Consider the following 57671-nt stretch of genomic DNA (forward strand, 5'->3'; position numbering starts at 1 on the left):
GCGCCCCGGCTTGCCGCCGCGGGGGCCAGGCTGCGCCCCGCCCTTTCCGCTGCGGGTTTCGCTCGTGCGCCCCTGGCGGCCGGACCCGGGCTGGCGCCGCTCGCCGGCGGGAGACTCGTCGTCGAGCCGCAGCGTCAGGGAGATGCGCTTGCGCTCCGGATCGGCTTCGAGCACCTTGACCTTCACGACCTGGCCGGACTTGACCACATCATGGGGATCCGAGACGAACTTGTTCGACATGGCGGAGATATGGACGAGCCCGTCCTGATGGACGCCGACGTCGACGAAGGCTCCGAACGCAGCGACGTTGGTGACGGTCCCTTCCAACACCATGCCCGGCATCAGGTCGGAAATCTTCTCCACGCCCTCGGTGAAGGAGGCGGTGGTGAAGCTCGGGCGCGGGTCGCGGCCCGGCTTCTCCAGCTCGGTGATGATGTCCACCACCGTCGGCAGGCCGAAGTGCTCGTCGACGAACTGCTGCGGGTCCAGAACCGCCAGGGACTGGGCCCCCCGTCCCGCCGCCGTCGCGGTTGTGCCGGCGGCGGCAAGGATCTTCCGGGCCACGCCGTACGCCTCCGGGTGCACGCTGGAGGCATCGAGCGGCTCCGCCCCGCCGGTGATGCGAAGGAATCCGGCGCACTGTTCGAACGCCTTCCCGCCCAGCCGCGGGACCTTCTTCAGGTCGGAGCGCTTGGCGAAGGGGCCGTTGGCATTGCGGTAGGCCACGATGTTCTCGCTCAGCTGCGTACCGAGGCCGGCCACGCGGGAGAGGAGCGACGGGGAGGCCGTGTTCAGGTCCACCCCGACCGCGTTGACACAGTCTTCGACCACCGCGTCCAGGGACCGCTCCAGCTTGCTGGCCGTGACGTCGTGCTGGTATTGCCCCACGCCGATGGACTTCGGGTCGATCTTGACCAGCTCCGCCAGCGGGTCCTGCAGCCGGCGGGCAATCGAGACCGCGCCGCGCAGCGAGACATCCAGTTCGGGCAGTTCCGCCGAGGCCAACGCCGAGGCCGAGTAGACCGACGCGCCTGCCTCCGAAACCACCAGCTTCTGCAGCTTGCGGGTGGGCTCCATCAGTTTGATCAGCTCAGTGGCCAGCTTGTCGGTTTCCCGCGAGGCGGTCCCGTTGCCGATGGCTACGAGTTCGACGGCGTGCTGATCCGCGAGCCTGGCCAGCGTGGTGAGCGAGTCGTCCCATTTCCTGGCCGGGGCATGCGGATAAATGGTATCGGTGGCCACCACCTTGCCGGTTCCGTCGACGACCGCGACCTTCACGCCCGTGCGCAGCCCCGGGTCCAGCCCCAACGTGGCGCGGTTGCCCGCCGGTGCGGCCAGCAGCACGTCCCGCAGATTGGCGGCGAAGACCCGTACGGCCTCGTCTTCGGCTGCCGTGAAGAGCCGGACGCGGAGGTCGATGGCCAGCTTGACCAGGATCCGCCGCCAGCCCAGCTGCGCCGTCTGCAGCAGCCAGCGGTCGGCCGGCCGCCCGCGGTCAGCCACGCCCATCCGTGATGCCACGGCGTTCTCGAACCGGCCGCGGGCCTCGGCGAAGTCCTCCGGGTGGGCCGGATTGCCTTCGCTGATGTCGAGGTTCAGCACGCCTTCCTTCTCGCCCCGCAGCAGTGCCAGCACCCGGTGCGACGGCAGGCCGGCAGGGTCTTGGGCGAAGTCGAAGTAGTCGGCGAACTTCTGGCCGGTTTCCGCCTGGCCCTCGCGGACCTCGGCCCGCACCAGGCCCTGCTGCCACAGCCGTTCGCGCAGCTCGGAGACCAGGTCGGCGTCCTGGCTGACCCGCTCCACCAGGATCGCCCGGGCGCCGGCCAGGGCATCGGCCGGCTCGTTGATGGAGTGCGCGGCATTGAGGAACTCTTGGGCTGTCGCCAGCGGGTCCCGGGACGGGTCGGCCAGGAGGCCATCGGCGAGCGGCTCCAGGCCTGCTTCGCGGGCGATCTGCGCCTTTGTCCGCCGCTTGGACTTGTAGGGAAGGTAGATGTCCTCCAGCCGCGCCTTCGTCTCGGCTCCGTTGACTGCCGCTTCCAGCTCGGCGGTCAGCTTGCCCTGCGCGGCGATGGCTTCCAGCACGGCACGACGGCGGTCTTCCAGTTCCCGCAGGTAGCGCAGCCGCTCCTCGAGATCACGCAGTTGCGCGTCATCAAGCGTCCCGGTGGCCTCTTTACGGTACCGGGCGATGAACGGGACGGTGGCGCCGCCGTCGAGCATGTCCACCGCGGACTTGACCTGCCAGGCCTGGACGCCGAGCTCCCGGGCGAGCTGGGCATGGATGCGGGCATTGAGTGCGGCCGGGTCGAGAGGCGGCAGGGTTGCTACGGAGGCGGAGGGGGCAGGCGCGGATGATTCGGTCACCGATCCATTGTGCCGTATTCGAGGCGTGGCCTAGGTGCCGGGATAGTAGAAAGCGTAGTCATCATAGGGGTCGCGCCAGCTGGACTCGTCGCGGTGGATGCGCCGGACCTCGCTTCCGGGAACCCAGGCGGTACGGGCGGAGCCGTGCGCATCCATCCACTTCACCTGCACGCTGGTCCGGTCCCAGGAGATGGCCTTGGCGTCGAACGTCTTCCCCTCACGGCTCACGCGGACATACGGTTCGCGGCAGTAGGGCTCACGAGTGGCCCCGGAATGGCTGTCTTCGGCGCGGGGGCCGGGTTCGCCGCGATCCCGTGCGTACCTGCGGGCGGTCATGACGTCTACTTTGTTCATGCGGAAAGCTTGCCATCCGGCCCGGACGGTACGGGCGGCAACGGTCTCGATCCGGGGGCGGCGGCTTCAGTAGCCGTAGCCGCCCGTTTCCTTGGCATTTTCGGCCGCGGCTTCCCCCTGCACATCCTTGGAATCGGGGCCGGACGTTTCCGTCGGCTCCTCGGATTCCGTGCTGTTTTCGTTGCTCTGCCCGGGATCTGCGGGAGCTGCCGCTTCCTCTTCCCCGGAGTCGGAATATTCGTTGCCGCTGCTCATCATGGATTCCTCCCGCTAGGGGCGGCGGACCCGGTGTGGCGCAGTCCGCACTGTGCCCGATGCCAATCAGAGTAGGCTGATGCTCAGTATGCTGTCTATGGCGGGACCGAAGCCCGGATGGCTTGCCGGCCGGGCGGACAGAGATGCCGGAAGCGGCGCCGGAAGCGGTGCGGCGTCACGGGGGAGGAGTCGGCGAGCATGCCGGATTTTGGCACGGCGGCCGGTCGCGGCCTGGCCTTGGTCTTCTCGGCGCTCAAGCGGCTGCGGCCCGTCCGGCCCATCCATCCGATCGGGCTCCACCTTGAAGGGCGGCTGGAGAGATCGGGAGACTCCTTTCCCAGCGGCATACCGTGGCTGGACGCAGCGGGCAACAACGACGTCGAGGCGCGGCTGTCACGGTCAGCGGGCCTGCCGTCGAGGCTTCCCGACATCATCGGGCTCGCGCTGCGCGTCACCGCGGAGGGCGGGCAGGCCGACATCCTGCTGGCTTCCAGCGGTACATCCCGGGCCGGCAGGTACCTTCTCCAGCCTCGACGGGACGTTCGTGCGGCGGCGCTCACCACGGTGATGCCCTACAGAGGGTCGCACGGCCCGGTCCAGCTCGCCGCCCGCACGCTCCGGCCGAACGTGCGGCTGCCGGCGGATCCGGCGGGATTCCGACGGGCGCTGGGCAGCGAAGACTGGACGCTCGCGCTGTTCCACGCTCAGCCGCGGGGCCCGTGGCGCCGGTTTGGTACCCTCACGCTGCGGCTTGCACAGGGCGGAGGAGACGCCGCCCTGCGTTTCGATCCGATCCTGCACCCGCTTCCGGAGGGGGCAACCTACCGGTGGATCGAGAAGCTCCGCGCGCCGTCCTACGCGGTGTCGCGCCGGACGCGCCCGCGGGGATAGGGGATAGGCCGACAGCGACATCGGGGAGCCGTTCGGGCTGCGGGGATAGCCTGACGGGCTGCCGGTGCCATCGAGCGGAACCTCAAGCCCCCGGCACCTCCGCAATCCAGCTCCTCACCATCCGCGCAGCCGCTTCTCCGGCCTCCGCGGGCCACCAGTGGCCTGCATCCACTTCAGTGATCCTCAGCCGCGGCACCCAATCCTCCAGCCCCTCCACCAGATGGGGCGAGAGGAACGGGTCCCGCCGCGGGACTATCACCTGCACGGGAATCCGGCAGCGGGCCGACAGGGCCTGGGGCCGGAACCAGTTTGCCCGGTACAGGGCGAGGCCGCGGGCGCCGTTATCGCCGATCCTGCGGCCGGAGAAGCGCTCGTACTGACGGGTCAGGAGGGTCCGCCAGGCAAGTTCCGGCAGCACCGGCAACTGGAACCCGGCGACGTACAGGCTGCGCACGGTCTGTCCCGCCGCCCGCGGCCAGAGCGCGGGCCGGCGCAGCCTGCGACCGAACCAGCGGTGAAGATGGCCCAGGTCCGGTCCCGAAATGCTGGTGAAGCTGAGAATCCGGCCCTCGGCACGGGCATCCTGGGCCGCCGCCCAGCCTTGGATCGATCCCCAGTCGTGTCCCACGACATGCACGCCCCCTGCCGCGGAGGCATCGATCACCGCAAAAAGATCGTCCACCAAAACGGACAGCCGGTAGGCGCCGCGATGAGCGGCGGTGGTCCGGGACGCCCCGGCATTGCGGGTGTCATAGGAGATGACGTGGCTATCAGAGCTCAGGGCGGTGGCGAGGGAGTCGAAGACAGCGTGGTCATCCGGGTAGCCGTGGATCAGCAGGACGGCCGGCGTCCCGGGCCCGTGCGGCGGGCCGTAGGTATACACGGCGAGTGTCGCATCGGGGCGCGCCAGCATCCCGCGCCGTTCATCCGCCTCCATCGGGCCCTCCCTCGCAGCGCCTGCCCGTTCCGGTCCGCTGCCAGCCTACGGCGGCATCCCGACGGCGGCATCCCGACCGCGGCGAGCCCGGTGGCCGACACCGGGAACGGCGGGATCAGGGGCCGACAACGCATAACACAGCTGTCCACATATTGAAACAATTGTCCGGATCGCGGACGCATCTGACTAGAATTCATAAGTTATTCATTCGAGCGAAAGCCGACACTTCAATGTCCAAACCAGCATCAGTTACCGCGGGGGCGCCTGCCGCGCCGGTGAACTCCCGCGGCCGCGTCATCGTTGCCAGCCTCGTTGGCACATCCATCGAGTTCTACGACTTCTACGTCTACGCCACGGCCGCCGTGCTTGTCTTCCCGGCGTTGTTCTTCCCGAATGCCAGCGGAGCCGTCGCTCTGCTGAGTTCGTTCGCGGTATTCGGCGTGGCCTTCATCGCCCGTCCGCTGGGGTCCATTATTTTCGGGCACTTCGGCGATAAGTTCGGCCGCAAGGGAACGCTGGTGGCCTCCCTGCTCACCATGGGCATCGCCACCTTCCTGATCGGCTGCCTGCCCACCGCCCAAGTGGACGGCTGGTCCTTCTGGGCGCCCGCCCTGCTGGTGGTCATGCGCTTCGCCCAGGGCCTGGCCCTGGGTGGCGAATGGAGCGGCGCCGCCCTCCTGGCCACCGAGAATGCGCCGGCGAACAAGCGGGCCATCTACGGCACCTTCCCGCAGTTGGGTGCCCCGATCGGCTTCATCATCGCCAACTCGCTGTTCCTGGTGCTGAGCATCAACCTTGCCAACGAAGAGTTCATGGCCTGGGGCTGGCGCATTCCGTTCCTGGCCAGCGCCGTGATGGTGATCATCGGCCTGTGGGTGCGCCTGAAGCTGGTGGAAACCCCCGCCTTCCAGAAGGTCGTGGACAAGGGCGAGGTAACCAAGCTGCCGCTGGGCCGGGTCTTCAAGACCAGCTGGCGCCAGCTGATCCTGGGTACGTTCATCATGCTGGCGACCTACGTGCTGTTCTACCTGATGACCACCTTCACGCTTTCCTACGGCACGGCGGCAACCAACGCCGAGGACGCGGCCGCCGCGGCCGAGGCCGCCGGGAAGCCGTTTGATCCGGACACCTTTGCCGCCGGGCTGGGCTACGCCCGCAACGACTTCCTGTTGATGCTGATCATCGGCGTGGTGTTCTTCGGCATCTTCACCCTGGTGTCTGGCCCCCTGGCAGAAAAGTACGGCCGCAAGAAGACGCTGATCAGCGTATCCCTGGGCATCATGGCCTTCGGCTTCCTCTGGGTGCCGCTCTTCAACGGCGGCTTCGCCGGCACCATGGCGCACCTGATCATCGGTTTCACGCTGATGGGCCTGACCTTCGGGCCAATGGGCGCAATCCTGCCCGAACTGTTCCCGACCAACGTGCGCTACACCGGCTCGGCCGTGGCGTACAACTTCTCCTCGATCCTGGGCGCTTCGGTGGCTCCGTTCATCGCCGTCGCGCTGTGGCAGGCCGCCGGGGGCAGCACGGTCCTGGTGGGCCTCTACCTCAGTGGCGCGGCCGTCCTGACGCTGGTCGCCCTGCTGCTGACCAAGGAAACCAAGGACATGGACTACGAGAACCAGTCGAGCTGACCTTCCAGCCGGACGATCTAAAAAGACCCGCGGCCGTGGCCGCGGGTCTTTTTGATGCCCTGGCGCAGGTGCGCCGCCGCGTTGCAGGGCAAGCAAAAGGCCGCAGGGGCAAGCAAAAGGCCGCAGGGGCAAGCAAAAGGCCGCAGGGCAAGCAAAAGGTTGCAGGGCAAGCAAAAGGCCCGCCCTCCCCGGAGGGACGGCGGGCCAGGTGCCACTAAAAGGAGCAGTTTAATCGGCCAAGATTAAGCGGTTGTGCTCCTCCTCTTCGTGATGAAGCCCCAGATCACCAGCACGATCAGGGCGCCAATAATGGCCCAGATCCACGATTCGAGGCTGAAGAATTCGTTCATATCGGCGCCCATCACAGCACCGCCGATCCATCCGCCCAGGAGGGCACCGATGACACCGAGGACGAGCGTGGCAATCCAGCCACCGCCCTGCCGTCCGGGAAGGATCAGCTTGGCAATGGCGCCTGCAATAAGTCCGAGTAAGAGGAATGCTAGGAAGTTCATGAGGTGCATCTCCTTTGTTAGGTGCTACGTCAATTCTCCCGGTCAGGCCGGGTTCTGCTCCTTGGTAGGCATCACGCTACCGCATGGACAGCGTGCTTAGTAAGTTCCCGCGCCCACTTGGTACCTAAAACGTGACATGACTACAAGCAGTGATACAGTACGGCCTTGGAAATGTGTGGCTTAATCCGCGATGGTGGCCAGCACGGCACCGGCTGACACGGTATCCCCGGGCTTGGCGGCGAGCCCCAAAATGGTCCCGGACTTGTGCGCGGTGAGCGGCTGCTCCATCTTCATCGCCTCCAGTACGACGACGAGATCGCCTTCCGCAACCGTGTCGCCTTCGGCGACGGCGACCTTCACGATGGTCCCCTGCATCGGGGAGGCCAGCCCGTCGCCACCGGTCGCGGCACCGGCTGCGGAGCCGGAACGGCCCCGTCCGGCGCGCTTGGGCTTGCCGTTGGACTTGGCGGGCGTGCCGGTACCGCCGCCCAGGCCCGCCGGGAGCACGACCTCCAGCCGCTTGCCCCCGACCTCGACGGTGACCCGCTGGCGTTCGCCGTCGTCGTCGGATCCCGCCGCCGGGACGGACTGGAACGCCGGGATGTCGTTGACGAACTCGGTTTCGATCCAGCGGGTATGGATGCTGAACGGCCCTTCCACGGGGGCGAAGGCCGGGTCGGCCACCACGGCGCGGTGGAACGGCAGCACGGTGGGCATGCCGCCGATTTCCATCTCGTCCAATGCGCGGCGGGCGCGCTCCAAAGCCTGGGCGCGCGTGCTGCCGGTGACGATCAGCTTGGCCAGCATGGAGTCGAAGTTGCCGCCGATGACTTCGCCGGCTTCGATGCCCGAATCCACGCGGACACCGGGACCGGTGGGCAGGCGCAGGCTTTCCACGGTCCCGGGCGCGGGCATGAAGTTGCGGCCGGCGTCCTCGCCGTTGATGCGGAACTCGAACGAGTGCCCGCGCACGTCGGGGTCGTCATAGCCGAGCTCTTCGCCGCGGGCAAGGCGGAACTGTTCGCGGACCAGGTCAATGCCGGTGACTTCCTCGGACACGGGATGCTCCACCTGCAGGCGGGTGTTGACCTCGAGGAAGGAAATGGTGCCGTCCTGGCCGACGAGGAACTCGCAGGTTCCGGCGCCCTGGTACTTGGCTTCGCGCATGATCGCCTTGGACGCCGTGTACAGGCGCTCGTTCTGCTCGGGGGACAGGAACGGGGCCGGGGCCTCCTCCACGAGTTTCTGGTTGCGGCGCTGCAGCGAACAATCGCGGGTCGAAATGACCACCACGTTGCCGTGCGCGTCGGCCAGGCACTGGGTTTCCACGTGCCGCGGGGAGTCCAGGAAACGCTCCACGAAGCACTCGCCCCGCCCGAACGCCGCCGTGGCCTCGCGCACCGCCGACTCATAGGACTCGGCGATGGCCTCGCGGTCACGGACCACCTTGATGCCGCGGCCGCCGCCGCCGTAGGCCGCCTTAATGGCCAGAGGCAGGCCGTACGCGTCGGCGAAGTCCAGGACTTCCTGCACGCTGCTCACCGGGTCGGGCGTGCCGGGCACCAAGGGGGCGCCGACCCGTTCGGCGATGTGCCGGGCCTGGACCTTGTCGCCCAGTTGGGAAATGGCGTCGGAGGAGGGGCCGATCCAGGTCAGCCCGGCGTCAACGACCCGTTGCGCGAACTCTGCGTTCTCGGACAGGAAACCGTAGCCCGGGTGGACGGCGTCGGCACCGGCGGCCTCGGCCACCTGCAGGAGCTTGTCCATCATCAGGTACGACTCGGCGGCGGTGCTCCCGCCGAGTGCATAGGCTTCGTCCGCCAGACGGACGTGCAGGGCATCCCGGTCCGGGTCGGCGTAGACGGCGACCGAGGCGATGCCTTCGTCCCGTGCGGCGCGGACTATGCGAACGGCAATTTCACCACGGTTGGCGATCAGTACCTTGGTGATGCGCTGGGTCATTCAAAGCTCCTTCTATCCTTGAGGAGCCTAGCCTGCTTTTGCGGGATTCGCTCATGAACCATGCCGTTTCTGCGTGTGAGAGGGCGGTTCTTTGTAGGGGTCCTACAAAGGGGGCAGCGGGCGCCCGATCTTCCACCTGGCCGGTGGAGATCGGAACGCCCGCTGCCTATTGGGTGGACGGGGACCGCAGGTTACTTCACGGTGACCGTCTTGGTGGTTGTGCTTCCGGCGACCTGGGATGTTCCGCCGTAAGTGACCGTGTACTTGTGCTTGCCCTTCTTCTGGTTCTTCAGCGTGAGGCTGACCTGACCGTTCTTGACCTTGGCATTCTTGGCCACGGTCTTGCTGCCGTCCTTGATGGTGACGGTGCCGGTCAGGTTCTTGAAGCCACTGGCCGTGACCTTGATGGTCAAGACGGCCGTCTTCGCCTTCGTCGACGACGCCGCAACGCTCGCCTTGGAAGCCACCTTGGCCACAGTCGCCGTCGAAGAAGTAGACGCCTGGTTCACGTAGCCCGTTGCGGACCGGGTCACCTTGACGCTGATCTTCTTGCCGGCATCAGCTGCGGTCAGCTTGTACTTTGACGACGTTGCCTTGCTGATAGCTTTGCCGTCGCGCAGCCACTGGTAAGCCACCTTCGTGGCCACCGGCTTGCTGGCCGAGGCATTCGCCGTCAACGTAGAGCCGACCTTCTTGGTCCCCGAAATGGTGGGCTTCGGGGCGGAAGTAAAGGCGAAGGCGGTGGTGACGGAAGACGAGGTCTTCGCCGTGGTTGCGTAGCCGCTGGCAGCCCTGGTCACCGTGACGCTGATCTTCCGACCCGCGTCTGCCGTCGTCAGCTTGTACGTTGACGAGGTTGCCTTGTTGATGGCCTTGCCGTCGCGCAGCCACTGGTAGGTGGTAGAGGACGCGGCGGGCTTGCTGGCACCGACCGTGGCGGTCAACACGGCCCCAAGCGTCTTGGAACCGCTGATCGTCGGTGTCGGTGCGCTCTCGAAGGCGAAGGCAGTTGCGACGGCGGCCGAGGTTTTCGACGTCGTCGTGTAGCCGGTCAAGGCATGGGTTGCCGTGACACTGATCTTCGTGCCGGCGTCAGCCTGGACCAGCTTGTAGGTAGCGCCCGTGGCACCGGCAATCCCCTTGCCGTCGCGCAGCCACTGGTAGGTGACCTTCGACGCCTTCGGGGATGCACTCCCAGCGGTGACGGTCAGTGTGGCACCCAGAGTCTTGGAGCCGCTGATCGTCGGGGCAGGCACACTGTCGAACGGTTTGTTGATGGTCCGTTCGGCCGATGTTTTGGTGGCCTCGGTGTGGCCGGTGGCCTGGTAGGTGGCGGTGACGGTGATTTTCTTTCCGGCGTCGTCGCCGACCAGGGTGTAGGTCGCCTTGGTCGCCCCGTCGATCACCTTGCCGTCGCGCTGCCACTGCCAGGTGACGGTGGTGGCTGCCGGTGTGGTTGTGCCGGGCACGGCGGTCAGGGTCGCGCCGACATCGTTGCCGCCGGTGAGGGTAGGCGTGCCTGCGACGGCGAAGACCTTCTTGATAGCGACGGCTCGAGAGGTCTTTGAGGCCGTCGAGAACCCTTCTAGGGAATACGTCGCCTTAACGCTGATGCTCGTCCCGGCGTCTGCTGGCGTCAACTTATAGCTGGGTGCCGTGGCGCCCACAATAGACGTGCCATCGCGAAGCCACTGGTAGGCAACTTCCGCGGCTGCGGGCTGGGTGGAGCCAGGCGTAGCGGTAAGCACTGAATCGAGAGCCAAGTCGCCGGTTATCTCCGGCGCCTGAACAGCCGAAAATGCCTTGCGCCCGAGAACAACGTCGATGCCGGACTTTTCCTCGCGGTCGGAAACCGCGATGGTGGTGGCCTCCTCCATTGAAGCGGCACCTTGGTACCAATTGAGGTAGAAGTCGTCGTAGTTTGCGTACTTTAGCTTGTATTCACCTGCGGCAAGGCCGGTCACGGAGTAGCTGCCGTCCGGGGCGACGGGGCTGCCTGCCGCCCATTCGCCAGTTTTCGCACTATAAGCCTGAACGGTGATGCTTTGGACGTCGTATCCGCGGGGAACCGTCACCTTGCCAGAAATGGTTGCCCCTGGCAGCAGTTGAAGGTTGATGCCAGTCAGATCATTGCCAGCCAAAACCAAGGGGCTAGGTGAGTGGTCCCCAGCGCGAGCGTCTTTGTACCACTGCGCCAGTAGGCCCGTACCCCACGCTTCCACCTGTAGTTTGTAATTGCCGTCTTTGAGGCCGGAGACCGTGTAGCTGCCTGCGACACCGGTGTACGTGTAGCCGACGAAGTCGCCGTCAGAGTCATAAACGTTGATGCCCAGGGAACGCGGACTGTAGCCATCCGGCACGGTGATGACTCCCGAAATCGTTAGCCCCTTGTTGAGTACGAAATCGAGGTTCCTCCGGTCTTGGCCGTGGCCCACCTCGACCACCGTTGCGGCATCCTTGCTTGCCGCTCCTGCATACCACTGCGAGAGGAGCCCTGTTCCCCAAGCGCCCGCGTACAATTTGTAGTTTCCGGCTGCCAATCCTCGGACCACGTAGGCGCCCAATTCGTCTACCTCTGCGTCAGCCACCCATTTCCCGGTATCAGCCGAGTACAGGCTAATCTCAACCCCGTTCGTATCATAACCAGACGGAGCAGTCACCGTTCCGGAAATGCTGGCCGCCTTTTCGAGTACAGCGTTGACATTAGCGATGTCTTTTCCATCCAACAGTTCGATGACTGCGGCGTCTGCGTGTGAATCTGCGTTTCCGAACCACGCGGACGCTGCCCCTGACCTCCCGGAGTCGAAGAAGATCTTGTAACTGCCCGGAGCAAGGTCGGAGATCGTGTAGGCCCCGCCTTCATAAATCCATTCCGTCCGGATCCAATTTTTGGCGTCATGAGCCTGGTAGAGCAAGACTTCCACACCCCCGGCCTCGGTGCCGGGCGGCAGTGTCACCGTTCCCGAGATGCTTAACGCCGTAGCTAAGGACGCATTAATGTCATTCACCGTTGAGCTTTCGGGTACTGCGAGGGTCCGGGCGTCCTCGAACGTTGCCGCATCGTCGTACCACTGGGAAAGAGCGCCGGAATTATAAGCGCGAAACTCGACCTTGTAGTCGCCGGCTGGTAATCCGGTCGTCAGGTAGGTGCCGTCCTCCCTAACGGCCCAATCGGACGCCACCGGGTCCCACTTGTCGTCAACGCTGTAGACGTGCACGCTGACGTTGGTGAAGTCCGTGCCTTCCGGGGCGGTAATAGTGCCTGCGATGCTTGCAGCCTTTGCCAAGGTGCCATCAATATTCGTTATGGCTTGGCCGTCCGCAATAAGGAGCGTCTTGGCATCTTTAGCTGAAGAGACGTCGTCGTACCACTCCGACAGGGCACCGGAATCGTTAGCGTCGAATTGCAGCTTGTACTCGCCGCCCGCGAAACCGAGGACGGTATACGTACCATCTTTACGCACTTGGGTGGCAGCGCCTCCGTCCTGGTCTTCCTCCAGAGAATGCAGACGGACGGTGATGTTTCTGGCATCGATGCCGTCAGGCACAGTCACGGTGCCGGAGACCGCGGCGGACTTGCCCAGCACCAGGTCTATGGCAGTGGCAAACTCTCCCTCCGCGACTTCAATCAATTGGGCATGGTCAAACGAGTATGCGTTGGCGTACCACTGGGATATCGCGCCTGCGTCGCTGGCATTCAAGTAGAGCTTGTAACTGCCCGCATCCAGACCGGTGACTTTGTAGGAGCCATCAAGCGCGACCTCGGCCTCTCCTACGACTTCCCAATCGTTGTCGGCACTGTAGACCTCAACCGTGATCCTGCTGGGATCGACGTCGTCAGGCAAGGAGATCGTGCCCGCAATACTCGCAGCAGGCTCCAAAACCGCATCGATACCGGTTGCTACACGCTCACGAGAGACAGTCAGTGTCCGCGCATCCTCGAAGGACTTGACGTCGTCGTACCACTCAGAAGAAGCTCCCGAGCCGTGTGCGCTAAAACGAAGCTTGTAATCGCCTGCGGGGAGGCCGTGAACGGTGTACGTTCCGTCCTCGGTGACCCCGCCGTAACCTACTGACGCAGTCTCATCCTCAGCGCGGTAGGCGTCAACGCCAATGGACGCAACGTCGACTCCATCGGGAACGTTGATGGCGCCTGTAATGGTGAAGGCCTGGGCCAGCGATACATCGAAACCTGCGTTGTTCTGGCCATCAGCCAAACTGATGGTTTGAGCTTCGTCGAACCCGCCTGCGTGGTCGTACCACTGGGGGATGATGCCAGCCCCACCATCGGAAAAATAGAGCTTGTACGCTCCTGGAACCAGCCCAGTGACTGTGTAGGTCCCGTCTTCGAAAACTTCACCGTAGGCAACAGAACTTAAACTGTCGTCTGCAGCGAAAGCCTCGACGTGAACTCGCCCCGCGTTTACTCCGGCCGGAACCGTGACTGTTCCGGAGATGGAACCGCTCTCGGCGGCAATGGCTGGAACCGTCCCGAGGGAGAGCAAAGCGGCCAGCAGGACCGCGAAGAAGTATCTGAGACTAAGCCGGCGTGGAGGCCGTTTGCGAAACATGTAGTACCCCAACTCGTGTGCGATGAGGGGCACTTCGCTGACGGCGCCAAACTAGATTCCCCCAGTCTGATGACGTCAGACAAGGACGAATATAGGAGAGAATTTCCCACAGTTTAGAAAAACAAGTTTTCCGACTGCGGAATTAAGCAGAAAATGATGAAACGGTTAAACACAGGCTAAGGCGACGTCATAAAAAGCGACGCGCCCCGGACCGGGGAAAGCCTAATAGCCCCAGAGCTCGGTGATCTGAACGCCGGCGCTGGACAGCAGCCGGCGCAGGGTGGAGACCGAGAGGCCGACGACGGCGTGGGGGTCCCCGTCCACCCGCTCGATGAAGGCGCCGCCCAGCGAGTCGATGGTAAACGAACCGGCGACGTGCAGCGGTTCGCCGCTGGCCACGTAGGCGTCGATTTCCGCGTCGGTGAGCTGGGCGAAATGCACCGCGGCGGAGGCGACCGCCCCTACGGTGGCACCCGATCCTGCGCCGGGGATTTCCTGCCCGCCGGCCTCGAAGGCGGTGGGGCGGCAGTCCACCAGCCAATGACCGGTGTGCAGCACGCCGTGCCGCCCGCTCATCCGGTGCAGGCGTTCCCGGGCGACGTCGGGCTCATGCGGCTTGCCGTACGGCGCGCCGTCGAGTTCGAACACGGAGTCGCAGCCAAGCACCAAGGCGCCTTCGGCCGCGGGGAGCGCCGCAACAGCCTCGGCCTTGGCCCGCGCCAACAACAGCGCGGTGTCGTGCGGGTCGGTGACGCCGTAGCCCGCCGTGACCGCGTCCTCGTCGACATCCGACACCAGGACCTGGTGCGCGATGCCGGCTTCGGCCAGGAGCTTGGTGCGGGCGGGGGATGCTGAGGCGAGAATCAGGCGAAGATCGGTCATCCGACCAAGCTTATCCGGCGCCGCAAAGCGAACCCTGCTTAGGGTGTTTCCGCGCCGTGACCTCAGCGTAAAGAAGTGCCGCGGTTGACCCGTGAACCGGTTGCCTGACCGTACGATTTCGGCGGGAGCTTCTCCCGCCGGCGAGTACGCCCCCTTTACGGGCCGAAGAGACCCGGCACAGATGAGGGCCGGTGCACCGTTGGGGGATGCATCGGCCCTCCTGTTTATCTGCGCCTTGTCCGCGCCTCGTCCGACGTCCGGCCGGAACCGGCCCGGGTCAGCCGGCGGGTACCGGGTCCTCGCCCAGCAGCGCGCGCCGCAGGGTGTCCAGCCCGACCGAGCCGATATTCAGCGCCTGGCTGTGGAAGGCCTTGATGTCGAACGCGTCGCCCTCGCGCAGGCGTCGCTCGTCGCGGATTTCCTCCCAGAGCTTCTGGCCCAGCTTGTAGGCCGGCGCCTGTCCCGGCCAGCCCAGGTAGCGGGCAAATTCAAAGTCCAGCTGGCCCTTGCTGATCGCGATGTTCCGGCGCAGGAATTCGTAGCCCTTCTCCGGTGTCCAGGTACCCGAGCCCCAGCGCTCCGGGATCTCCAGCTCCAGGTGGACGCCGATGTCGAACACCACCCGGGCGGCCCGCATGCGCTGCGCATCGAGCATGCCCATCCGGTCGCCCGGATCGGCCAGGTAGCCCAAATCATCCATCAGGCGTTCGGCATACAGCGCCCAGCCTTCGCCGTGGCCGGAAACCCAGCAGATGTTCCGCCGCCAGTTGTTCAGCAGCTCGCGTCGGTAGGTGGCCGTCGCGATCTGGAGGTGGTGGCCCGGAACGCCCTCGTGGTAGACCGTGGTGGTTTCCTTCCAGGTGGTGAAGCTGTCTTCGCCTTCGGGCACCGACCACCACATGCGGCCCGGCCGCGCGAAGTCGTCGCTCGGGCCGGTGTAGTAGATGCCTCCCTCATGCGTCGGGGCAATCATGCACTCCAGCCGGCGCATCGGTTCGTAGATCTCGAAGTGGCCGGCGAGCTCCTCCACGGCCTTGTCCGAGAGACGCTGCATCCACGCCTGCAGCTCGTCGGTGCCGTGCAGCTGCCGCTGGGGATCCGCATCCAGCAGCGCCATCGCTTCTTCGATGCTGGCTCCGGGCCGGATCTGCTCCGCCACGGCTTCCTGCTCCGCGATGATGCGGTCCAGTTCGGCCACGCCCCAGGCATAGGTGGCTTCCAGGTCCACCGCAGAGCCCAGGAAACGGCGCGACATCAGGGCGTAGCGTTCCCGCCCGACGGCGTCCTTCTCCGGTGCCGCCGGCAGCAGCTCGGCCTCGAGGAACGAGGCCAGCCGGCCGTAGGCGGTCGCCGCGGCGTCGGCGGCTTCGGCCAGCCGGTCGCGCAGGTCCTGGGACAGCTCGCCCTCTTCCGGGGCAGCCTGCCCGGCCAGCGTGCGGAAGAAGCCGTCCTCGGCCGCGTACGCACGGGTCTGCTCGATCACGATCCGCACCTGCCGCTTGGCGGCGACGAGCCCGCGCTCCTTGGCCTCGCGCAGCGACGTCACGTAGCCGACAATCGCGTCCGGAACGTGCGCCATGCGGCCGGCGATGTTGTTCCAGTCCTCGACGGTGTTGGTGGGCATCAGGTCGAAGATGGCGCGGATGTCCTGCGCCGGCGAGGCGATGTTGTTCAGGTCTGCCAGGTCCCAGCCGGTCTCGTGGATTTCGAGTTCAAGGCCCAGCCGCTCGTGCATCGCGTCGAGGGTGACGCGGTCCACGTCGTCGGTCGGTTCCAGGTCCTCCAGCCGCCGGAGTGCCTCCCGGGTGGCCTCGGCGAAGGCCTCGGCGCCGGCAGGGGAGTAGTCCGGGTACTCGGTTTCATGTCCGGGGATGCCCAGGGAGGTTGCCAGCGAAGGATCCAACTCCAGCAGCGCCGCCGTGTAGGCGTCTGCGACGGCATCGATGGCGGACGGGATGCGCCAGGTTTCCGGGCTCTTGGTCAGTTCAGATGTCTGCTCAGTCACAGGGAGAGCCTACCGGCAACCCGCAGACCCGGCCATGCGAGCGCGCCTGCCCGCCGTCCGACACCGGGCGGACGGCCCTGCGGCAATCGTCACGGAATCGTAGCGTGCCGCCTCTGGCCTTCGGTCCTGCCGCCCCATAGGTTGGGGGGTCAACAACGGTGAGGAGGGCAAGGTGCGCAAGAGGACGACGGCGGCGCTGGCGGCGCTGGGGGTGGCGCCCGCCATGATGCTCGGCGGTTGCGCGGCGCCTCCGGAACTGCTGGCCGCGGACGGAGTGGCCCGAGCGGACGTGGCGGCGGGGGAGTATCCGGCCGAGGTCGAAGCGCTGCGGCGTTCGGCCTACAAGCTGGGGGCAGCCATGCTCGCGGCGGCGCCGGAGAAGAACCAGGTCACCAGTCCGGTGAGCCTGCTCTATGCCGTCGCCATGCTCCGCGCGGGCGCCGGCAGCACGACGGCCCGCGAGATGGATGCCGTCGTGGGGCTGCCGGACGCGGATCTCGAAGCCGCCATGAACGGGCTGTTGGCGGAGTGGGAAGGTTTCGACGGCGACCCCGGCGCGGTCGACGAGGAGCAGCCGCCGGCCCGGCCGCTGCTGCACCTGGCCAACGGCGTCTTCGTGGACGAAGGGACGCCCACCGGCGAGGACTACCTGCACACCCTGGCCAGGCATTACGGCACCGGCGTCCACCCGGTGGACTATTCCGATCCAGCGACCAAACAGGCCATGGATGCCTGGGTGGACCACCACACCGGCGGCCGCATCACCGAGGCACCCGGCACCTTCGACCCGGGGAACACGCTGACCCTGCTCAACGCCGTCTATTTCGCGGCTGCCTGGGAACAACCGTTCGACCCCTCGGCAACGGAGGACGGCGCTTTCATCACGGCTTCCGGCGAGTCGGTCGAGGTACCCATGATGGGCAATCTGGTGCAGGCGGCGTACGGGCGCGGGAACGGCTGGCAGGGCCTCGACCTGCCGTACAACGACGGATTCGTGATGCGCCTCGTCCTGCCCGACGACGGTGCCCCGGCAATGGACGAGGCGGGCCTAGGGGACGTGGCGGCGGCCATGGACAGTGCCGACGACGCCACGGTCCTGCTGGAGCTGCCAACGTGGAACCACACCCACCACCAGGATCTGCTGCCCATCCTGCGTGGACTCGGACTCGCCGAGACCTTCGGCCCGGATCCAGATTTGGAGGCCATCCAGCCGGACGCCTCGGTCACCGGCGCAGCCCAGCAAGCCAACATCGCCGTCGGGGAAAAGGGGACGGTAGCAGCTGCCGTGACGGAGCTCGACGTGATGGCCGGTTCGCTGCCGCCGCTGCCCGACGTCGAGCTCTCGTTCGACCGGCCGTTCCTGTACCAGATCGTCCACCTGCCGACGGGGCTGCCGCTGTTCCTCGGCACTGTCCTGGATCCGCGCTGAGGGCGCGCCCTCCCGGGCGGCCGGCTACCGGAAGGTGTGCCGCCACGCGCCGGGGCCGTGCGAGACGAACGGCCGCAGCAGCGGCCGGCGGTTTCGCCGGGGCCTGCTCTGTGGCGAGCCGGGCACCCCGGAGGCCTGCAGGGCGGCGACGACGGCGGTCAGGGCGGCGAGTTCCTCGGCATTCGGATTGCCCTTCGCCACGGTCAGCAGCGGATGCGGCCGCACGGCCGCATCGCCGTGCGGCACCGCGGCCGTGCCCGAAGACTCTGCTGTGTTCATGTCTGACCACCGGCTCATAGCGGAATGTTCCCGTGCTTCTTGTGCGGCATGGTCGCCCGCTTGTCGCGCAGCGCCCGCAGGCCGCGGACCACTTGGAGCCGGGTGTCGGACGGTGCGATCACGGCGTCGAGATATCCGAGTTCGGCAGCCTGGTACGGGTTGAGCAGCTCTTCCTCGTACTGTGAAATGATCTCCTGCCGGCGGGCCTCGACGTCGCCGCCTTCGGCAGCCACGGCGGCCAGGTCGCGGCGGTAGAGGATGTTGACCGCGCCTTGGGCGCCCATCACGCCGATCTGGGCGGTGGGCCAGGCGAGGTTCAGGTCGGCCCCGAGCTTCTTGGAGCCCATCACGATGTAGGCACCCCCGTAGGCCTTGCGGGTGATGACCGTAAGCTTCGGCACCGTGGCCTCGGCGTAGGCATAGAGCAGTTTGGCCCCGCGGCGGATGATGCCGTTGAACTCCTGGTCCTTGCCCGGCAGGAAGCCGGGCACGTCCACCAGCGTGAGGATGGGGATGTTGAAGGCGTCGCAGTGACGGACAAAGCGGGCGGCCTTCTCGGAGGCGTTGATATCCAGCGTGCCGGCGAACTGCATGGGCTGGTTGGCGACGACGCCGACGGTGTGGCCCTCGACGCGGCCGTAACCGATGATCACGTTCGGCGCATACAGTGACTGCATTTCCAGGAAGTTTCCGTCATCGACGACGTGCTCGATCACGGTGCGCATGTCGTACGGCTGGTTGGCCGAATCCGGAATCAGTTCGTCCAGGGTCAGGTCGTCGGCGGTGAGGTCGAGCTCCTCGTCGAAGTCCAGCGGCGGAGCCTCGGCCAGGTTGTTCGAGGGAAGGAACTCAAGCAGTTCGCGGACAAATTCGACAGCGTCCGCTTCGTCGGCGGCCAGGTACGTGGCGGTGCCCGTCGTGGCGTTGTGCTGGCGCGCGCCGCCCAGCGTCTCCATGTCCACTTCTTCGCCGGTGACCGTCTTGATGACGTCCGGTCCGGTGATGAACATGTGGCTGGTCTTGTCGACCATCACCACGAAGTCCGTCAGTGCGGGGGAGTAGGCGGCCCCGCCGGCGCAGGGGCCCATGATCAGCGAGATCTGCGGCACCACGCCGGAGGCGGCAACGTTGTTGCGGAAGATGTCAGCGAACATCGCCAGCGACGCCACGCCCTCCTGGATCCGGGCGCCGCCGCCGTCGTTAATCCCGATGACAGGGCATCCGTTGCGCAGGGCGAATTCCTGCACCTTCACGATCTTCTCGCCGTTGACCTGGGAGAGCGAGCCGCCGTAGACGGAGAAGTCCTGGCTGTAGAGCGCCACCAGCCGCCCATCGACGGTGCCGTAACCGGAGACGACGCCGTCGCCGAGCGGCTTCTTTTTCTCCATGCCGAAGGCGGTCGACCGGTGCGTGGCGAAGGCATCGAACTCGACGAAGGAACCTTCGTCCACCAGTATTTCGATCCGTTCCCGCGCGGTGTTCTTGCCGCGGGCATGCTGCTTCTCGATCGCCTCGGCACCGGAGGGCTGCAGGGACTGCGCCTGGCGGCGGCGGAAGTCCGCAATCTTGCCTGCAGTGGTCTGCAGATCAAGGTCTTGATCGAGGCTCATGAATTCTCCGGATTCTGCCGAGGGTGTCGGATGCCGGCGCTCTGCAGGCTGCTTAAGTAGGTTTCGCACAAAACAGCAGGGCACAGGCGCGCCGCTGAACCAAGTCTAGTGAGCATCGGCGTCACGCCTGCTGTAGGAACCCTACAATTTCGCCGCAAGTGCTTTTGCCCGGGGAACGCCGCGGATCGCGGCCTGCCGGCAGCCCCCGTGCCGCCGGCGGTCAGTAGGATGGGACACATGAGCCCGAGTTTTTCCGACGTTGACCGACCGGCCCTGGACTTCGACGGCCTCAGCGACGCTCTCTGCGCACCCCTGGGCCCGTACCGGAGGCTCGAACTGGTGGAATCCACCGGCTCCACCAACAGCGACCTGGCGGCCAAGGCGGTCGCGGACAAGGTGGGCTGGTCGGACCTGAGCGTCCTGGCCGCCGAGGTGCAAACCGCGGGCCGCGGCCGGCTGGACCGGCAATGGAGCGCCCCGGCCCGCTCGTCGGTGATCGTGAGCATCCTGCTGCGCCCCTTCAATCACGCCGGCCGGCCCGTGCCGACCCAAAGCTACGCCTGGTTCTCACTGCTGGCGGCCGCCTCGCTGGCGGAGGCGCTCGGCGAGTACGCGCAGCTCAAAGCCGAGGTCAAATGGCCCAACGACGTCCTGGTCTCCGGCCGCAAGATCGCCGGCATCCTGGCCCAAATCGTGACCTACCCCGACGGCTCGCCCCCCGCCGTCGTCCTCGGCACCGGCCTCAACGTGACCCTCTCCAGGGATGAGCTGCCCGTTCCCACCGCCACCAGCGTCGCGCTGGAAAAGGGCCGGACGACCGACCGGAACATCCTGCTGATGTCCTATCTGCGGGTATTCTCGCAGCGTTACCGGCAGTTTTGCGATGTCAGCGGCGACCCGGCGGCCGAATGGGACGACGGTTCCAGCCTGATCGGCCGGATGCGCGACGTCATGGTCACCCTGGGGCAGCAGGTGCGCGCCGAGCTTCCGGACGGGAAACACATCATCGGCGAGGCCTTCGGCCTGGACGCTTACGGCGCCGTGAAAATCCGCGACGCGGAAGGCACAGAGCACGTCGTGACGGCCGGCGACGTGGTGCACCTCCGGCCGCACGAAGGTCCCTGAGTTGCGCCGGACGCCCTGCCGGACCCGGGAGCCGCGTTGCGGCTGAAACTGGATCCGGGGGAGCGCGTGATAGTGGCGACCCGGCCGCAGGCACGGAAGCTTTCCTGGCCGGTGGCGGCGGCGCTGCTGGTGCTGGGGGCCGGCTCCTACCTGCTGGGCAACCTGAGCCGCCCCGGCCCGCCGGACTGGGTGGTCGAGTCGCGCCCCTTGCTGCTCGCCGGACTGGCCGTGATGGTGGCGGCGCTGCTGTCGCGACTGTTCCTCTTGCCGCTGCTGCGCTGGATGAGTACGCGGTATGTGCTGACCAGCCGGCGGCTCATCATCCGCCAGGGCGTCGGGCGCCGGCATGAACGCCAGCTGCTGCTGGTGGCCATCGCCGAAGTCCGCAGCGAGCAGTCCATCATCCAGCGCACCCTGCGCAGCGGCAATCTCACGGTCGATCTGGGGCACGGACGGACCAGCACGCTGGTTGACGTACCGGAGGTGCACCGGTTCAGATCGTTGGTGGTGGAGGCCATTGAGGAGCTGCCACGCACCGCCATGTTTGATGGTGTAGACATGGAAACGGAAACAGAGTGGAACAGCTGGGACAGCTGACAGGGAGGAAAGCACAGGATGGACATCAGCAGCGGGCAGGATGAACCGCGCCGGCCACCGGTTCCGCGTGATCCCGAGCTGCCCCAGCTGCTGCGCCGAGAAGTGCCGCCGCCGCCCGCGGACGAACCGGACGAAGGGCTGGAGGAAACCCGCCCGGAGGACCCGGAACCTGTGCTGGAGCCCGAGCCGGCACCGGACGGGCATCAGACCACCGGCGGACACCCGGCGGGGGAGCCCGAGCCGGCACCGGACGGGCATCAGGCCACCGGCGGCCACCCGGCGGGAGAGCCCGAGCCGCTGACCTTGTCCATGCCCCGGGTGCCGCTGCCCACCCCCGCGCCGGTCGCCGAGTCCAACGGAAAGGTGGACCGGCAGGCCATCAAGGATCTCGAGATCCGGCTGCTGGGTTCCGAACGGACCATGAAGCGCCGTGAAGTGGCTGCGGGTGCAGGAGTGTCGCTGCTGTCGGCCCGTAAGATCTGGCGTGCCCTGGGGTTCGCCAACCTCGGGGACGAGGACCTCGCCTTCACCCAGGCCGACCTGGAGGCCTTGACCACCATCATCGACCTGGTCCGCGAGGAGCGGCTGACCGAAGAAGCGGCCATCTCGATCACCCGGTCGGTCGGCCAGATGACGGACCGGATGGTGGTCTGGCAGGTGGAGGCGCTGGTGGAGGAGATGGTGCACCAGCGGGGGCTCACTGATGCCCAGGCCCGCCAGCGGCTGGTCCATGAGCTGCCGAACCTGATCGATTCCCTGGAAAAGCTGCTGCTCTACTCCTACCGGCGACAGCTCAACGCCGGGGTTGCCCGCCTGACCGTGCGGGCCGAGGCCTCCCTCGGTGCCGGCGCCGGGGCAGGTGGCGACGCCGATTCGCTGCCCCTGCTGCGGGCGGTGGGTTTCGCGGACCTGGTGTCCTACACGAGCCTGTCCCGCCAGATGAACGAGAAGACCCTCGCCCAGCTGGTCCAGCGCTTCGAAAACCGCTGTGCCGAGATCATCTCCGTGGGCGGCGGGCGCTTGGTGAAGACGATCGGCGACGAAGTTCTCTACATCGCGCCCTCCCCGCAGGCCGGGGCCGAGATTTCGCTGGCGCTGGCGAAGGCCATCGGCGACGACGACCTGCTGCCGTCGGCGCGGGTGGCCATGGTGTGGGGCAGGGTCCTTTCCCGGCTCGGCGACATCTACGGCCCCACCGTGAACCTCGCCGCCCGCCTGACCACGCTCGCGGAGCCCGGCACCGTCCTGGTCGATGCGTCCACCGCGTCCACGCTCGCCGGGGATGAGAGATTCGTATTGATCCCGCAGAAGGTGCGCACCGTCCGTGGATTCGGCGAGGTCAACCCGGTCACCGTTGCCCACGGCACCGGCCAGGGGCTGGTCGTCGACTAGGTCCGGGCCCGCCGGACGGTACCGCACCGGGACCGTCGGCGCCCGGGCAGGGCACCGCCGTCGTCGTTCCCGGGGTTAGGGCCGGCAGGGGAGCGCTCCCCATGCCCCCGGGTTTACGCCCGGTGGTTATACGTGCAATAGTCGGTAAGGGCCCTTGGCGCACCAAGGGCCGTCTTTGGGTGCCCTCTCGGCGTGTTATCGCGAAATTCCGCGGCGCGCCGTCGGGGAATCGGCGCGGGATCACAAAGGAATCAGGGCATTGCGGGGAAGAATGTTCGGGCGGACGCGGCGGCGCAAGACGCTGGCATCGACGACTACCTTCTCTGTGGCGACGGCGCTGGTGGTCGGCGGGGCCATCTACTACCAGGGGTTCCCCACCGCCGACGTGGATTTGAACGACGGCGGGGTGTGGGTCACCAACAACAGCCAGGGGATGGTTGGCCACCTCAACTACCAGTCCCAGGTGCTCGACGGCGGCTTCCGGGCCAACAGCGACGGCTTCGACGTCCTGCAGAACGCCGGCACGGTGTTCATGGAGAACCAGGACCAGTCGATGCTCAGCCCAGTGGACGTGGCGCAGATGGAGCGCGGGTCCGAACAGCAGTTGCCCGGCACCGCCGACGTGGCGTTCGGCAACACGCTGCTCTCCATCACCGACACGGCCAAGGGCCAGGTCTGGATCAGCCCGGCCGACGAGTTGGGGTCGTTCAATGAGGAAACGGCCGAGCCGCTGCTCACCGATGCCAAGGGCAGCGTGGCTACGGTATCGAGGCAGGACACCATCTTCGTGGCCGATCCGGCTGCCGGCGAGGTAACCCGCTTCGAAGTCAACGACGAAGGCGTGCCCGAACGCACCGGCGGGCACCGGGTGGAATCGCTGGCCACGGCCGGGGATCTGCAGATAGCCGCCGTGGGGGAAGAAGCGGTGGTCTTCGACGCCGAGTCGGGCCTGCTGGTTCTCCCCGGCGGCCGCGAGGTCACCGTGCCGGACGCCCGGGGCGGCGCGCTGCAGCTCAGCGGGGACGAGAGCCCGTTCGTGGCGGTGGCAACCGAATCGGCCCTGATCAAGCAGCCGCTGAATGGATCCGACGCAGCCACCGTGCCGCTGGAAGGCACCGGAACACCGGCCGCACCGGTCCAGCTCGCCGGATGCCTGCACGCGGCCTGGGCCGGCGTCAACCACTACCTGCGGGACTGCGGCGACGACGCCGATGATCTCGCGCAGCCGATCCTCGGGATCGGTTCGAACGCGTCGCTGGTCTTCCGGGTGAACCGGGACATCGTGGTCCTCAACGACGTGAACGCCGGAAACGTCTGGCTGGTGCTCGAAAACATGCAGCTGGTGGACAACTGGAGCGACCTGATCCCGCCGGAGCAGGAGAACGAAGAGGACGAAGAGGACTCGGCGGACGAGAATCCGGTCAACACGCTGCCCGACCGCACCGAGGAAAACCAGCCGCCGGTCGCCCAGGACGACACCTTCGGCGTCCGTGCCGGCCGCACCACCACGCTGACCATCCTGGACAATGACTCCGACCCCGACGGCGATGTGCTCACCGCCCGCGTGATTGGCGACGGCCCGGTCGTCGGCCAGGTGCAGGGCATCTACGACAGCACCGGACTGCAGATCGTGGTCAACGGGGACGCGGCACCCGGCCGGCACACCTTCAATTACGAGGTGGACGACGGCCGCGGCGGCACGGACACGGCGCGGGTAGCGATTGACGTGCGTGCCGAGGGCAGCAACCTGGCGCCGGAAGCGAAGCGGAAGACCACCATCCTGGTGGAACAGGGCCGCGAGATCAGCCAGAACATCCTCAGCGACTGGATCGACCCGGACGGGGACGACCTGTTCCTGGTCGGCGCCGACAACACCGCCGACGGAGACCTCGTGCGGACCCGGCCCGACGGGCTGCTGACCTTCCAGGACGTCGGGAAGACGTTCGGCAAGAAGGACGTCACGGTGCGGGTGTCCGATGGTTCCGAAACCACCGAGGGCGTGGTGGTGTTCGACGTCCGCCCGCCCGGCGCGCTGCCGCCCTTGGCCAACGCCGACCACTTTTCCGCGACCGTGGGCCAGGAAATCCAGATTGCGCCGCTGAAAAACGACCAGGACCCCAACGGCGGGGAACTCCGGCTGGCCAAGACCGGTTCCGCGGCGAACACCTCGATCGTGCCCGACTACGACGCCGGCACGGTCAAGTTCACGGCCGATGCCGCCGGCGCCCACTACTTCACGTACCTCGTCACCAACGGGCCCTCCAGCACCACCGGCCTGATTCGCATCGATGCCACCGAGGACGACGGCGGCGGCGCGCCGGTGGCCGTGCGGGACGTTGCGCTGCTGCCGGAGAACGGGCAGGTGCTGGTGGATGTGCTGGCCAATGACACCGACCCCGCCGGCGGGGTCCTGGTCGTTACCTCGGTGGACGCCGACGGTTCGCCCGTCGCCGTCGAGGTGCTGGACCACAACATCCTGCGCCTCTCTGACGTGAAGGGGCTGCACCAGCAGACAACCATCCGGTACACCGTGTCGAACGGCTTCGCCTCTGCCACGGGCGAGGTCAGCGTGATCTCCGTGGCCGGCCAGGACAAGCCGATGCCGCCGCAGGCCGAGGCCGATACCGCCACCGTGCGGGTCGGCGATGTCGTGACCGTGGACGTGCTGGCGAACGACACCCATCCGAATGGCGACACACTGGAGCTGGTGGACGAGCTCGCCGAGACCCCGGACCCTGCCGACGGCCGCATCTTCACGGCCGAGAACACCGTGCGCTTCATCGCCGGGCAGCAGGCGAAAACGGTTTACGCGGTCTACGAGGTAACTGACACGACGGGACAGAGGGATTCGGCCCAGCTGAGGATCAACATCCTCCCGCGCGACGACGAGTCCAATTCCCAGCCCGCCCCCAAGAACCAGGAGGCCCGCGCCATCGCGGGGTTGACGGTCCGGATTCCCATCCCGCTGAACGGGATCGATCCTGACGGCGACTCGGTATACCTGACGGGCATCGACAAGGCCCCCACCCAGGGCGCGGCCGTTGCCGGGCCCAACTACATCGACTACACGGCATCGGCGAAGGGCGCGGGAACCGACACCTTCACCTACCAGGTCAGGGACCGGCTGGGCGCCGTCAACACGGCCACGGTCCGGGTGGGCATCGCCCCCGCGCCGGAGGGCAACCAGAACCCGGTGGCGCTGGACGACGGGATCGAGATCCGGCCGGGCCGGACGGTGGCGGTCGACGTGCTCAAGAACGATTCGGATCCGGACGGCGACCCGCTCCAGCTGGACCCCGACAAGATCGTCGGCACGCCCGAGTCGATTGGGGCCAAGGCCGAAGACGGCCGCGTCTATCTGATGACCCCGGCCGAGGAAGGCACGGTCAACGCCCGGTATACCGTGGGCGACGGCCGCGGCGGCTCCGCCGTCGGGACGGTGACGGTCCAGGTGAACGGGGACGCCCCGCTGCAGGCGCCGCTGGCCCGTGACGATCGGGTGGAATCGGCCGACATCAAGGGGCGCACCGCCGTCGACGTGCCGGTGCTGGAGAACGACGAGGACCCGGACGGCGTGGCCAAGGAGTTGGACGTCCTGGTCGATGGTGATTACCCGACCGCCCGGGCGGTCGCCGACGGCCAGGTCAACGTGGAGCTGACCGACGCGGTCCAGCTGATTCCCTACACCGTCCGGGACGTGGACGGGCTGCAGGCCACCGCGGTCATCTGGGTACCGCCGCTGGGCGAGCAGTATCCGGTGCTGCGGGACAACACCCCGCTGGACGTGACGGCCGGCGATGAACTGCAGCTGGACCTAACGGAACTGGTGGAAGTACGGCCCGGCCGCACCCCGCGGATCACGGTGGCCGAGCGCATCCGCGCGATTGGCACCAGCGACAATCAGTGGATGGCCGACGCGAGCACGCTGAGCTACAAGGCGGACCTCGACTACGCCGGCCGCGGCTCCATCACGTTCGAGGTGACCGACGGATCGGGCCCCGACGACCCCGAGGGGCTCAAGTCCACGCTCACCATCATGACGAAGGTGATCCCGGCCGCCGACCGGAACTTCCCGCCCGAACTGACCACCGGAACGCTCGACGTGGCCAAGGGCGAAGACGCCGTCAGCTACGACCTGCGCCCGCTGGCCAGCGACCCGAACCCCGAGGACCTGGAGAAGCTGCAGTTCGCCGTCGAAGGCGGGACGCCGGAAGGATTCGACGTCAGCCTGGAGGGCAGCGTGCTGCGCGTTGCGGCCGATGCCGCGCTCCAGACCGGCGCCACCGGCGTGGTCAACTTCTCCGTCACCGACGGGCGCTCCGATAAGGTGACCAGCCGGGTGAGTGTGCGGGCGACCGCCTCCACCCGCCCGCTGCCCGTCGCCAACGACGACGAGGTGCCGGACGCCGTGCAGGGCGAAGCGCTGCCGGTAGACGTACTCGCCAACGACGTGAACCCGTTCCCGGAAACCCCGCTGACCATCGTCAGCGCCGTGGCCGGCAACGGGGGCACCGCGGAGATCGACGGGGAGCGGATCATCGTGACGCCCGGCGCGGACTTCTCCGGCACCATGACCGTCGAATACACGGTGGAGGACAAGACGCGCGAGGGGAGCCGGCAGGCAACGGCGAACGTCTCGCTCGTCGTCAAGGGCCGGCCGGAGACGCCCGGCACGCCGCTGGTCGACTCGGTCCGCAACCAGACCGTGGTGCTGTCCTGGACGGCGCCCGGCGACAACGGCGCGCCGATCACCGGGTACACGGTGAACGCGGTCGGCGGAGGCTTCAGCCAGCAGTGCGCGACCACTACCTGCACCCTGACCGGCTTGCAGAACGACGTCGAATACACCTTCACCGTGACGGCGGAGAACAGCGTGGGCACGTCCGACCCGTCCGCGGAGTCGGCGGTGGCGCGGCCGGACGTCCGGCCGGCGACCCCGGCCGCCCCGCAGCTGAAGTTCGGCGACAAGTCACTGGACGTCAGCTGGACCGCGCCGGCCAACGAAGGCTCGGCCATCGAAAGCTACACCCTGGAGATTTCGCCGGCGCCGCCGAGCGGCCAGCTGCAGAAGAACGGCCTTTCCGGCACCAGTTACAGGTGGGAGGGGCTGGAGAACGGCCAGGCCTACGAGGTCCGGGTGCAGGCGCACAACCGCGCCCCGGAACCGAGCGACTTCAGCGCCTACTCCGCCGCGGAGGTGCCGGCCGGACCGCCCGCTGCTCCCACCGCTCCTGCCACCGAACGGGTGAAATCCGTGGGCGACCAGAGCCAGCTGAAGGTGAGCTGGGCCGCGCCGGCCAACAACGGCGGCGAGATTCTCGACTACACCGTGCGCGAATACCAGGGCGGAGGGCTGACCCGGACATTCCCGGCGGTGAGCGCGACGTCCCAGACCGTGACCGCACCGAACTCGGAGACCGCCTACACCTACACCGTCACGGCCCGGAACAAGGCCGGGTCGGGCGAGGCCAGCCCGCAGTCCAACGCGCGGCGGGCGGTCGGCGCACCCGCTGCCCCGACCGGCGCCTCGCTGAGCGAAGCGGAGACCGGCGGCGCCGGACGCGCAGTGACGGTGTCCTTCAACGAACTGACCGCCGCGCAGCGCAACGGCGCCCAGGCCGGCGAAGTCAGCTACCGGGCCCATTTCAGTGACGGCCGAACTATGGCCATCACGAACGGCCAGAAGGTGGGAGGCTTCACCAACGGCACGGCCGTCAACGTACGCATCACCTCCGTGGCCAACAGCGACGGCGCGAGCTACTCGAGCGCGCCGAGCGCCCCGTCGGCCAACGTTAAGCCCTACGGCGCTCCGGGCACGCCGAGCGTCTCCGGACAGAACGGCGCCAGGGAACAGCAGACCGTCACCTTCAGCTGGAGCGCGCCGGCGGCGAACAGCCATGACGTGGCCCAGATCCGGATCCGGGTGAACGGGGGCGCCTGGCAGGACGTGGCCAACTCGGGCAGCAAGACCGTCAATACCGGCGCCTACAACAAGCGCGTCACGTTCGACGCACAGTCGATCAACTCCCGCGGCACGGCCGGTGCAGTAGCGTCGACCGCGGCAAGCTCCGGCGACGCCCCGCCGCCACCGCCGCCACCGAAAACGGAATGGCACCTGGTGGTCGGCGGCCAGTTGCCCGCCGGTCATAGGACCTGCATGGATCCGCGGACGGGGACAAACTTCAGCCCGGGCCCGCCCGCTTCATGCGCCGGAGGTCATTGGGCGAATGACAGGAGCACGAATCCCACCCTGGTGTCGAAGTGCTGGATCCTGCGCTCCGGCGGAATCTACTGGTACCAGCAAAACGGCGGCGGCAAGTCGATCAACAACGGGCTGTACGTGAAGGGCATCCACGTAACGCTCGAGGGCAGGGGCTCCGACCTGGGCAGCGCACCGCCGAGCGGGATGCCTCCCTGCGGATGAGACCGGGCCGGCCGGGTGCAGACGCAGGGCGCCTGCACGCTCCGTAAGCAACTAAAAGTTTGACACCGATGCAACACGAAGAGAGACCGGGAACAGCATGACGATGACTTCCGAGCAGGCCGAGTGGTTCGCCGAGACGTTCGGGAAGCTGGCCGCCAATGTTGGCCAAGCCGTGCTTGGCAAAAACCAGGTGGTGCGGTTGGTTCTCACCGCGATGCTGGCCGAGGGCCACGTGCTGCTGGAGGACGCCCCGGGGACCGGCAAGACGATGTTGGCCCGGTCGCTGGCCGCCACCGTGCAGGGCTCGAACTCGCGCATCCAGTTCACGCCGGACCTGCTGCCCTCGGACGTCACCGGCATCACGATCTACGACCAGAAGACGCAGAAGTTCGAGTTCCACAAGGGCCCGATCTTCGCCACCGTGGTGCTGGCGGACGAGATCAACCGTGCCTCGCCGAAGACGCAGTCGGCGCTGCTGGAAGTCATGGAAGAAGGCCGGGTGACGGTCGACGGCGTGACCTATGAGGCCGGGCGCCCCTTCATGGTGATCGCCACGCAGAACCCGATCGAGCAGGCCGGCACGTACCGCCTCCCGGAAGCCCAGCTGGACCGCTTCCTGATCAAGACGTCGATCGGTTACCCGGACCGCGCGTCCACGGTGGAACTGCTGGCCGGAGCCGGCACCCGTGACCGGTCGGCGGCCCTGACGCCGATCATCACCCCGCAGGCCGTGCGGGACATGGCGGATCTCGGGGCCACCACCCACGTGGACCTGTCGGTACTGGAATACGTCTCCGCCCTGTGCGAGGAAACCCGCAACGCGGCCGAGTCGCGCCTCGGCGTGAGCGTCCGCGGCGCCTTGGCCATGGTCAGGGCGGCGAAGGTCTGGGCCGCCTCCCAGGGTCGGAACTTCGTGCTGCCGGACGACATCAAGGAACTGGCTCCGGTGGTCTGGAACCACCGGTTCGTGATGGACCCCGAGGCGGAGTTTGCGGGCGCAACCCCGGAGGCCGTGATGTCGCGCGTGCTGGCCGACGTGCCGGCGCCCCAGCAGCGGGTGACGGTCTAGGGCCGTGCCGACGGAAGATTTCCGGCCGGAAGCGGCGGCATGACCGAGACGACGACGAAGCGGGCCATCGAGCAGACGAAGCGGTTCGCCGGCCTCGGCGAAACCGTCCGACGGGTGGCTCCGGACGAAGGCAGCAAACTGCATCCGGCCTCGCTGGCCGCCCTGGCCGGTTCGCTGGCAGGGCAGTACGTGCGGCCGGGCTGGCAGCGGGTCCGTGGCGCCGCGGAGCGCTACCTGCGGCCAGTGCTGGAAACGGTGAGCCCGCTGGGCTGGGTGGTGGCCGGCGGCACGGTCCTGTTGCTGGTGCCCGGGGCGGCCTTCGGCTGGCAGGAAGCCAAGATCGCGGCACTGACGGGACTGTTCCTGCTGTTGCTGGCGATAGGTTTTGTGTTGGGCCGTTCCTCGTATGGTGTGGAACTGGACCTGGCGCGCACCCGGGTCGCTGTCGGCGACCAGGCGGTGGGGAGCATAGCGGTGACGAACACCGCGGACAAACCCCTGCTGCCGGCCGCGCTGGAGCTGCCGGTCGGAGCGGCCACCGCCGTGTTCCAGCTGCCGCGCATGAAGGCCGGACAAGTGCACGAGGACTTGTTCACCATCCCGACGCAGCGCCGCGCCGTCATCGTGGTGGGCCCGGTCCGTTCGGTGCGCCAGGATCCGCTGGGCCTGCTCCGCCGCCAGATGATGTGGACGGAACCGACCGACCTGTTCGTCCATCCGCGCACCACGGCGCTGGGCAGCTCGGCCGCCGGCTTCATCCGCGACCTCGAGGGCCTGCCCACCAAGGAACTGGCCAGCGCCGACGTCTCCTTCCACGCGCTGCGCGATTACGTCCCCGGCGACGACCGCCGCTACATCCACTGGAAGACCACCGCGCGCACCAACTCGCTGATGGTGCGCCAGTTCGAGGAAACCCGGCGCGCGCATCTCGCCGTCGCGGTCTCCACGAACACCGAGGAATACGGCTCGGAGGAGGACTTCGAACTGGCGGTCTCCGTCGGCGCCTCGATCGGTCTGCAGGCCATCCGCGAGGAGCGTAACCTGAGCGTCCTGACCCAGCGGGGCCCGCTGCGCAGCGAAACCGGCCGCATCCTGCTGGATGAAATGACCCGGATCGAGGGCAAGCCGCAGCGCTCCACCGCGGTGGAACTGGCCCGCAGTACCGCCGACGCGGTTCCGAATGCGTCCGTCATGTTCCTGGTCGTCGGTGATCACGTGTCCGCCACGCAGCTGCGCCAGGCATCGTCGGCCGTGCCGGCCGGCATCCGTGCGTTCGCCATCCGCTGCGGCGGCGGCCTCCACGTCGCCCGGGCGACCATCGGCGACCTGTCCGTGCTGTCCCTGTCCAGCCTGGACGACCTGGCCCTCGTGTTGCGGAAGGCCGCCGCATGAGCGGCAACGCCAACGCTTCGATTCCGGGGCAGCGGCCCGGCGGGGTGCGCCGCCGCGCCGCCGCAGCACAGAACGACGCCGGCCCTGCCACCCCGCGGAAGCGGCGCCTGCCCGCCGGCGGCGGACTGTCGGCCCGGCTGCCGCGGCCCGCGGGACAGGTGGCCATCGACGCGGCTGTCCTGGTGGTGCTGCTGGGACTGGGGCTGGCCGGATTCCATCATGTTTTCGGCGGAAACGGCCGCTACCTGACCGCGGGTTTCAGCGGCATCGCCGTCGGCCTCCTGCTCTCGCTGGTCGGCGCCCGTTACCGGATGGGCCTGTTGTCCACGGCCACCGCCGGCCTTGCAGCCTACCTGCTGCTCGGCAGCACCTTCGCCGCGCCCGGCGAAGCCATCGGCGGCGTCCTGCCGTCGCTGGACTCGCTGCGGACCGTGCTGACCGGTTTCGTTTTCGCGTGGAAGGACATCCTCACCGTCGCCCCGCCGGTCGGGATCTCGGGCGGGATGCTGGTGGTGCCGTTCCTGGGCGCCCTGGTCGCCGCCCTGCTGGCCGGCACGTTGGCGTGGCGCCTCCGCGGGCCGTACTGGCCGTTGCTGCCGGTACTGGGGTTCTTCCTGCTGGGCATCGCGTTCGGCACCGATGTCCCGGTGCTGCCGGTGCTGCGGGGCGTCCTGCTGGTCGCCGTGGCCGCAGCCTGGCTGGCGTGGCACCGCCACCTGGCCCGGGGGGATGCTTCTGCCGGTGTGGCCACCGCAACGCCGGCCGATCCCGCCGCACACCGGGCGGGGCTGCGGCGAAGGCTCGGCCTGGGCGCGGGAATGCTGGCGTCGGCGGTGGCGCTCACGGCGCTGGCCGGCCCGGCACTCACGGCGCGGGACGATCGCGAGGTGCTGCGCGACGTCGTCGTTCCCCCGGTCAATCTCTACGACTATCCGAGCCCGCTGATGGATTTCCGGAGCTACGTGAAGGACCGGGCCGAGGAGACGCTCTTCACCGTCGCGGGGCTGCCCGAGGGCCAGCGGGTGCGGTTGGCGGCGCTGGATACCTTCGACGGCACGGTCTACAACGTCAACCCCGAAAGCGGGGGCAATTTCAAACCCGTCGGCGACGCCGGTTCGCTCGGCCCGGCGACCGGCGGCACCGCGCGGCTCGACATCCGGATCGGGGACTACAGCGGCGTCTGGCTTCCCGCCGGCGGGCACATCGACGGGATGGCGTTCGAGGGGGAGCGGGCGAGCGAGCTGGGCGGCTCGCTGTTCTACAACGACGACTCCAAGACGGCGCTGACCACCCGGTACCTGCTGGCCGGAGACAGCTACTCGGTGGAGACCACGTTCCCCGGCCGGCTGGAGGACGCCCAGCTGGCACAGTATGACTTCGCCTCCGTCCGGCTGCCGAAACCGGCCAGGGTGCCGGACATCGTCGCGGCCAAGGCGAACGAATTTGTCGGCGAAGCGACGGTGCCGATCGAACAGGTGCGCCAACTGGAACGGAACCTGCACGAGAACGGCTTCTTCAGCAACGGCAAGGAAGACGAAGCCCGCAGCCTCTCCGGCCACCATGCGGGGCGGATGATCCAGTTGCTGGATGCCGACCAGATGATTGGCGACGACGAGCAGTACGCCGTCGCCATGGCGTTGATGGCCCGGCACCTGGGCATCCCGGCCCGGGTGGTGATGGGCTTCTACCCGGATCCGAAGGAAGGCCGGTCCGCCGGGGAAGCAGTTCAGATCAAGGGCGAAGACGTGCACGCCTGGGTGGAGGTGGCGTTTGAGCATGCCGGCTGGGTCGCCTTCGATCCGACGCCGGACGAGGACAACGAGCCGACGCCGCCGCAGCAGGAGCCGAAGTCGACGCCCAAGCCGCAGGTCCTGCAGCCGCCTCCTCCGCCGCAGGAACCGGCCGAACTGCCGCCGGACACCGCCCCGGAGCCGCAGGACGCCGAGCAGCAGGAAAAGTCGTTCTGGGAACTGTGGGGCTGGCTCTTCGCGGCCGTGGGCCTGGCCGCCCTCCCGCTGGCGGTGTTGCTGCTGCCGCTGTTGCTGATCGCCTGGCTGAAGCTGCGCCGGCGCAAGCGGCGGGCCAGCGAAGGCCTGCCGAGCCAACGCGTGGGCGGCGGCTGGCGCGAGGTGGTCTCCCTGGCCACCGATATGGGAGCGAGCACCCCCGCCAACGCCACCCGGCGCGAGCACGCGGCCGCGCTGGCAGGGCAGTTCCCGGCCACCGCGGACGGCACCACCCTGCTGGCACACCGGGCCGACGCGGCGATCTTCGGGGCAGCCGAACCCACGGAGGTGCAGGTGCAGCAGTACTGGGACCAGGTGGACGACTCGCTGGCGAAGATGAAGGACTCGCTGGGTTTCTGGCGGCGGCAGCGGGCAAAGTACACGCCGCGGTCGCTGGTTGCCGACGCCAAGAGGCGGCTGGCGCGGCGGCGGACAACGGCCGCCACTAGAATCCGTACAGTAGACTCACAGGCCGGACGGCCGGAACAGGGCGGGAGCAGCACGTGGCAGCAAGACTGAATCTGGTCAGCGCCCCGGTCGGCAAGCGGCTGGGGGCGTGGCTGATCGACAAGATTCCGCCGGCCGTGCTGATGCTGGCCGCCTACGCTGCCAGCGTGCCGGCCGTGATGGAGGCCGCGGCCTCGGGCAGCGCCTCCGCGGCCGCGGAGTCGCTGGGCGGCCTGTTCCTGTGGATCGGGCTGGCGACCGTGCTGTCGCTGGCCTACACCATCTGGCTCTGGGGCTGGGAAGCGACCACCGGCAAGACTCCCGGCAACGTGCTGCTGGGCCTGCGGACCGCGAACGAGGACGGCCACGCGGCCGGCTGGGGAGCCATCTTCCTGCGCGGGCTGATCATCGCCGTGGGCGGACTGGTGTTGGCGGTGGGCGCTGTCGTGGTGGTGGTCTCCAACGTCTGGGACCGCAACCACAAGCGGCAGGGCTGGCACGACAAGGTGGCCAAGACACTGGTGCTCGACGTGGCACAGGGCCGCGATCCGCTGACCACCGGCGGCCTCTACGGGCCGGCGGCCTTCGCCCCGGATGGTACGGACGCCCACGCCGGCTTTGCCGGCGCGGCACCGGACGGACAAGACCCGCGCCGGCCCGCCGCTGAACCGGCTCCGCAGCCCTCCGGCGTCATCTCCGCGATCCCGGGATTCGGTCCCGCAACGGAAGCACCGGCGGCCAGCGCCGGCTCCGACCTGGCCCCCGCGCCTGGTCCTGTGCCGGCGGCCGACCGCCCGGGCACCCCCGAGGCGCCGCCGTCGTCCGCCCCGGCTCCGGCGCGGATAGCCGCGGAGACCGGCGTGCACCACCACCCGGACGAAGAATTCGCGGCGACCCGGGTCCGCACGGTGGCCCCGCCGGCGGGCCCCCTCACCATTACCTTCGACGACGGGCGCGATGTGGTACTTGAAACAACGGCCCTGATCGGGCGCAACCCGGCCGCAGGCGCCGGCGAGGTCATTGACCAACTGATCGATTTCGCGGACATGGGACGTTCCGTCTCCAAGACCCATCTGCTGCTGCGGGTCGACGGCGGCACCGTCTGGGTGACGGACCGCAACTCCACCAACGGGACCGCGGTGACCGGCGGCGACGGCATCCGCCGTCAGCTGGCCCCCGGGGATCCCGTGGCGGCGCAACCCGGCGCGACCGTCGAGTTCGGCGACCGCAGCTTCATCATCGGACGGGCATGAGTACGGCGTCGGGAGCGGAATCCATCCGGCTCACTGTCGGTGCCGGGTCCGACCGCGGGTTGCGGCGGCAGCTGAACGAGGACGCCTATCTGGCCGACGGGACGCTGTTCGCGGTCGCCGATGGCATGGGCGGACACGAGGCGGGCGAAGTGGCCAGCCGCATTTGCGTGGAGACGATGCGCGACTACGTGTCCAGCCACGAACTCGGCGCGCACGAGCTGGAACAGCTGATCGGCCGGGCGGACGCGCGGATCAGGGTGGCGGCTGCATCGCGGGCGGGCACCACAGTCTCCGGGGCCGCGCTGGTTTCCGAACGCGGCGTGCCGTATTGGCTCGTGTTCAACGTTGGCGATTCCCGCACCTATCGGCTCAGCCACGGCACACTCGTCCAGATCAGCGTCGACCACTCCGAAGTGCAGGAACTGCTCGAGGCCGGACAAATCACCGCCCAGGAAGCCCTGGTGCACCCCCGCCGGCACGTCATTACCCGGGCGCTGGGCACCGGCGAAGACAACCAGCCGGATTTTTGGATGGTGCCCGTGGAACCGGGAGACCGGATCATGATCTGCTCCGACGGGCTGACCTCGGAGGTCAGCGACGACCACATCTACGCCATCCTCACCTCCGTGTCCGGCCCCCAGGACGCGGTCGATGCGCTGATCCAGGCCGCGCTGCGCTCCGGCGGGCGCGACAACATCACCGTGGTCGTCGTTGATGCCGCCGGTCCCGCAGGCGACGCCGAGGACGCCTCGACCGCCCCGCGGCAGGAGGATACGACGACGCTGCCCCGGCTGGATGCTCCTAAACAGGGAGCGGCGGAGGAAGACGCCTGATGGCGGGCATGACGTACAGCCCCGGGCCTTGGCTGGGGCTGGTCAGCGGCGGCACGGCGGTGCTCCTCGAACCCGGCGCTCCCGAGGACCTGGTGCAGCAGTTATGGCAGGCGCTGGAGTCCGGCGCCACGCTGGAAACGTTGCTCGGAACCGTGGTCTCCGGGTACGGCGCCAACCTGTCGGCCATGCCGCAGTTCGGCATCGTCTCCTGCTCCGGCGGCATCCACGCGGTGCTCCGCGGCGACGTGGTGGTATCCGCGGATCCGGACGGGCAGGAACTGAGCGGACGCGGTGTCTCCAGCTGGACCGAGGGACGACTGCCGGCCGGCAGCGTGGCCATTGCGGCCGGGCCTAACGGCTCCCACGCCGAAGGCCGGCCGGGACCGTGGCTGCCGCTGCGCGCCGGCGCGGTCCAGCTGGGTGCCCTGCGCATGGGCCCGGCACTTGCCGCCGGACGGGAGCCACGGGTAGGGGCCGCAGCCGATCCGGCCCGAAGGGACCGGACGGCCGGCGTTTCTGCACCTGCACCCGCCCCGGTTCCGGCCGTTGGAGCCGCCCCGGTTCCGGCCGCGCAGCCCGAACCGGCAGGACCGGAGTCCGCCGGCGCCGGGTGGGCCGAGAGCCTGGACATGACCAGCCTCTACCTGCCGGACGATGAGTCCGACGGCGCCGCTGCCGCCGACGAAGGGGCGCCCGCAGACGAACCGGTGCCCGCAGCCGCAGGGGCCGCCGGCGCCCCCGCGGATCCGGACGCCGCGGCGGCAGACGATGGCCTGGACCAGACGGTTGTCCACGCCGCCGCGCAGCGTGCCAACCTGCAACCGCCGCCGCCCCCTGCCGCCGCCGGCCATGCCCCGGCCGGTGCCGGCGATGCCCCGGCCGGTGCCGGCGCATCGCCACGGCCCGCGGCGACTGGCCCGACCGGGCGGCCCGGACAGCCGCTGGACCTGATCGATGCCGTTCCCTGGCTGACGCCCTCTGCGTCCGCCCGTGCCGCTTCCGCGGCGGCGTCGGCCGCGGGAGCGGCGGGGGATTCGGGGCCGGCCGCGGCTGCCGGCCGCGGCCCTGCCGCCGCTAACCCACCAGCGGGGTTCGACGGCGGGAACCACAGCGGCGGAGACCCCGACGGCGGCGACCCTGACGGCGGCGACCACGACGGGCAGACGCTGATGCGCAGCGACCTGCCCGAGGTTCCAGCCGCACCCGCACCCGAGGCGACGCCGTCGCCAGCGCCGAGCACCGCCCCCATGGTGCTGGCCCGGATGTGCGGACTCGGCCACGCCAATCCGCCGACCAGTTCGGCGTGTTCCGGGTGCGGCGGGGCGTTGGACGGCGAGGCCCGGGAGGTGCAGCGGCCGGCGCTGGGGCACCTGCGGTTGTCCACCGGCGAAGTAGTGGAACTGGACAGGCCCGTGATCGTCGGACGGCAGCCTTCCGCGAACCGGGTCCAGGGCAGGGTGATGCCGCGGCTGGTGCCGGTGCACAGCGCCAGCGGGGACATTTCGCGCTCGCACGTGGAAGTCCGGCTGGAAGGGTGGCACGTCATCCTTGCCGACCTGAACTCCACCAACGGGACCTTGCTCCTGCGCGGCCAGCAGGCGCCCCGGCGGCTGGGCCACGGCGAAGCGGTCATGCTGCTGGACGGCGACATCGCGGACCTGGGCGACGGCATCTCCCTGCGCTTTGAGGACCTGCCGTGAGCGTGAAGCGCCCGCCCGCACCGCCGCCCGCCATCGACGGGTACCGCTACGTCAGGCTGCTCGGCTCCGGCGGATTCTCCGATGTCTACTTATACGAACAGGATCGGCCCAGGCGCCGGGTTGCGGTCAAGGTACTGCTGTCCGGGCTGAAGACCGAGGACGCCCGACGCCGCTTCGAATCCGAAGCGAACCTCATGGCGCAACTGTCCACGCATCCGTTCATCGTCACGATATACGAGGCCAATCTCACCGCCGACGGACATTCCTACCTGGCGATGGAGTACTGCTCGCGTCCCAGCTTGGACGTCCGGTACCGCAGCGGCCCGCTGGGGGTCGACGAAGTGCTGGCCCTCGGAATCCAGGTGGCCTCGGCCGTGGAAACCGCGCACCGGGCGGGAATCGCGCACCGCGACATCAAACCCGCCAACATCCTGGTCACCGATTACAACCGGCCGGCCCTGACCGACTTCGGCATTTCCTCGAGCACCGACGGCGGGGATGGCGACACCGGCATGTCCATCCCGTGGTCGCCGCCGGAAGCATTCCGGGGCGATGCCGGCAACGGTGCCCGCAGCGACATTTGGTCCCTGGGCGCCACGATCTACACCCTGCTGGCCGGCCGGTCCCCGTTCATCCAGCCCGGCGGAAACAACTCCCAGCGGGACCTGATGGACCGCATTGCCCATGCGCCGCTGCCGCCGCTGCACCGTGCCGATGTGCCCGCGTCATTGCAACTGGCCCTGGCGACGGCGATGGCCAAATCGCCGGGGTCGCGGTTCACCTCCGCCTATGCCTTCGCGCTGTCCCTGCAGCGGGTCCAGGCGGAATTGAACCTCTCGGTGACGCCGTTCGAGGTGCTGGAGGAAGCGCGGCCGGCTGAAGCGGACGGCGGCGACGACGGCGAGGCGACGCGCGTCCGGGGGATTGTCTCCATCGACCCGGCCGCCGGCACGGTACCGATGGCGCCCGGTTTTGCCTTTCCCGAACGCACCGGGCGGCTGCCCGGGGACCCGCCGCCGGCAGCAGGCAGCGCTCCCGGGCCGTGGCTGCCCGGCGGCGCCGAGGGGCGGCCCCCGGGGCCGGACCCGGACGGCTCCACCGTGCTGCGGGACTCCGAACGGGATGTGGCGGCGGAACCGGACGGCGCTGCGCGGCGCCGCCCCTGGGCTTGGGTGGCGGGGGCTGTCGCGGCGGCGGCCGTGCTCGCCGGCGCCGCTGCCGTGCTCAACCGGCCCCCCTCCGAAGCTGCGGTGGCCGAGGCTCCCGTCAGCCGGCCCCCGGCGAATGCCCTGGAGGGCCTGTCCGGCAACGTGGTGCCGCCCGAGGACCTGGCCGGCCGGGTCGAGGGCGGCGAGGCGGTCTTCAGTTGGACCAATCCGGACCCGCGGGACGGCGACCTGTTCATCTGGACGCCCGTTACCGCGTTGGGCCGGGGCGAGCCCGAGCGCACCGGCGAACCCGAGGCGTCCGTGCCGCTGGCGCAGAACGACCGCACCTGCATCGAAGTGGTGGTGGTGCGGGCCAATGGCCGGGCCTCGGATCCGGTCCGCGGTTGCGCGGATCAGTAGCTGCCCGGACTGGGTGGCTTTTGCGGGTAGGTTTGGAACGATAAATCACGCGCTGACCCCTGGTGGTCGGCGCAGACAAGGGGGATAGCGGTGGCGGATGTGAGCATTGAGTTCTGCGGCGAATGGTACGAAGCCACGAACGACGACGTGTTCACCATTGGGCGCGAAGGCGACCTGGAGATCGACGACAACCCCTACCTGCACCGCAAGTTCCTGCAGATCGCCCACTACGACGGCATCTGGTGGCTGGCCAACGTCGGTTCCCTGATCTCCGCGACCATCGCCGATTCCACCGGGGGCATGCAGGCATGGCTGGCGCCGGGAGCGCGAATCCCTATGGTCTTCAGCCAGACCAACATCGTTTTCACGGCCGGCCCCACGACCTATGAGTTGTCGGTCCATGTGAAAACGCCGTCGTTCCGCCAGGAACACCGGGACACGGACGCGGTCGGCGAGACCACCATCGGCCCGGTGGTGTTCACCGCGTCGCAAAAGGCCCTGATCCTGGCCCTGGCCGAGCCGATGCTCAAGCGTGACGGGACCGGGCTCAGCTCGATCCCGTCGTCCGCGCAGGCGGCGGCCAGGCTGGGCTGGCCCCTGACCAAGTTCAACCGCAAGCTTGACAATGTCTGCGACAAACTGGACCGGGTGGGCGTCGCCGGACTGCGCGGCGGCGGCGGAAAGCTTGCCACCAACCGGCGTGCGCGGCTGGTCGAACACGCCGTCACCTCCCACCTGGTCACCGCGGCGGACCTGCCGCTGCTCGACGAACGGCCGGACGCCGAAGACTGAGCGGCCGCCGGCCCGGCGGGGCACGCGGGCTCCGCCGTCGTCGCCTGAACCGGGCTTCTCGGGCAAGATAGTCAGGTGAGCACAGTCGAAACACCCGCCAGCGAAATCCCGAGCAACGAGATCCGGGAAGAATACGAGCAGCTGACCGAGGACGTCCGCAAGTACCGCTACGCGTACTACAACGAGGACGCCCCGCTGGTTTCGGACGCCGAATTCGACGCGCTGTACCGGCGGCTGGAAGAGATCGAGGCGCTGCACCCGGAGTTGGTGGCCAACGACTCGCCCACGCAGGAAGTCGGCGGCGAGGTGTCGGCCGCCTTCGCCCCGGTGGAACACCTGCAGCGGATGTACTCGCTGGAGGACGTCTTTTCGCTGGACGAGCTCAAGGCCTGGGTGGACCGCGCCACGGCGTCGGTGGCCAACCTGGGCAACGGCAGGAAACTGCGCTGGCTCAGTGAAGTGAAGATCGACGGCCTGGCCGTCAACCTGCTCTACCGCAACGGTGAACTCATCCGCGCCGCAACCCGCGGGGACGGCACGACCGGCGAGGACATCACCCACAACGCCCTGACCATCGCGGACATCCCGCGCCGGCTCTCCGGCAGCAACATCCCGACCGAGGTGGAGATCCGCGGCGAAATCTTCATCCCCACCAAGGAGTTCCTGGCGCTGAACGAGCGGATGGTGGAGGCGGGCAAGGCGCCGTTTGCCAACCCGCGGAACTCGGCGGCCGGCTCGCTGCGGCAGAAGGACCCGAAGGTGACGGCCGAACGGCCGCTGCATATGTTCGTCCATGGGATCGGCGCCCGCGAAGGGCTCGACGCCGAGAGCCAATCGGACACCTACGCCTTGCTCCAGGACTGGGGGCTGCCCACCAGCCCCTACTTCAAGGTGGTGGACAGCTACGAAGAGGTCCTGGAGTTCATCGAGCACTATGGCGAGCACCGCCACGACCTGCTGCACGAGATCGACGGCATCGTGGTCAAGGTGGACGACTTCGGCCTGCAGCGCGCGCTGGGCCACACCTCGCGGGTGCCGCGCTGGTCCGTGGCCTATAAGTATCCGCCGGAAGAGGTCCACACCAAGCTCCTGGACATCCGGGTGAACGTGGGCCGCACCGGCCGGGTGACGCCATACGGGGTGATGGAACCGGTGAAGGTGGCCGGTTCCACGGTGGAGATGGCCACGCTGCACAACCAGGACGTGGTCAAGGCCAAGGGCGTGAAGATCGGCGACGTCGTGGTGCTGCGCAAGGCCGGCGACGTCATTCCGGAGATCGTGGGCCCGGTGCTGGCGCTGCGGGAGGCGCAGGATCCGCCGGTGCGCGAGTTCGTGATGCCCACCGACTGCCCCTCGTGCGGCACCCCGCTGGCTCCCGGCAAGGAGGGCGACGTCGACCTGCGCTGCCCGAATGCCAAGTCCTGCCCGGCGCAGCTGACCGAGCGGGTGGCCCATTTGGCCGGCCGCGGCGCCTTCGACATCGAAGCGCTGGGCTACGAGGCGGCGTTCGCGCTGACCCGGCCGGCCGAACCCGAACAGCCTCCGCTCACCAACGAGGCCGGGATCTTCAGCCTCAGGCCCGAGGACCTGGCCGACGTGCGGATCCGGCGCGAGAAGAAGAACAAGGGGGTGCCCACCGGCGAGACCGAGCTGGTGCCCTACTTCTATACCAAGGGCACCGCCAAGAAGCCTTCGGTTCCCACGGCCAACACCAGGAAGCTCTTCGAGGAGTTGGAGAAGGCCAAGACCCAGCCGCTCTGGCGCGTCCTGGTGGCTTTGTCCATCCGGCATGTGGGTCCCACCGCGTCCCGCGCCCTGGCCACGGCCTTCGGGTCGATGGACGCCATCCGGGCCGCCAGCGAGGACCAGCTGGCGCACGTCGACGGCGTCGGTCCCACCATCGCGGCGGCGCTGAAGGAGTGGTTCGCCGAGGACTGGCATGCCGGGATTGTCGATGCCTGGGCGGCCGCCGGCGTGCGGATGGCCGACGAGGTGGACAAGAGCATGCCCCGCACGCTGGAGGGGCTGACCGTGGTCGTGACGGGTACGCTGCCGAACTTCAGCCGTGACGAGGCCAAGGAAGCGATCATCATCCGCGGCGGCAAGGCCTCGGGTTCCGTCTCGAAGAACACCAGCTATGTGGTGGCCGGCGAAAACGCGGGGACCAAGCTGGACAAGGCCGAGTCCCTGGGCCTGACCGTGCTGGACGAGGACGGTTTCCGCCGGCTGCTGGAAACCGGCACGGCATGACGGGGGAGCGGCCAGGGCCCGGCGCCAGCTGGCAGCAGCTGCTCTCCGCCCTGGCCAGCCAGCGCCTGCGCGGGCTCTATGCCGCCCTGGTGCTGGGCCAACAGCCGGAGATGACCGCCAAGGAACGGCAGAAGCTGGTTGCCTCCGGCCTGGTGACGGACGACGGCGGTGCCCTCGCCGTCGAGCCGGGCGTCTTCAAGGCCGCGCTGGCCGCGGCACGGAAACCCGGGCCGGCCGGGCCGGAAAGGTTCCTCACCGGCGGGCTGGTGGTGCTGCCGTCCCGCGCCTCGGACCGGCTGGAACTGCTGGGTTACATCCGCGACCGCGTCATCGCCGGAGGCGAGGTCATGGCTGAGAAGGACCTGAACGCCCGGTTGGCCGCGTTCACCTCCGATGTGCCGATGCTCCGCCGTGCCCTGGTCGATGACGGCTTCCTGGACCGCGAGCCGGACGGCAGCGACTACCGGGTCGGCCACCGCCGCACCAACAGCCCCGGGCAGCAGTAGCAGCGGGAACGCGGCGCGACCGGCTGAAGGCGCGAATTTTAACCGGCCGGTTTCGACGATTTACAGCGGTCTCGACGTTTTCGGCCGGTTTCGATGGGGAGATGATACCGGCATCACCACGCGGGGACCGACCATACTCTTGCGGCCTCGTGAAACCATCGTGACTGGCATCACCCGCCATGGGACGATGGAGGTGCGAGGTGAGCCATGAACGAATTCTTTGCTGATGGTTTCCCCTGGTGGTTCATCTGGGTGGGTTTCGCCGTGGTCTCCGGTATGGGACAGCGTGCCAAGCGCACCCGGCGCGGCCAGGGCTGGAACCGCGGGGGCCGGCGCCACGAAAGCGCACGCTCGGAGGCCGCCCGGCGCGAGGCCGACCGGCTGCGTGCCGCCGCCGCTGCCGAACAGCAGCGGCTCCGCGACACCGCGGCGGTGATGGCCGACCATGATGCGGTCAACGCGCGCTGGCTGGACTACGAGCTGGACGTGGCCAAGCTGATCGATTTTCCCATGATGTCCGATGTCCGCGAGCCGCTCACGGTGGCGTTCCTGCGCGCCAAACGGACCGCGGACGGGCTGCGGCCGGTCACCGCTGCGGAAGTTGCCACCGACGAGCGGCTGCGCGAATACCGCGAGGCCGTGCGGGCCTACGAGGTCGCCTTCGACATCGCCGAACGCGAGGCCCGCCGCATTCAGGACCAGCACTTCAGCGGCCCCGAACGGCTGCGGCTGAACACCGCGCGCCGGCTGCTGACCATCGCGGTGGATAGGGCGGCAACGCCTGCCGAGCGGCAGCTCGCCTACGCGCGCGCCCGCAAGGAGCTCGACGGCCTGTTGGCCCTGCCGGCCGAGGCGGTCGCCGCCCTGCAGCGGCGGGTCAATCCGGAATTGCTCCCGCCCGTGCCCCCTCCGGTGGCCGGGCCGTCGGCGGGACGGCAGGCCGGCGGCCCGGCCTGAACCGTATTGGCGCGCACCGCCCGTGGTGCGGGAAACTGGTCAGGCAAGCCCCGACGTCGTACTTTCACTACCCGCAAGGACACCGCCCAAGCACATGCAGATCACCATCCGCCCTGCCACCGCTACCGATTTCGACGACGTGGAGCGCCTGACGCGCGAGGCGTACCTGGCCGCGGGACACTTCCCGGCAGCCGACCACCCGTATCTGGTGCACGTTTCCGACGTGGCGCACCGGGCCCGGCATGCCGAGATCTGGGTGGCCGAGCGGGGCGGCAAGGTGGCCGGGGCGGTCACGCTGGCCCAGGCCGGCGGGGAGTATGCGGACATCGCCCGGGAGGGCGAACTGGAGTTCCGGATGCTGGCCGTGGATCCGGGGCTGCAGCGCTCCGGCGTCGGCCGGGCCCTCGTGGACGCCATCGTGGAGTACGCGCGCACGCTGCCGGGCATCAACGCCGTGAGCCTGACCACCGGCAGCGACTGGACCGCGGCGCACCGGCTGTATGAATCGCTGGGATTCGACCGGGTGCCGGAGCGCGACTGGCCGGTACCGGGGACCGACATCCGGCTGCTGGTCTTCGTGAAACGCCTCTAGCAGCCGCAGGGACGGACGCTGCAGGCAACGCGTGCTCAGGGTTTGCTGAGGGAAAACGAATCGGTGAAGTTGGCGCCGCCGGCGCCCACAAACGTGGCCTTCAGGGAGTCCGCGGTCACCTCGATCTCCACGAACCCGTGCGTGGGCTCGGCGTTTGCGCCGGAGTAGGCGGCGAAGTAGGGCGCCTCGGCGTCGGAGCCGTTGATGTCGCGCAGCGGTTGCCCGCCGGTGCCGACCGTCGCGAAGACCGTGCCGGCACCGGACTCGAAGTCCGCGTCGGTGTCGGAAATGCAGGCATCATTGCTTTGCGCGGGCAGCAGCGACGGGCAGTCCGGGCCCAGGGCGAGTTGGTGTGTCCGCTGGTAGAGGTGTTCGTGGCCGTGCAGCACCAGGTCCACGTTTTTGTCCAGCAGCAGATCGGTCACGGCGGGGCCGGGATCGCAGTCGTAGCGGGCCGCCGAGTGGCAGGGCTTGTGGGAGCCGACCACGACCCACGGGATGTCCGCCGCGCGGGCCGAGTCTATGGCGGCGGCCGTCCACCGGTACTGCCCGGAGCCCGGAACGTAGTCCCATCGGCCGGATTCGGGAAACTCCAAACCCGGCGAAATCAGTATCAGCCGCAGCAACGGATCCCGCTGCGGGATGTCCACGAACCATTGGCGCCCGTAGGTGCCTTGGACACCGGGCAGGCGGGGAGGAAGGCAGCGGGCGAATTCGTCGATCGAACCGTTCCGGCCATTGCTTTCGTGGTTTCCGGCGACGAGTTGCAGGGGGATATCCGGCCCCAGGTGGCCGGTGACGAAACTGCACCACCCCGATTCCGTGCCCGGCAGCCCGTAAGACAGGTCGCCGAGCGCCAATCCGAACAGGGGATCCCTGCCCGCCATCGCTTCCAGCACCTGCGCGGCACCTTCGTCGAAGCCGAAGTCCCCGGCCGCGGCGAATTTCACGCTTGCCGCGGAGTTGCCGCCTGCCCGGGGCGCGGGGGCCGCCGTGCCGGCCGCGTTCGAGGCAGGCGGCGACAGTGCCGGCGGGGCGGCCGGCGGGCTGGAGGAGGTCATGGGAGCCGTCGGGCCCGCCGAGGCGTGCGGCGCCGGGGCCGGGGAGCCTTGCCCCGCGCTGCTGCAGCACGGCAGCAGCAGCGCGGTCAGGGCTATAGCAGCCAGCCGGGCCGGACGCATGGGGGCCTCCTCGCCGCGAAGGACTCCGGCAGCCCGCCGGGAGTCCGACGGCCCGGCCAGGCGTTCGCGGGTGCCACATTCTAGGTGCCCGGCGTAAGGGCGGTCAAACTGCTTCGCAAATTTCCTTGTCGCCCGCTGGCCGTTTGTGCCACACTGAGGACAGCATCTTGAGTGATCCGTTGGGGAACACGCCAGGCGGCCAACGCCTCGATGGGGGACCGGAGCTACGCCGGGACAGGCCGAGCTCCTACCGTGCGGACCGAGCGCCCGCACAAAGCATCATGAGCGAGCGGTTACGGGCAGTGGCCCGCAAACGCTCTGCGCCGTTGGGGGCGTTTTTATGTCCGGCTTCCTGGTTCGTTGGACGCTTAAATTTCGGTTGCTGGTTTTGGCTGCCGCGGCGGGCATTATCGGGTTGGGACTGGTGACCCTGCCGTCGATGCCGGTGGACAACCTCCCCGAATTCGCCCCGCCCCATGTGGAAATCCAGACCGAGGCGCTGGGCCTGTCCGCCGTAGAAGTCGAACAGCTGATCACGTCTCCGATGGAGGCGGACCTGCTCAACGGCGTGGCGTGGCTGGACGAGATCCGTTCGGTCTCGGTCCCGGGCCTGTCCTCCATCGAGATGATCTTCGAACCCGGCACCGATATCCTGCGGGCCAGGCAGTTGGTGGCGGAGCGGTTGACGCAGGCCTTCGCGCTGCCGAACGTCTCCACGGCCCCTGTGCTGATGCAGCCGCTGTCGTCGAACAGCCGGGTCATGATGGTCCAGTTGAGTTCGGCGGAGCAGTCGGTCATCGACATGTCGGTGCTGGCCCGCTGGAACATCAAGCCCGTGCTGATGGGCGTCCCCGGGGTAGCCAACGTGTCCATCTGGGGCCAGCGTGAACAACAGCTGCAGGTCCATGTGGATCCGGAGCGCCTCCGCGCGCAGGACGTGACGCTGAACCAAGTGATCGAGACCACGGGAAACGCGGTCTGGGTCTCCCCGCTGAGCTTCCTGGAAGCCTCGACCCCGGGCACCGGCGGGTTCCTGGAGTCGGCCAACCAGCGCATTGGCATCCAGCACGTGCTGCCGATCCAGAATGCCGAGGACTTGGGCAAGGTGAGCGTCGAGGGGACCGGCGACAAACCGCTCCAGCTCTCCGATGTGGCAGACCTGAGGGAGGATCACCAGCCGCTGATCGGTGACGCGGTCACCGGAGACGCCCCGGGACTCATCCTGGTCGTCGAGAAATTTCCGGACGCAGACGTCGTCGACGTCACCAGACACCTCGAGGAGGCACTGGACGAGCTTCGTCCCGGGTTGCCCGGCATCGAGGTGGATTCCACGATCTTCCGCCCCGCAAGCTATTTGGAGTCGGCGGCGAACCAGTTGGGGCTGGCGCTGCTCATCGGCCTGCTCGTGGTGACCATCGGCATCGGCCTTGCCTTCCGGTCCTGGCGGTACGCCCTCATCGGGCTTACGGCCATCGTCCTGTCGGCCGTGGCTGCGGCGCTCATACTGCAGTGGCAGGGAGCCGTGCTGAACACCATGGCGTTCGCCGGCATCGTGCTGGCGCTGGTCGTCGGCGTGGGCGACGTCATCGCCGATCTGCACAGCGTCCGGCACAAGGACACCGGCGTGCCCGCGCGCACCCTTGCGCCGGGCGCGGCACCGCACACGGCGCAGGAAGCGGCGGGAGACACCCCGCCCGGCTACCGCGGGAATCCGCAATTAGCGGAGGCAACGGCGGCCGACGGCGGGGAAAGCCTGCTGGCCCGGGCCCTGCGGCGGTCGAGAATGCCCATGATCTTCGCGGCCCTGGCGACCTTGCTCGCGCTGGCCCCTGCCTTGTTTGTCCGGGGGGTCGACGGCGCGTTGCTGAGGCCACTCATCCTGTCCTACCTGCTGGCCGTCGCCGTGGGGTTCCTCGTGGCGCACACGGTCACGCCCGCACTGGCCAGCATTCTGGTGCCCGCCCGGGAGAAGACGCGGCCGGTTCCCGCCGCCGCGCAGAAGGTCCGGCGCAGGCTCGACCACCTGCTCGCCTCCGCCGCCGAGGGGCGGCGCTGGCTGGCAGCCGGCGTCGTCGCCGTCCTCGGGATCGCTGCCCTGGCTGCGATCCCGCTCCTCTCTGCCGGCAACCCCATGGTGGCTTCCGTGCCGGACCGCACCCTGCTGATTCAGTGGGACGCCGCTCCCGGCACCGCCAATACAGAGATGAACCGTATTACGGCGAGGGCCAGCGACGAACTCAGGACGCTCGACGGCGTCGCGGCCGTCGGCGGGCATGTCGGGAGGGCCATCACGTCGGATACCGAGGCGAACGTCAGTTCCAGCGAGATCTGGGTGACCCTCGAGGACGGCGCGAGCTTCGACCGGGTCAAAGCGGACGTACAGGGAATCGTCGACGGCTATCCCGGGCTGGCGAACCGCGTGCTGACCTATCCGGAAGGCCAGGTCGACCGGGTGCGGCAGGCCAACGAGCAGGGCTTCCAGGTACGCGTCTACGGAATAGAGCTGCCCATCCTGCGGGAGAAGGCCGAGGAGCTCCGACAGGTCATGGCCGGCATCGACGGTGTGGCCGATCCGCGGCTCGACATTGCGGTGGAGCAGCCGATCGCGGAGATCGAGGTCAACCTGGACGCGGCCGAACGGGTGGGCATCAAACCCGGTGACGTGCGCCGCGCCGCCGCTGCCATCCTGCAGGGAATCGAGGTCGGGTTCATCTTCGAGCAGCAGAAGGTTTTCCAGGTGATCGTCAAGGGCGACGAAGCGACCCGCGGCAGCCTCACCAGCGTCCGCGAGCTGTCCATCGATACTCCCGATGGCGGCAGCGTGCAGCTCGGGGACGTAGCCGACGTGCGCATCAGCCCGAACCAGACGGTCATTCATCACGACGACACCTCGCGCCGCATCGACGTGCTCGCCGATATTGAGGGGCGGAGCCTGGGCGACGTCCAGTCGGACATCCGCGCAGCGATCGCCGAGATGGAATTCCCGGTCGAATACCACGCGGAAATCCCGCCGCAGTACGAAGAACAGCAGGTTTCAGCCCGGGTGATTTGGTGGCTCGCGGCCGCTGCTGCCGTCGGCATCCTGATCCTGCTGCAAACCGTGCTCGGCAGCTGGCGGCTCGCCGGACTGGTTCTGCTGGCGCTGCCGGTCGCGCTTTCCGGCGGGGTGCTCGCGACCCTGCTCACCGGCGGCGATGGCTCGCTGTACGCGTTGATGGGGCTCGCGGCCGTGCTCGGCTTTGCCGTCCGGGAAGCGTTGCAGCTGGTGGGGCATTTCCAGACCCTGCAGAGCGGCGACCCGTCCCGTCGACCGGTCGAACTGATGCGCCAGGCCGTCGGCGACCGGTTGCTGCCGATGCTGCTGGCCGCGGGGATCGCTGCCCTGGCCCTGGTGCCCTTGGTCGCCCTGGGCGGAACCGTCGGAGCCGTCACCCTCCTGCCCCTGGCAGTGGTGCTCTGGGGCGGCCTTGTCACCACCGCACTGCTGGTGCTGTGGGTCCTGCCGGTTTTGGTCCTCGCCCTCGGTTCTTCCGGCCGCCCCGACTGGTCGAACTCCCTGGTCAATATGCACGAATCTGTACTGCAACGGAGGCAGGAAATGTCATGACTGGCCAACGTCATGGACACCACGGCGCGCTGGCCGCAGCACTGGCCGCGGCAGCCATTGTGTTGTCCGGCTGCGCGGCAGCCGGCCCGGAGATGGAACCCCAAGGCATCGAGGCCGCCGTCAAGGAGGCGATTCCCGGCTCCGAGCTGAACCGGCTCACCCTCACCGAGCAAGCGGTGGAACGGCTCGACCTGACCACCGAACCGGTGGCCGCCGGGACCGGGAGCGACTTGGAAATCCCCTACAGCGCGCTGATTTACGATCCTGCGGGGGAGACCTGGGTTTACACCAACCCCGAACCCCTGGTCTTCGTCCGGGCGCCCGTCGAGGTGGACCGGATCGAGGGCGAGGTCGTGCACCTGACCGACGGCCCGGAGCCCGGCACCGACGTAGTCACCCTCGGTGCTGCCGAACTCTTCGGCGCCGAGTTCGATACGGCCCACTGACATGCGCCGGATCGTCGCCTTCAGCCTCAAATTCCGGTCTGTGGTGGTGGCCATCGCCGTCGGAATCATGCTGTTCGGCGGCGTCAGCCTGAGTACCGCCTCGGTGGATGTCTTCCCCGAGTTCGCGCCGCCGAAAGTCGAAATCCAGACCATCTGCATCGGCCTGACCGCCTCCGAGGTGGAAGAGCTTGTCACCGTCCCGCTGGAAGAGGCGCTGAACGGCGTCGAGGGCCTGGACGACCTGCGCTCGAAATCCGTCTCCCAGCTGTCCTCCATCGTGCTGATCTTCGAACCGGACACGGACCTGTTGACCGCCCGGCAGTTGGTATCGGAGCGGATCGCCAACACCACTCCGACCCTGCCCACCTGGGCATCGCCGCCGGTCATGCTGCAACCGTTGTCGTCGACCAGCCGCGTCATGAAGATCGGTTTGACCTCGGACGAGCGCTCGCTGATCGAGATGTCGATGATCAGCTACTGGAAGATCCGCGCCCACCTGCTCCGCGTGCCCGGCGTCGCGAACGTGGCCATCTGGGGCGAGCGCCTGCAAATGCTGCAGGTGCAGGCCGAACCCGAGAAAATGCGGGCCGAGGGGGTGTCGCTGAACCAGGTGATGACGGTCACCGCCGACGCGTTGGACGCGGGGCTGCTCCAGTATTCCCCCGGCGCGGTGATCGGCACCGGCGGCTATATCGGCACGCCCAACCAGCGGCTCGGTATCCAACACGTGCTGCCAATTACGACGCCGGAAGCCCTGGCCCAGGTGACCATTGACGAGCGCGACGGCGATCCGCTGCGCCTCGGCGATGTTGCCCGCGTGGTGGAGGACCACCAGCCGCTCATCGGGGACGCCGTGATCAACCAGGGCGACGGGCTCATGCTCATCGTGGAGAAACTGCCCTGGGGCAACACGCTGGAGGTCACCAAAGGGGTGGAGGCGGCGCTGAAGACGATGGAGCCGGGCCTGAGCGGCATCGAGATCGATACGGAAATCTTCCGGCCCGCCAGCTTCATTGAAGAATCGCTGGACAACCTGACGGTGGCGCTGCTGCTCGGAACCGTGCTGGTGATGATGGTCCTCGGTGCCTTCCTGTTCCAGTGGCGCACCGCGCTGATCAGCATCGTCGCGATTCCGCTCTCGCTCGTGACCGCCGCCCTGGTGCTCTACCTTAGCGGCGGTTCGGTCAACACGATGGTCCTTGCGGGGCTGGTCATTGCCGTGGGCGTGGTGGTCGACGATGCCATCATCGACATCGAGAACATCATCCGGCGGCTGCGCCAGCACCGCGCCGAAGGCGGCAGCAGGTCGACCATGCGGGTGGTGCTGGACGCTTCCCTCGAGGTCCGCGGGCCGATCGTCTATGCGACGTTGATCATCATCGTGGCGGCCATCCCCATCTTCTTCCTCGAAGGGCTTACCGGTGCGTTCTTCCGGCCGCTGGCCATCTCCTACACGCTGGCCGTGCTCGCCTCGATGCTGGTCGCCCTGACGGTCACCCCGGCGCTGGCCTTGATCCTGATGCGCAACGTGCCGTTGGAGTCGCGCGAGCCTCCGCTGGTACGGGTGCTCAAACGCGGCTACCACGCCATCCTCAAGCGCTTCGTCCGGCGCCCGCGTCCGAGTTACGTGGTCGTCGGAGCCATCGCGGCGGCCGGGGCGGTGATGGCGCCGTTCCTGGGGCAGTCGCTGCTGCCCGACTTCAAAGAGCGGGACTTCCTGATGCACTGGGTCACGCAGCCCGGCACCTCGGTGGAGGAGGAGTACCGGATCAGCCAGCGCGCCTGCGCCGAGCTGCTGGAGATCGAGGGCGTGCGCAACTGCGGCGCCCACATCGGACAGGCGTTTGCCGCCGACGAGGTGGTCGGGGTGAACTTCGGCGAGAACTGGATCAGCGTCGATCCGGCGGTGGACTACGACAAGACCCTGGCCGCGGTCCAGGAGGTCGTGGAAGGCTACCCCGGCATCCACCGCGACGTGCAGACCTATCTGAAGGAACGGATCCGCGAGGTGCTGACCGGTTCGAGCAACGCGGTGGTGGTGCGGCTCTACGGCGATGACCTGGACATGCTGCGGGAGAAGGCCGAGGAAATCAACGAGATATTCCTGGCCACCGACGGCGCGATCGACGAGCACGTGTCGTTGCAGGTGGACGTGCCGCAACTCGAAGTGACCGTCGACCTGGAGACGGCGCAGCGCTACGGGCTGAAACCCGGCGACGTCCGGCGCGCCGCGGCAACGCTGGTGGCGGGCGAAGAGGTCGGCGACGTCTACCGGGGCGGGAAAGCCTACGACGTGCAGGTCTGGAGCCCGGAGGAAATCCGTTCCGACGTGACCAGCATCAGAAACCTGCCCATCGACACGCCGAGCGGCGACAGCATCAGGCTGGCGGATGTCGCCGACGTCAGCCTGCGGCCCACGCCGAACGTCATCGAACGTGACGACAACTCCCGGCGCATCGACATTGAGGCCAACGTCGAGGACGGGGCGCTGGCCTCGGTGGTTGCCGCGATGGAGGCCGGGCTCGCCGAGATCGAACTGCCGCCCGGATTCCATGCCGAAATCCTCGGAGAGTACGAAGAACGGCAGGAAGCCACCCAGCTGCTGATGACCCTCGCGGTCGCGGCGCTCGCCGTCATCTATCTGCTGCTGCAGGTGTCCTTTGGCAGCTGGCGCCTGGCAACGTTGATCATGCTGACCCTGCCGATTGCGCTGGTGGGCGGCGTGTTCGCGGCCTTCCTGGGCGGCGGGGTGCTCTCCCTCGGATCCATCGTCGGCTTCCTGACCGTGATGGGCATAGCCGCGCGCAACAGCATCCTGCTGGTCAACCACTGCCAGCACCTGGAAAAGTTCGAGGGGGAAACCTTCGGTCCGGCGCTGGTGCTGCGCGGCGCGGGCGAACGGCTCTCGCCGATTTTGATGACCACGCTCGCCACCGGATTGGCGCTCGTGCCCCTGGTGGTGATGGGCAGCATTCCCGGCCACGAGATCGAGCATCCCATGGCGCTGGTTATCCTCGGCGGGCTGGTCACGTCCACGCTGCTGAATCTCTTCGTGGTCCCCTCGCTGTACCTGCGGTTCGCCAAGCCCAAGGCCGGACACCGGGAAGCCGAGGCTGTCCCCGTGGGATAGGCGCCCGGTATTCCCTGGCGAATCCCGACCCTCCTGCGCCGGTAGACTGAAAAGGAAAAGCATTCCATCCGCGTAGGAGACTCATGTCTGAGATCAATCGTGCGGCGGTGGCGCATTTGGCGCGGCTGGCCCACATTGAGATGACCGCCGAAGAACTGGACAAGATGGCCGGCGAACTCGACGTCATTGTCGATTCGATCAAGTCCGTCCAGGAAGTTGCCAGCCCCGATGTTCCGGCGACCTCGCACCCGATCCCGCTGCACAACGTGTTCCGCGAGGACGTGGTAGGGGAGACGCTGAGCCAGGAACTTGCCCTGGCCAACGCCCCGGACCAGGCCGACGGCCGGTTCAAAGTTCCGGCGATCCTGGACGAGGAGTAAGACGCAGCCATGAGCGAACTGATTACCCACAGCGCGGCCAAACTGGCCGAGATGCTGACCGCCTCGGAGGTGTCCTCGGTGGAGGTCACCCAGGCGCATCTGGACCGCATCGCCGAGGTCGACGGCGACATTAACGCGTTCCTGCACGTGAACACCGACGAGGCGCTCGCGGTGGCGGCGGATGTGGACAAAGCCCGCGCCGCCGGCGAAGAGCTGCATGCCTTGGCGGGCGTCCCGATCGCGATCAAGGACCTGATCGTCACCGTGGGCCAGCCCACCACCGCCGGCTCGAAGATCCTCGAGGGCTGGATGAGCCCGTACGACGCCACCGTGGTCAAGAAAATCCGTGCGGCGCGCATGCCGATGCTGGGCAAGACCAACCTGGACGAATTCGCCATGGGTTCCTCCAGCGAACACTCCGCCTACGGCCCCACCCGCAACCCGTGGGACCTCGACCGGATCCCCGGCGGCTCCGGCGGCGGCTCCGCCGCTGCCGTGTCGGCCTTCGAGGCACCGCTGGCGCTGGGCACCGACACCGGCGGGTCCATCCGGCAGCCGGCCGCGGTGACCGGTTCGGTGGGCGTCAAGCCGACCTATGGCGGAGTGTCCCGCTACGGCGCGATCGCGATGGCGTCTTCGCTGGACCAAATCGGACCGGTAACGCGCACTGTCCTGGACGCCGCCCTGCTGCATGAGGTCATCGGCGGACACGACCCGGCCGACTCCACCTCGCTCACCGACCCGGTGGGTGCGCTGGTCGAGGCCGCCCGGAACGGGGACGTGCGGGGCATGCGCATCGGCGTGATCAAGGAGCTGCAGGGCGAAGGCTATGCGGCCGGCGTCCAGGCCCGCTTCGACGAGGCCCTGGAACTGCTGCGCGGGGCCGGCGCGGAGGTGGTGGAAGTCTCCTGCCCGAACTTCAAGTACGCGCTGGGCGCCTACTACCTGATCATGCCCTCGGAGGTCTCCTCCAACCTGGCCAAGTTCGACGGCGTCCGCTACGGGCATCGCGTGCTGCCGGCCGAGGGCCCGATGACGATCGAGCGCGTGATGGGGGCGACGCGCGCAGCCGGCTTTGGCGACGAGGTCAAGCGCCGCATCATCCTGGGCACATACGCGCTGTCCGCCGGCTACTACGACGCCTACTACGGTTCGGCGCAGAAGGTCCGCACGCTGGTGCAGCGCGACTTTGACGCGGCGTTCGAAACCGTCGACGTGCTGGTCTCTCCCACCGCGCCGACGGCCGCGTTCAAGCTGGGCGAGAAGCTGGACGATCCAATGGCGATGTACCTGAACGACGTGGCCACCATTCCGGCGAACCTCGCCGGGGTGCCCGGCATATCCGTGCCGGGCGGCCTGGCCGACGGACTGCCGGTGGGCATCCAGTTCCTGGCCCCCGCCCGCGAAGATGCCCGGCTGTACCGCGCCGGCGCCGGTCTTGAAAACCTGCTGGAAGCCCAGTGGGGCGGCCCCCTGCTGGCCCAGGCTCCTGTCCTCGGAGGTATAAAGTAAATGGCTGCAACACAAGAGCTGGTCTCCTTCGAAGAGGCGATGGCGAAGTACGACCCGGTCCTCGGTTTTGAGGTCCACGTTGAGCTGAACACGAAGACCAAGATGTTCTCCGCCGCTCCGAACGCGTTCGGCGATGTGCCGAATACGAACGTGTCGCCGGTGGACCTGGGCCTGCCCGGCGTCCTGCCGGTGGTGAACAAGGCGGCGGTGGAGTACTCGATCCTGATTGGGCTCGCGCTCAACTGCAAGATCGCCGAGTCCTGCTTCTTCGCCCGGAAGAATTACTTCTACCCGGACACCCCGAAGAATTTCCAGACCTCCCAGTACGAAGACCCGATCTGCTACGACGGCTACCTGGACATCGAACTGGAAGACGGCGAAGTGTTCCGGGTGGAGATCGAACGCGCGCACATGGAGGAGGACGCGGGCAAGCTCACCCACATGGGCGGCGCCACCGGCCGGATCCAGGGCGCCGAGTACTCGCTGGTGGACTACAACCGCGCTGGCGTTCCGCTGGTGGAGATCGTCACCAAGCCGATCGTCGGAGCCGGCTCCCGCGCTCCGGAACTGGCCCGCGCCTACGTGGCCGCCGTCCGCGAGATCGTCAAGAACCTGGGCGTCTCCGACGCACGGATGGAACGGGGCAACGTCCGCTGCGACGCGAACGTGTCTTTGATGCCCAAGGGCGCGGAGCAGTTCGGCACCCGCTCCGAGACCAAGAACGTGAACTCGCTGCGTGCGGTCGAACGTGCCGTCCGCTTCGAGATCCAGCGCCACGCGGCGGTCCTGGACGCCGGCCAGAAAGTGGTCCAGGAGACCCGCCACTGGCACGAGGACACCCGCTCCACGACCGCGGGCCGCCCCAAGTCCGACGCCGATGACTACCGCTACTTCCCGGAACCGGACCTGGTCCCCGTGGTCACCACCGAAGAGTGGATCGAAGAACTGCGTTCCCGGCTGCCCGAACCGCCGGCCGAACGGCACAAGCGGCTGAAGGCCGAATGGGGCTACTCCGACGCCGAATTCCGCGACGTGGTCAACGCCGGCGTGATGGAATCGATCGAGGAAACCATCGCCGCCGGAGCCTCCGCCGCCGTGGCCCGCAAGTGGTGGATGGGCGAAATCTCCCGTCGCGCCAAGGAAGCCGAACTCGAACCTTCGGAACTGGGCGTGAGCGCGCTGACCGTGGTCGAGCTGGACCGCCTGGTGCAGGCCGGCAAGATCAACGACAAGCTGGCCCGCCAGGTGCTCGACGGCGTGCTCGCCGGGGAGGGCACGCCCGAGGAGGTCGTGGAGAAGCGCGGCCTGGCCGTGGTGTCGGACGATTCTGCCCTGCTGGAAGCCATCGATGCAGCGCTGGCCGCCCAGCCCGAGGTGGCCGAGAAGATCCGCGGCGGCAAGGTCCAGGCCGCCGGCGCCATCGTGGGCGGGGTCATGAAGGCCACCCGCGGGCAGGCCGACGCCGGTCGGGTGCGCGAGCTGATCTTTGAACGTCTCGGCGTTCAGGGTTAGCCGGTGGAGCGCATGATGAGCGGTAATGCGTCGCGCCTTGCCGGGGCCGATATCGGCCCGGTTCCGCGGCGCACGGCCCCACCGAGGGCACACGCGGCCGCCGGCACCGATATCGGCCCGGTTCCGCTGGCCTAGCGGCCGCGGGTTCGACGGAACCTCCTGCAGACGACGCCCCTGCCGTTACCGGCGGGGGCGTTGTCTGCTCCGGAGCCGCATGGCAGGATGGCGGGATGCCCGCCGAGGTCCCGATCACCGATGGCCTGGTGCGCCGCCTGCTAACCGAACAGTTCCCGGCCCTGGCCCGGCTTCCGTTGCGGCGGGCCGCCAGCGGCTGGGACAACGTCATCTTCCGCCTCGGCAGCCGGCTGGCGGTCCGGCTTCCCCGGCACGTGGCGGGGGACCGCCTCTTGCTCAACGAAACCCGCTGGCTGCCGCTCCTCGCGCCAAGCCTGCCCCTGCCGGTCCCCGCCGTGGTCCACCGGGGCAAGCCCACGGACCACTTCCCGTTCCACTGGTCGGTCGTTCCGTGGTTTGACGGCCGGAGCGCCGCCGTCCTGCCGCCCGCGGCGCGGGACCGCTACGCGCCCGCGCTGGCCGGCTTCCTGCGGGCGCTGCAGGTCCCGGCGCCGGCCGAGGCCCCGCACAACCCGATCCGCGGAGTGCCGCTGGCGGCCTGCGCCGCCGCCTTCCACGAGCGGCTCGCCCGGTGGAACGACGTCCGCGCCGGCCTCGCGGTCGGCGGCCTGCCCGACGCCTCCGGAGTGCAGCAGGCATGGGAGGCCGCGCTGGCCGCGCCGGACTATTCGGGTCCGGGGCTGTGGCTGCACGGCGATCCGCATCCGCACAACATTATTGTCAAGGCATCCGGGACGCTGGCGGCCGTCGCCGACTTCGGCGATGTGTCGCAGGGCGATCCCGCCAGCGATCTCGGTGTGGCGTGGCTGCACTTCACTCCTGCCGGCCGCGCATGGTTCCGGTCCGGGCTGGTGTACGACGACGGCACCTGGCGCCGGGCCAAAGGCTGGGCGGTCTGGTACGGCGTGATGATGGCGCTGCGGCCGCCCGCGGACCCGTTGCACGCCGTCGGCTGCCATGCCCTGGAGCAGGCAGTGATGGGGTGAGCAGGGGGTGTCCGATGCGCTGAGCAGGGCGTGTCCGGTTGGCCCGCGCCGCCCGCGGATGATCTGATGGAAGTCCCGTCCCCACAGCAGACAGACCGGCAGGCCGCACGCCGTCGCCGCTGGCGGGGCCCGCCGATCACAGGGAGTACGGAAACAGATGGCTTCGATGCCCGCTGCCGAAATCGACATCA

39 protein-coding genes (1 of these 39 running past the window's edge) are annotated in these 57671 nt (G+C 68.2%); 27 read left to right on the forward strand and 12 right to left on the reverse strand.

Going from position 1 to position 57671, the window contains the following annotated elements:
- The 3 genes from AC5RUP_RS12645 to AC5RUP_RS12655 all read right to left on the reverse strand — a co-directional run.
- The coding region (locus tag AC5RUP_RS12645; protein WP_494158606.1) for a Tex family protein at nucleotides 1-2367 on the reverse strand (2367 nt) is incomplete at its 3' end.
- A 30-nt stretch (nucleotides 2368-2397) separates the two neighbouring features.
- Nucleotides 2398-2721, reverse strand: a complete 324-nt coding sequence (locus tag AC5RUP_RS12650; RefSeq protein ID WP_494153733.1) for a hypothetical protein — start codon at nucleotides 2719-2721, stop codon at nucleotides 2398-2400.
- A gap of 66 nt (nucleotides 2722-2787) precedes the next feature.
- Nucleotides 2788-2976, reverse strand: a complete 189-nt coding sequence (locus AC5RUP_RS12655) for a hypothetical protein (protein ID WP_494153732.1) — start codon at nucleotides 2974-2976, stop codon at nucleotides 2788-2790.
- A 198-nt stretch (nucleotides 2977-3174) separates the two neighbouring features.
- Here AC5RUP_RS12655 and AC5RUP_RS12660 point away from each other — a divergent pair, with 198 nt between their 5' ends.
- Nucleotides 3175-3867 (forward strand): hypothetical protein, encoded by a 693-nt coding sequence (locus tag AC5RUP_RS12660; protein ID WP_494153731.1) that lies wholly within the window; start codon nucleotides 3175-3177, stop codon nucleotides 3865-3867.
- Nucleotides 3868-3949: 82 nt separating this feature from the next.
- Here the strand turns inward: AC5RUP_RS12660 and AC5RUP_RS12665 are convergent, their stop codons facing one another.
- Nucleotides 3950-4804: an alpha/beta fold hydrolase gene (locus tag AC5RUP_RS12665; RefSeq protein WP_494153730.1), complete on the reverse strand. Its 855-nt coding sequence runs from the start codon at nucleotides 4802-4804 to the stop codon at nucleotides 3950-3952.
- 230 nt (nucleotides 4805-5034) lie between these two features.
- On the opposite strand from AC5RUP_RS12665, the gene AC5RUP_RS12670 reads away from it, so the two are divergent.
- A complete protein-coding gene (locus AC5RUP_RS12670; protein ID WP_494068106.1) occupies nucleotides 5035-6438 on the forward strand; it encodes an MFS transporter in 1404 nt (467 codons plus the stop codon).
- Nucleotides 6439-6680: 242 nt separating this feature from the next.
- Here the strand turns inward: AC5RUP_RS12670 and AC5RUP_RS12675 are convergent, their stop codons facing one another.
- The 5 genes from AC5RUP_RS12675 to AC5RUP_RS12695 all read right to left on the reverse strand — a co-directional run bounded on the left by AC5RUP_RS12675 (nucleotide 6681) and on the right by AC5RUP_RS12695 (nucleotide 16370).
- The gene (locus AC5RUP_RS12675) at nucleotides 6681-6950 is read right to left on the reverse strand and encodes a GlsB/YeaQ/YmgE family stress response membrane protein (RefSeq protein WP_493977616.1); all 270 of its coding nucleotides are present in this window, start codon (nucleotides 6948-6950) and stop codon (nucleotides 6681-6683) included.
- 180 nt (nucleotides 6951-7130) lie between these two features.
- Nucleotides 7131-8912: an acetyl/propionyl/methylcrotonyl-CoA carboxylase subunit alpha gene (locus AC5RUP_RS12680; protein ID WP_494153729.1), complete on the reverse strand. Its 1782-nt coding sequence runs from the start codon at nucleotides 8910-8912 to the stop codon at nucleotides 7131-7133.
- A 191-nt stretch (nucleotides 8913-9103) separates the two neighbouring features.
- Complete coding sequence (locus AC5RUP_RS12685) at nucleotides 9104-13483, reverse strand: Ig-like domain repeat protein (protein ID WP_494153728.1); 4380 nt, start codon at nucleotides 13481-13483, stop codon at nucleotides 9104-9106.
- A 222-nt stretch (nucleotides 13484-13705) separates the two neighbouring features.
- A complete protein-coding gene (locus AC5RUP_RS12690) occupies nucleotides 13706-14365 on the reverse strand; it encodes a Maf family protein (RefSeq protein WP_494153727.1) in 660 nt (219 codons plus the stop codon).
- A gap of 277 nt (nucleotides 14366-14642) precedes the next feature.
- A complete protein-coding gene (locus AC5RUP_RS12695) occupies nucleotides 14643-16370 on the reverse strand; it encodes a DUF885 domain-containing protein (RefSeq protein ID WP_494158607.1) in 1728 nt (575 codons plus the stop codon).
- Between the two features lie 172 nt (nucleotides 16371-16542).
- Between AC5RUP_RS12695 and AC5RUP_RS12700 the strand changes: the two genes are divergently transcribed.
- Entirely contained in the window at nucleotides 16543-17799 is a 1257-nt protein-coding gene (locus AC5RUP_RS12700) for a serpin family protein (protein ID WP_494158608.1), read from the forward strand.
- A 24-nt stretch (nucleotides 17800-17823) separates the two neighbouring features.
- Here AC5RUP_RS12700 and AC5RUP_RS12705 read toward each other — a convergent pair whose 3' ends face one another.
- Both AC5RUP_RS12705 and AC5RUP_RS12710 read right to left on the reverse strand, forming a co-directional pair.
- Nucleotides 17824-18096 (reverse strand): acyl-CoA carboxylase epsilon subunit, encoded by a 273-nt coding sequence (locus AC5RUP_RS12705; protein ID WP_494158609.1) that lies wholly within the window; start codon nucleotides 18094-18096, stop codon nucleotides 17824-17826.
- Nucleotides 18093-19688, reverse strand: a complete 1596-nt coding sequence (locus AC5RUP_RS12710) for an acyl-CoA carboxylase subunit beta (RefSeq protein ID WP_494154794.1) — start codon at nucleotides 19686-19688, stop codon at nucleotides 18093-18095. Before AC5RUP_RS12710 ends, AC5RUP_RS12705 begins: the two co-directional genes overlap by 4 nt.
- 237 nt (nucleotides 19689-19925) lie before the next feature.
- On the opposite strand from AC5RUP_RS12710, the gene AC5RUP_RS12715 reads away from it, so the two are divergent.
- The 16 genes from AC5RUP_RS12715 (at nucleotide 19926) to AC5RUP_RS12790 (ending at nucleotide 44591) form a co-directional block, all read left to right on the forward strand.
- Nucleotides 19926-20813 (forward strand): biotin--[acetyl-CoA-carboxylase] ligase, encoded by an 888-nt coding sequence (locus tag AC5RUP_RS12715; protein ID WP_494154795.1) that lies wholly within the window; start codon nucleotides 19926-19928, stop codon nucleotides 20811-20813.
- Between the two features lie 36 nt (nucleotides 20814-20849).
- On the forward strand, nucleotides 20850-21410 hold the full coding sequence (locus tag AC5RUP_RS12720; protein WP_494150096.1) for a PH domain-containing protein: 561 nt from the start codon (nucleotides 20850-20852) through the stop codon (nucleotides 21408-21410).
- Nucleotides 21411-21719: 309 nt separating this feature from the next.
- Complete coding sequence (locus AC5RUP_RS12725; RefSeq protein WP_494068290.1) at nucleotides 21720-22802, forward strand: adenylate/guanylate cyclase domain-containing protein; 1083 nt, start codon at nucleotides 21720-21722, stop codon at nucleotides 22800-22802.
- 271 nt (nucleotides 22803-23073) lie between these two features.
- A complete protein-coding gene (locus AC5RUP_RS12730) occupies nucleotides 23074-29226 on the forward strand; it encodes an Ig-like domain-containing protein (RefSeq protein ID WP_494158610.1) in 6153 nt (2050 codons plus the stop codon).
- A 97-nt stretch (nucleotides 29227-29323) separates the two neighbouring features.
- A complete protein-coding gene (locus AC5RUP_RS12735; RefSeq protein WP_494154837.1) occupies nucleotides 29324-30295 on the forward strand; it encodes an AAA family ATPase in 972 nt (323 codons plus the stop codon).
- 39 nt (nucleotides 30296-30334) lie between these two features.
- Nucleotides 30335-31687 carry a DUF58 domain-containing protein gene (locus tag AC5RUP_RS12740; RefSeq protein WP_494154838.1) on the forward strand — a complete coding sequence of 451 codons (1353 nt, stop codon included), beginning with the start codon at nucleotides 30335-30337 and terminating at the stop codon, nucleotides 31685-31687.
- Nucleotides 31684-34212 (forward strand): DUF4129 domain-containing transglutaminase family protein, encoded by a 2529-nt coding sequence (locus tag AC5RUP_RS12745; RefSeq protein WP_494158611.1) that lies wholly within the window; start codon nucleotides 31684-31686, stop codon nucleotides 34210-34212. The genes AC5RUP_RS12740 and AC5RUP_RS12745 overlap by 4 nt, the downstream gene beginning before the upstream one ends.
- A complete protein-coding gene (locus tag AC5RUP_RS12750) occupies nucleotides 34197-35393 on the forward strand; it encodes an RDD family protein (RefSeq protein WP_494158612.1) in 1197 nt (398 codons plus the stop codon). The genes AC5RUP_RS12745 and AC5RUP_RS12750 overlap by 16 nt, the downstream gene beginning before the upstream one ends.
- Nucleotides 35390-36226 (forward strand): PP2C family protein-serine/threonine phosphatase, encoded by an 837-nt coding sequence (locus tag AC5RUP_RS12755; RefSeq protein ID WP_494155210.1) that lies wholly within the window; start codon nucleotides 35390-35392, stop codon nucleotides 36224-36226. The genes AC5RUP_RS12750 and AC5RUP_RS12755 overlap by 4 nt, the downstream gene beginning before the upstream one ends.
- Nucleotides 36226-37926, forward strand: coding sequence for an FHA domain-containing protein (locus AC5RUP_RS12760; protein ID WP_494158613.1), 1701 nt, complete (start codon nucleotides 36226-36228; stop codon nucleotides 37924-37926). The genes AC5RUP_RS12755 and AC5RUP_RS12760 overlap by 1 nt, the downstream gene beginning before the upstream one ends.
- On the forward strand, nucleotides 37923-39494 hold the full coding sequence (locus AC5RUP_RS12765) for a serine/threonine-protein kinase (protein ID WP_494158614.1): 1572 nt from the start codon (nucleotides 37923-37925) through the stop codon (nucleotides 39492-39494). Before AC5RUP_RS12760 ends, AC5RUP_RS12765 begins: the two co-directional genes overlap by 4 nt.
- 90 nt (nucleotides 39495-39584) lie before the next feature.
- A complete protein-coding gene (locus AC5RUP_RS12770; RefSeq protein ID WP_494133321.1) occupies nucleotides 39585-40286 on the forward strand; it encodes a hypothetical protein in 702 nt (233 codons plus the stop codon).
- A 75-nt stretch (nucleotides 40287-40361) separates the two neighbouring features.
- Nucleotides 40362-42536 carry an NAD-dependent DNA ligase LigA gene (gene ligA, locus AC5RUP_RS12775; protein WP_494154731.1) on the forward strand — a complete coding sequence of 725 codons (2175 nt, stop codon included), beginning with the start codon at nucleotides 40362-40364 and terminating at the stop codon, nucleotides 42534-42536.
- Nucleotides 42533-43042, forward strand: coding sequence for a DUF2087 domain-containing protein (locus AC5RUP_RS12780; RefSeq protein ID WP_494154730.1), 510 nt, complete (start codon nucleotides 42533-42535; stop codon nucleotides 43040-43042). Before ligA ends, AC5RUP_RS12780 begins: the two co-directional genes overlap by 4 nt.
- Nucleotides 43043-43249: 207 nt before the next feature.
- Entirely contained in the window at nucleotides 43250-43999 is a 750-nt protein-coding gene (locus AC5RUP_RS12785; protein WP_494158615.1) for a hypothetical protein, read from the forward strand.
- 94 nt (nucleotides 44000-44093) lie between these two features.
- Nucleotides 44094-44591, forward strand: a complete 498-nt coding sequence (locus AC5RUP_RS12790) for a GNAT family N-acetyltransferase (RefSeq protein WP_494128316.1) — start codon at nucleotides 44094-44096, stop codon at nucleotides 44589-44591.
- Between the two features lie 35 nt (nucleotides 44592-44626).
- On the opposite strand, the gene AC5RUP_RS12795 is transcribed toward AC5RUP_RS12790, so the two are convergent.
- Nucleotides 44627-45772, reverse strand: coding sequence for a metallophosphoesterase (locus tag AC5RUP_RS12795; protein WP_494158616.1), 1146 nt, complete (start codon nucleotides 45770-45772; stop codon nucleotides 44627-44629).
- Between the two features lie 340 nt (nucleotides 45773-46112).
- Between AC5RUP_RS12795 and AC5RUP_RS12800 the strand changes: the two genes are divergently transcribed.
- The 8 genes from AC5RUP_RS12800 to AC5RUP_RS12835 form a co-directional block, all read left to right on the forward strand.
- The gene (locus AC5RUP_RS12800; protein WP_494153950.1) at nucleotides 46113-49379 is read left to right on the forward strand and encodes an efflux RND transporter permease subunit; all 3267 of its coding nucleotides are present in this window, start codon (nucleotides 46113-46115) and stop codon (nucleotides 49377-49379) included.
- The gene (locus AC5RUP_RS12805) at nucleotides 49376-49825 is read left to right on the forward strand and encodes a hypothetical protein (protein ID WP_494153951.1); all 450 of its coding nucleotides are present in this window, start codon (nucleotides 49376-49378) and stop codon (nucleotides 49823-49825) included. Before AC5RUP_RS12800 ends, AC5RUP_RS12805 begins: the two co-directional genes overlap by 4 nt.
- Nucleotide 49826: 1 nt before the next feature.
- Nucleotides 49827-52955 (forward strand): efflux RND transporter permease subunit, encoded by a 3129-nt coding sequence (locus AC5RUP_RS12810; RefSeq protein ID WP_494153952.1) that lies wholly within the window; start codon nucleotides 49827-49829, stop codon nucleotides 52953-52955.
- Between the two features lie 83 nt (nucleotides 52956-53038).
- Nucleotides 53039-53335, forward strand: a complete 297-nt coding sequence (gene gatC, locus AC5RUP_RS12815; protein WP_494133313.1) for an Asp-tRNA(Asn)/Glu-tRNA(Gln) amidotransferase subunit GatC — start codon at nucleotides 53039-53041, stop codon at nucleotides 53333-53335.
- 9 nt (nucleotides 53336-53344) lie between these two features.
- Nucleotides 53345-54847, forward strand: a complete 1503-nt coding sequence (gene gatA, locus AC5RUP_RS12820) for an Asp-tRNA(Asn)/Glu-tRNA(Gln) amidotransferase subunit GatA (protein WP_494153953.1) — start codon at nucleotides 53345-53347, stop codon at nucleotides 54845-54847.
- Complete coding sequence (gene gatB / locus AC5RUP_RS12825) at nucleotides 54848-56359, forward strand: Asp-tRNA(Asn)/Glu-tRNA(Gln) amidotransferase subunit GatB (RefSeq protein ID WP_494133311.1); 1512 nt, start codon at nucleotides 54848-54850, stop codon at nucleotides 56357-56359.
- 230 nt (nucleotides 56360-56589) lie between these two features.
- Nucleotides 56590-57480, forward strand: a complete 891-nt coding sequence (locus AC5RUP_RS12830) for an aminoglycoside phosphotransferase family protein (RefSeq protein WP_494158617.1) — start codon at nucleotides 56590-56592, stop codon at nucleotides 57478-57480.
- Between the two features lie 157 nt (nucleotides 57481-57637).
- Nucleotides 57638-57671, forward strand: partial view of an aminoglycoside phosphotransferase family protein gene (locus AC5RUP_RS12835; protein WP_494158618.1) — the 5' portion only. It continues 854 nt past the right edge of the window; only the first 34 of its 888 coding nucleotides appear in the window; the start codon lies at nucleotides 57638-57640; its stop codon lies beyond the right edge, outside the window.

Source organism: Arthrobacter sp. Y3223151, from assembly GCF_059091125.1.

Excerpts from the sequence above, each read along its gene's own strand:
- AC5RUP_RS12650 (WP_494153733.1), bottom strand. The coding sequence starts at position 2,721 with ATGAACAAAGTAGACGTCATGACCGCCCGCAGGTACGCACGGGATCGC.
- AC5RUP_RS12655 (WP_494153732.1), bottom strand. The coding sequence starts at position 2,976 with ATGAGCAGCGGCAACGAATATTCCGACTCCGGGGAAGAGGAAGCGGCA.
- AC5RUP_RS12660 (WP_494153731.1), top strand. The coding sequence starts at position 3,175 with ATGCCGGATTTTGGCACGGCGGCCGGTCGCGGCCTGGCCTTGGTCTTC.
- AC5RUP_RS12665 (WP_494153730.1), bottom strand. The coding sequence starts at position 4,804 with ATGGAGGCGGATGAACGGCGCGGGATGCTGGCGCGCCCCGATGCGACA.
- AC5RUP_RS12670 (WP_494068106.1), top strand. The coding sequence starts at position 5,035 with ATGTCCAAACCAGCATCAGTTACCGCGGGGGCGCCTGCCGCGCCGGTG.
- AC5RUP_RS12675 (WP_493977616.1), bottom strand. The coding sequence starts at position 6,950 with ATGAACTTCCTAGCATTCCTCTTACTCGGACTTATTGCAGGCGCCATT.
- AC5RUP_RS12680 (WP_494153729.1), bottom strand. The coding sequence starts at position 8,912 with ATGACCCAGCGCATCACCAAGGTACTGATCGCCAACCGTGGTGAAATT.
- AC5RUP_RS12685 (WP_494153728.1), bottom strand. The coding sequence starts at position 13,483 with ATGTTTCGCAAACGGCCTCCACGCCGGCTTAGTCTCAGATACTTCTTC.
- AC5RUP_RS12690 (WP_494153727.1), bottom strand. The coding sequence starts at position 14,365 with ATGACCGATCTTCGCCTGATTCTCGCCTCAGCATCCCCCGCCCGCACC.
- AC5RUP_RS12705 (WP_494158609.1), bottom strand. The coding sequence starts at position 18,096 with ATGAGCCGGTGGTCAGACATGAACACAGCAGAGTCTTCGGGCACGGCC.
- AC5RUP_RS12710 (WP_494154794.1), bottom strand. The coding sequence starts at position 19,688 with ATGAGCCTCGATCAAGACCTTGATCTGCAGACCACTGCAGGCAAGATT.
- AC5RUP_RS12715 (WP_494154795.1), top strand. The coding sequence starts at position 19,926 with ATGAGCCCGAGTTTTTCCGACGTTGACCGACCGGCCCTGGACTTCGAC.
- AC5RUP_RS12725 (WP_494068290.1), top strand. The coding sequence starts at position 21,720 with ATGCCCCGGGTGCCGCTGCCCACCCCCGCGCCGGTCGCCGAGTCCAAC.
- AC5RUP_RS12730 (WP_494158610.1), top strand. The coding sequence starts at position 23,074 with ATGTTCGGGCGGACGCGGCGGCGCAAGACGCTGGCATCGACGACTACC.
- AC5RUP_RS12735 (WP_494154837.1), top strand. The coding sequence starts at position 29,324 with ATGACGATGACTTCCGAGCAGGCCGAGTGGTTCGCCGAGACGTTCGGG.
- AC5RUP_RS12740 (WP_494154838.1), top strand. The coding sequence starts at position 30,335 with ATGACCGAGACGACGACGAAGCGGGCCATCGAGCAGACGAAGCGGTTC.
- AC5RUP_RS12745 (WP_494158611.1), top strand. The coding sequence starts at position 31,684 with ATGAGCGGCAACGCCAACGCTTCGATTCCGGGGCAGCGGCCCGGCGGG.
- AC5RUP_RS12755 (WP_494155210.1), top strand. The coding sequence starts at position 35,390 with ATGAGTACGGCGTCGGGAGCGGAATCCATCCGGCTCACTGTCGGTGCC.
- AC5RUP_RS12760 (WP_494158613.1), top strand. The coding sequence starts at position 36,226 with ATGGCGGGCATGACGTACAGCCCCGGGCCTTGGCTGGGGCTGGTCAGC.
- AC5RUP_RS12780 (WP_494154730.1), top strand. The coding sequence starts at position 42,533 with ATGACGGGGGAGCGGCCAGGGCCCGGCGCCAGCTGGCAGCAGCTGCTC.
- AC5RUP_RS12785 (WP_494158615.1), top strand. The coding sequence starts at position 43,250 with ATGAACGAATTCTTTGCTGATGGTTTCCCCTGGTGGTTCATCTGGGTG.
- AC5RUP_RS12790 (WP_494128316.1), top strand. The coding sequence starts at position 44,094 with ATGCAGATCACCATCCGCCCTGCCACCGCTACCGATTTCGACGACGTG.
- AC5RUP_RS12795 (WP_494158616.1), bottom strand. The coding sequence starts at position 45,772 with ATGCGTCCGGCCCGGCTGGCTGCTATAGCCCTGACCGCGCTGCTGCTG.
- AC5RUP_RS12800 (WP_494153950.1), top strand. The coding sequence starts at position 46,113 with ATGTCCGGCTTCCTGGTTCGTTGGACGCTTAAATTTCGGTTGCTGGTT.
- AC5RUP_RS12805 (WP_494153951.1), top strand. The coding sequence starts at position 49,376 with ATGACTGGCCAACGTCATGGACACCACGGCGCGCTGGCCGCAGCACTG.
- AC5RUP_RS12810 (WP_494153952.1), top strand. The coding sequence starts at position 49,827 with ATGCGCCGGATCGTCGCCTTCAGCCTCAAATTCCGGTCTGTGGTGGTG.
- gatC (WP_494133313.1), top strand. The coding sequence starts at position 53,039 with ATGTCTGAGATCAATCGTGCGGCGGTGGCGCATTTGGCGCGGCTGGCC.
- gatA (WP_494153953.1), top strand. The coding sequence starts at position 53,345 with ATGAGCGAACTGATTACCCACAGCGCGGCCAAACTGGCCGAGATGCTG.
- gatB (WP_494133311.1), top strand. The coding sequence starts at position 54,848 with ATGGCTGCAACACAAGAGCTGGTCTCCTTCGAAGAGGCGATGGCGAAG.
- AC5RUP_RS12830 (WP_494158617.1), top strand. The coding sequence starts at position 56,590 with ATGCCCGCCGAGGTCCCGATCACCGATGGCCTGGTGCGCCGCCTGCTA.